Here is a 57,671-nt window from a genome sequence, read left to right as displayed (position 1 = left end):
TGTCTTCGATGCTCGCGTCACGTTGCTCGCCGCCGTCGACATAAGCCGCGCTCTTCTCCAGATGGCGCTTGGCGCGCAGCACCTGATTGAGTTCTCGAATCACGTGCACCGGCAAGCGCACGGTGCGCGCCTGATTCATGATGGCCCGCTCGATGCTCTGGCGAATCCACCACGTGGCGTAAGTCGAGAAGCGGAAGCCGCGGCCCGGGTCGAACTTCTCGATCGCATGCATGAGGCCGAGATTGCCCTCTTCGATGAGATCGAGCAGCGGCACGCCGCGATTGAGATAGCCTTTGGCGATGCTGACGACCAAGCGCAGATTGCGCTCGATCATCACCTGCCGCGCGGCAAACTCGCCGGCTTGCGCACGCGTCGAGTAATCGAGTTCCTCGGCGGGCGTGAGCAGCGGCTTGACGCTGATGCGATTGAGATAGTGCTGGACGGTATCGGCAGTGAGTTCGGCCTGAAGCACCGTGCCGAAATCGTCGCCATCGGCAGCTTTGCGCTTGCGTCCGCCCGACGATGTCTCACTGCTGCCCTCGCCACTGCCTTCTTCGTCGGATGACGGGGCGTCATCCTCCTCCGCCTCGCGCTCGTCGAAAGCGTCGTCCACGTCCTCTTCCTGCCGGGATTGCCGATCGTCGACTTCCTGATCGGGCTCCGGGGCAGCGAGGTCTTCCTCTTGCGAAGTACGACGCTTTCTCTTGAGCATTCGACCCTGCCTTGTTTATTGAGGCGGCAAATACTTCATCGGATCCACAGGTTTGCCATCACGGCGCACCTCGAAATGCAACATGACACGATCGGCATCGGAGTTGCCCATTTCGGCAATTTTCTGACCGCGCGTGACGCTGTCGCCTTCCTTGACCAACAGTGTGCGGTTGTGCGCATACGCCGTCAAGAAGGTCGAGTCGTGCTTGATGATCACTAGGTTGCCGTAACCGCGCAGACCGGCCCCCGAGTACACCACTTTGCCCGCACCGGCGGCATACACCGGATCGCCGACATTGCCCGCGATATTCAATCCCTTGTTCTTCGAGTCATCGAACCGGCCGACCACACTGCCCTTGGCCGGCCACGACAGCGCCAGATCACCGCTCGACACTGCGCTCGGTGCGGCCGATGCTGCCGAACTGCTCGGCGGCGGCACCACCGCAGGCGGCACCGAAGCCGGGTTGGGGCTCGTCGTCGCGGTCGACGGCGTGCTGCCGATCGGCGCCGGCAGCGGCGTGCCGGTATCGCCCGCAGGCGGCTTCACACGCAGCACCTGACCGACTTCGATCTGGTCGGGATTCTGAATGTTGTTCCAGCGCGCGATATCGCGATAGTTCTGACCGTTTTCCAGTGCGATCCGATAAAGACGATCACCCGGTTTGACGCGGTAGAAGCCCGGTGGCACCGGCGTATTGTCGATGACGGGAGCCCCCGCCACGCTGCTGTCGGTCGTCGTACCGCCTACGGTACGGTCAACGACCGGTGCGCCGACCTGTCGCGATGCGCATGCTGCCAGCATGCTCAGCAACAGAACACTGGCGACGCGTTGTTGAATACCCGCTCGCAAATTCACTCAATTCCTCCGCAGAATAGGCCCGACGGGCTTAGATGATGCCCGATTTTAAGGGGACGAATAACACCCTATCAAGCTGCGTCTCGCGCCACTGGCGCGTACCGACACGCTCGATGAGGGTCAAAATCTGTTGCTCGCCGCCCACTGGGGCAACGAGACGTGCGCCGACGGCGAGCTGATCGAGCAGCGCATCCGGAATTTCGAGTCCGGCGGCGGCGATCACAATACCGTCGAACGGCGCCACGGCCGGCAGACCGAGCCGGCCATCGCCGTAGTGCAACCGGATGTTCGGCACACGCAGCGGCCGCAGGTTGGCTTTCGCGCGCTCATGCAGCGGACGCACCCGCTCGATCGAGTAGACGTCGCGCGCCACACACGACAGCACCGCCGCCTGATAACCGCAACCGGTGCCGATTTCCAGCACCTTCTCCAGCGGACGGCCACTCGCGAGCAGCAGCTCGATCATGCGCCCGACCACCGATGGCTTCGAAATCGTCTGACCGTGGCCGATCGGCAACGCCGCATCTTCATAGGCCTGATTGGCCAGACCGGCGTCGACAAAGCCGTGACGCGGCACTGTCGCGAGCGCCGCCAGCACACCCGCGTGTTTGACGCCCGATGCGGCGACGCGTTCAGCCATCCGGCCCCGCACGCGCTCCGAGGTGAGGCCAATGCCATCCGGTGAAGGGACTGGCGCCGGCTTCGCATGACGCGTGGTGTTGCCTGTCGAAACTTTCACCGGCGCGGCAGGCGCTTTGCCTTGCACCGGGCGTGGCGCCGATTTCACCGGTTGCCCGGCCCCGTGAGGCGCAGGCTGTGCGTGCGGTGCACTGGCCGGCCGTGCCAGCCCTTTCGGCGTGACGGGGCGCGGCGCCGTCGAGCCTGCCGGCCGCGCCGACGCGCCTGCCATCGGCGTCGCCGCCGGGCGCAACCCGTGATGCGAATTCGGCGTGTGACTGGCCGAAGCGGTCTTCCCTGTCGCGGGCTTGCCCGATGCTACCGACGCTACCGGTGTTACCGGTGCCGTGGGCTTTGCCGGTGTCGCCGCCGCGCGCGTCATCGCGGCGGGCGGCGCACCGGCAGGGCTTGCCCGCGATGCCTTGTCGAGCACCGGCGCCTTGCGTTGGCGACGGGTCATGACTTCGGACAGAGGAAGGGGAAAACGCTTCGGCGGTGTCGTCATTGTCCGGCCACCCCTGCGCTGGCCAGCCAGTCATGCACGACACCGAGTCGTGCGTTATGCGTGAGATCCAGTTGCAAGGGGGTGACCGAGACGTAATCGTGCGCCACGGCGTGAAAATCGGTGCCTTCGCTGCTATCGCGCGCGTCGCCGGCCGGGCCGATCCAGTAGATGGTTTCGCCGCGCGGGCTTTCCTGACGGATCACCGGCTGCGACTGATGCCGCTTGCCAAGACGCGTCGCTTGCGCGCCCTTGAGCTGCTCATACGGCAAATTCGGAATATTGACGTTAAGGAGAATCGGCGCGCCAAGCGGCCGCTCCATATAGCGCTCGATCACGTCGCGCGCCACGCGTGCGGCGCTGTCGAGGTGATCCCAGCCCTTATGCACCTGAGAGAAGGCGAACGACGGGATACCGAAGAGAAAGCCTTCGGTGGCCGCCGCGACAGTGCCGGAATAAAGCGTGTCTTCGCCCATGTTCTGGCCGTTGTTGATGCCGGAGACCACGATGTCGGGCCGCTCGTCGAGCAGCCCGGTCAGCGCAACGTGAACACAATCGGTCGGCGTGCCGTTGATGAAAGTGAACCCGTTGCTGCCTTTGAAGACCGACAGCGGTCGTTGGAGGGTCAGAGAATTGGACGCACCGCTACAGTTCTGTTCGGGCGCCACCACGGTAATGTCGCCAAGCGGGGCCAGCGCTTCGTAAAGCGCGGCCAGGCCTGGCGCCTGATACCCATCGTCGTTGCTGAGCAGGATTCGCATGAAGGCAATTGTAACCGAGGAAAGGTCCCCGGATATGACGCTCACGAGGCGTCGGATGCCTACATCTTCTCGGTCTCGCCCGCCTGCGGCTGCCAGACCAGCAATCGCTTCTCCACCACACCGACGAGCCCGTCGAGCACCAGCGCGAACGCCGTCAGAATCAACACCCCAGCGATCACGGCGTTGATGTCGAACGTGCCTTCGGCTTGCAGAATCAGGTAGCCCACGCCACGCGCCGACCCCAGATACTCACCGACGACGGCACCGACGAACGCGAGGCCCACCGAGTTGTGCAAGCTGGAGAACACCCAACTCGTCGCGCTCGGCAGATACACCCGGCGCAGCAACTGACGCTGGTTCGCACCCAACATGCGCGCATTGGCGAGCACCACCGGGCTGACTTCCTTCACGCCCTGATAGACGTTGAAGAACACGATGAAGAACACCAGCGTGACGCCCAGTGCCACCTTCGACCAGATACCGAGCCCGAACCAGACCCCGAAGATCGGCGCGAGAATCACGCGCGGCATCGAGTTGGCGGCCTTGATATACGGGTCGAGCAACGCCCCGGCCGCGGGCGAGAGCGCGAGCCACAGCCCCACCGCCAGCCCGGCCACCGTACCGATGGCAAACGCGAGCACAGTCTCGAGCAAGGTCACCCCGAGGTGAAGATAGATTTCCCCGCTGGCGAACCACTGCCAGATCTGCCACAGCACCTTCTGCGGTTCCCCGAAGAAGAAGGCGGCCTTGTCGGGACTATCGAAGTAGAACGCCGGCAACAAGGTGGGGCTGGTCAGCACATACCAGACCAGAAAACTCACTACCAGCAGCAGCCATTGCCACAACCGCAAATGGCGCATGATCGAACGATTACGCATGACGAACGAATTCCGGGAATATCAGACAAGCCAATCGAACCAGCCGAAGACGTCGGGCAAATCGAAGCAATCCATCCAGTCGAACCACTCGACCCAGCCGCACCCGATGTTCAGGGGCGTCAACGTGATCTGGTGGCTCACGAAGCTCAGGAAGGTCACGATTTGTCCCATGACGCTCAGACAGCCTTGAGCTGTTGGGCATAACCCTTCAACACTTCTTCGCGCAACACATCCCAAATCTGGGCATGCAGCTCGGTGAAGCGCGGCAGGTTCCGAATTTCCGCCACATCGCGCGGACGCGGCAGGTCGATGCGGAACTCCCCGATCGGATGGGTGCCCGGCCCGGCGGCCAGCACCACCACCCGGTCGGACAGCGCAATCGCCTCATCCAGATCGTGCGTGATGAAGAGCACCGCACGGCGCTTGGCGGCCCACAGTTCGAGCAGTTCGTTCTCCATCAACTGACGCGTCTGGATGTCGAGCGCCGAGAACGGTTCGTCCATCAGAATGATGTCCGGATCGAGAATCAGCGTCTGCGCCATGGCTACACGCTTGCGCATGCCGCCCGAGAGCTGATGCGGATAGCGGTCGCCAAACCCGCCCAGCCCCACGCGCTTGAGCCATTCGTCGCCGCGCGCCTTCGCTTCCTCCGGCGCGACACCCCGAAACTCCAGCCCGGCGGTCACGTTGTCGATCGCGTTGCGCCAAGGCATCAGCGCTTCGGCCTGGAACATGTAGCCCGCGCGCGAGTTGATCCCCGTGAGCGGTTCGCCGAACACTTTCACCGTGCCCGACGACGGCATCAGCAGCCCCGCCGCGACGTTGAGCAGCGTCGACTTGCCGCAACCGGTCGGTCCGACCACCGACACAAACTCGCCCGGCGCAATGTCGAGCGAGGTGTCGGCCACAGCCGTGTAGCGCTGACGACGGTCGTCGCGCGCGACGAACGTGCAGGTAATGCTGTCAAAACTCAGAGCCGGCGCAGTCATCATTTGTACTTGGCGTCGGCCTTCTTGGTGAACTCGTTCGTGAACGTCTTCGCCAGATCGATCGGGCGGCCCTTCACGGTCTCATCGAAGGCCTGCAACGTGCGCAGCGCCGTCGCGGGGCCATCGGCGGGAATGATGCCGTCCGGCGAGATAGCTTCCTTCACGCGGCTCCATGCATCGAGGTACAGCGCGCGGTCGCCGAGCAGATACGCTTCGGGCACCGTCTTGATCAGGTCCGACGGGCCGGCCGTCTGCAACCAGCGCAGCGCACGCACCATGGCATTGGTGAGGGCCTGCGTGGTGTTCGGATTTTTCTGGATGAACGACTCGTTCGTATAGAGGCAGCCGGCGGGCATGTTGCCGCCGAACACCGACACCGTTTCCTTGAGCGTGCGCGTGTCCGAGATCACGCGGATCTCCTTATCGCGCTCCAGCATCGTGATGACCGGGTCGAGGTTGACGATCGCGTCGATGTTGCCCGAGCGAATCGCCGCGAGCGCACCCGACGAGGCACCGACACCGACGAACGCCACTTCATTGGGCTTCACGCCGCCCTTGGCGAGCACGAAGTTCGCCATGATGTTCGTCGACGAGCCCGGCGCGGTCACACCGATCTTCTTGCCGCGCAGATCGGCCAGCGACTTGTAGTTCGGCATCGTCTTGTTCGACACGCCGAACACGATCTGCGGCGCACGGCCTTGCAGCACGAAGGCGCGGATGAACTGGTTCTTGGCCTGCAACAGAATGGTGTGTTCGTAGGCGCCCGAGACCACATCGGCACTGCCGCCGACGAGTGCCTGAAGCGCTTTCGAGCCGCCGGCGAAGTCGGAGATTTCGACGTCGAGGCCTTCGTCCTTGAAGTAGTTCAGGCGCTCGGCAATCGTGAGCGGCAGGTAATAGAACAGATTCTTGCCGCCGACGGCGATAGCGATCTTGGTCTTTTCAAGTTTGGCTTGTGCGAAGCCCGGGCGAATGCCTGCGCTCAGCAGACCGGTGGCGGCAAGAGCCGTCACGAACTGACGTCGTTGCATGGTGATTGTCTCCGTGGTTGCAGCGTTCTTTCTTTATTCGACGTGCTTTATTCACGAGACGCCTGCGCGAGCCGTCCGACTGTGCACCGGTCATACCGGGCAAAGTCGGCACCGTCGGCACGGCACCCCGTGATCCTGCGCCAGCGATCACTCAGATGATCTTGTTCTCGCGCAGGGTCTTGATTTGCCCGGCATCATAACCCAGTTGCCCAAGCACCTCATCCGTGTGTTCGCCCAGTGCCGGGCCGAGCCACTGGGTCTCGCCCGGCGTGTCGGAAAGCTTGGGCGTGATGTTCGGCAGATCGATCGGCGTGCCATCGGGAAACCGGTAGCGCTGGATCATCTGACGCGCAGCAAACTGCGGGTCTTGGAACATGTCGGCCACCGTGTAGATTCGGCTCGCGGGCACATCGGCCCCTTGCAAAACGGTGAGCGCTTCATCGATGGGGCGCGTGCGTGTCCACCCGCCAATCGCATCGTCGATTTCCTGCGTGCGCGGCACGCGGCCATCGTTGTGCGCGAGGCCCGGATCCTCGGCGAGGTCGGCGCGGCCGATGGCATGCATCAGCCGTTTGAAAATCGGGTCGCTGTTGCCGCCGACGACGATCATGCCGTCGGCGCACGGGTAGGTGTTCGACGGCACGATGCCCGGCAGCGAGGCACCGGTGCGCTCCCGCACCATGCCCGCCACGCTGTACTCGGGCACCACGCTCTCCATCAGATTGAACACGGCTTCGTACAGGGCGACGTCGACCACCTGCCCTCGCCCGCCGTTCACGTTGCGGTGATGCAGCGCCATCATCGCGCCGATCACCCCGTGCAACGCCGCAATCGAATCGCCGATCGAGATGCCGATACGCGGCGGCGGCAGTTCGGGATAGCCCGTGATATGACGCAAGCCGCCCATCGACTCGGCGATTGCGCCGAAGCCCGGCCGGTCGCGATACGGGCCAGTCTGTCCGTAGCCGGAGAGCCGCACCATCACCAGCCCCGGGTTATCGGCCGAAAGCTGTTCGTAACCGAGTCCGAAGCGCTCGAGCAGACCGGGGCGAAAGTTCTCGACCACGATGTCGGCCTGCGCGGCAAGCTTGCGCACGATGGCCTGACCTTCCGGTGCCTTGAGATTGACCGTGACCGACTTTTTGTTGCGCGCCTGCACGGCCCACCAGAGCGACGTGCCGCCCGCGTCGGGATGCATCTTGCGCCACTTGCGCAACGGGTCGCCGTGCTCCGGATCTTCGATCTTGATCACTTCGGCACCAAACTCGCCGAGCATACGTGCGGCGAACGGCCCCGCGATGAGCGTGCCCAGTTCGAGCACCTTCACGCCAGCGAGTGCACCCTTCCCCGGCAAGCCGGCAGCACCAGCAGCGGCTGTCGCGCCAGTGGAAGCCGTGGAAGCCGTGGAATCGGGAGGCAGTTGGGTTTGAGTGGACGACGTACCGGCAGCGGTAGTGGCCTGAGCGGCCTGCGGTGAGCGGGAAGCTTCGAACGACTTGGACAACGTGGACTCCTGTGCTTCATCGACGGGCATTGCCGTCAACGCCAGCGCCCTGCGCGCGAGCAGGACACCTCAAAAATTGGCTGCCAATATCTACCAACGCTACCAACGTGTTGGCAAACGAACGCCTATGGTAATGCGAGTGCACGCACTCGGCCATCCGCATGAGTACTATCCGGTGGGGACGTTGTTTTGCGGTACGAAATAGAGACTAGAGACGGCGAATGAGGAACGACAGATGCGGACGGGCGCGTCGGTCACGTCTCGAAGAGATGCCGCGCGCCGCGCTGTGCCGCGATGTAGATGGCCTCGCCGCGATTGCGTGCACCGAGCCGCCGGTACAGGGCAGAGACATGCGTCTTGGCGGTGCCTTCGGAGATCACCAGTTGCTGACAGATGGTCTTGATCGATAACCCACGCGACAAAAGCGCGAGAATTTCGTACTGACGCTGCGAGATGCCCAGCAGCGCGGACTCGGCCAACTGCGTCGCCTTATCGCCGCCGAGCGGAAACACGGGCATGCGCGAGAGGGGCAGCGCTTCGCCCAGCGCCTCCTGACGCCACAGCACGAGCAACGCCGAAAGCGCCTCTTCGGGCACGTAACGGCCACCCGAGAAGGCCATATCGAAGACCGAACGAATCCGCGCGAGCGAGTTCGGCCATGGCAGGCACGCCGTCACGCCGGCCTGTAGCCAGCGAATGATTTCATCGGGAAAACCCGCATCGCCGACGACGATCACCGGCACCGGCGGCGTGCATTCGCTCGCCACCGCGCACAAGGTGTCGACGGCGGGTGTGCGTGCAATCGACTCGTCGAGCACGAGCGCACGCCGCGACGGCAGTTCGCGCAGCCAAAGCCAGTCCTGTCCCGTGACATCGTCCACGTGACGCAGTACTGGTGGCGTCGCGTTCGCCTCGGTTTGCAACGCGACTTGCAGGCCGCTCAGCCAGGTGGCAGCCTCACCCACGACCAGCACACGCATGGTTTCCCCTGTCGATCCGGTCGGCCTCTGCGCCGCCGTTCCCCACTTCCCGTTTACCGCTAATTTTGTGACGCCCGCCGTTTTGTCATGTTTTCTACGGACTGCGGCCCCGCTTTCCGGCCGCGCCGCCAGCAAAAAACCGAAGAAGTCTTCAGTCTTTTGTGATCCGGTTTTACGTGTCAGGCGTCACCTCGTTGTCCGAGCAGTTTATGCGTGAAGCCCGCGTAACGGCGAGCCAGCGGACCTGTGACGCCCATCGATGTTGCCTTTGCGCGACAAAACGCAATTTGCGTAAATTAATTACTCAAACAAACGAAAGCAAGCTATTACTTTTTTCCCCTTTCCTTTCTGTAAACGCGCAATAAAATACAGCCAATATCGCGAGAACAGCATGCGGAGGCCGGGGGGCACGCCATGTCACACATCTTCGTCAGCAAGACGCGCACTGCCATGTTTTGCGTGGCCGCTGCGTGCTTCACCGCACCGGCTTATGCCGACTCGCTGGACGTTGGCGCCGTGCCGATCGCGGTGAGCGATGCTTTGCTCAACAGCACTCGCGCGACCAACGCTCAACGCACCCTTGTCGTGTCCAACGTGTCCGGCGGCGCCGCTTCGGCGATTGCCCCAGTCAACGCGACCATGACAACGGCGAACAACGTGCGCCTGTGGGACGAAGTGATTCCACCCGTCCCGTCGCCGAAACCCACGCAGGCATCGACGTCGAATCTGCCACGCACCATCGTTGCCAGTGCGCAAAATAATCTGCAAAAAACCAGCCTGAATATCAGCGCCACATCGTCACGCATGCCACGCTGAGCGCTTCACACCGTCACCGGCAAAACAGCCCGGCCAACCTCGGCCGGGCTTTTTTTCATCATCAGAACGTGTACGGGAAGCGCACCCCGATCACGTAGTTCGGTGCGTCCGGCGACATCCCGGCGTTGACGTAACCGTTGACCGTCCAGTGCTTGTCGATCGCGTAGTTGATACCGAAGTTGAGCGACGCCGCGTTGGTCGTGCTGCCCGCCACCGTGGTGTAGGGCCCGCCCGGCGTCGCCGTCTTCGTGGCGCGCGAGATGGCCGTCGAGTACGAAATCGACAGGGCCGTCTTATCGTTGAGCGCCAACGCCATCCCGGCGCCCACCTGCACGATGTCGCCGAGCTTGACCTTCGCCGGCGTGGTCGTGCCTTCGATGGTCGAGATGTCGTCGAACGTGCGGGCCACGTTGTAGGTGTAAGCCACGTTCGCGAACAACACGATCGGATCGTAGGTGCGCAGGAACGACAACCCGGCCGTGAACGCCCAGATGCCGTTACCCGTGGGCAGCCGCGACGGCGTGGTCAGGTTGTTGTTGGTCGGGTCGGGCGTGCCGAGCTTGATGCCGAACGGCGACGTACCGGTCGGCGCGGTCACACGCAACGACGCGACGATGTCGGGCCAGTTCTGCGATTCCTTGACGATCTGGTAATACAACGACGCGTTCACGTCGCCGATGTTCGCCGAGTTCTTGCTGATATCGCTGATCGCCGATGACGCGCCACCCACCCCGCCCGAAATAAAGTCGGAGTTGCGATACAGGTACGGCACGTCGAACGCCACGCTCAGCCGGTCGTTGATCCCGTAGCGCGTGTTGACGTCGAACGTCCACACGTTAGCTTTGGTTTCGCCGAGATTCAACTGACCGAGAAAGATGGCATCGAGCGCGAGAAAGCCGCTCAGCACGAGTTGCCGGCGATCGTAGTAGCTGTAGCTGATACCGGCGTCGATGGTGAGCTTGCGATCGAAGAGCGGTGCGTGCTGCGCCTGCACCACCGCCTCTTCCGCCGGCGTGCGTTGCGAGTCGCTCGTGCTCTTTTGCATCTGCTGCGTTTCGCCGATCGGCGTGGCGGACGTCGGGCCAGCTGCGCCCGCCGCGCCACCGCCCGGCGTACCCGCCGAGCCGGCGGCGGAGCCGTCACCGGGCGAGACTTGCGCGATCTGCGCAGTGTCCCAGGCGGTGAGCCCGCGACCACGTTGCGCCATCTCGATGTCGGTCAGGCGTTGCTTCAGAGAAGAAATTTCCCGCTGCTGCCGGTCAACCATGTCCATCAACATCTGGAGACGGTTATCCGGCGATGGGTCCGTATGCTCCTGAGCCTGGGCCGATAGCGTGAAAAGCAGTACACCCCAAGTAATGGCGGCAACGGGAAAAAAACGGTGAGTCTTCATGATCCCCCCCGGGTAAAAGTGCGGCGAGCGCCTCGCGACGACATGCCGCGCGCAATCCAACAAACACGTGTTTCCAAACGACGGTTGTCCTTGCTGCTCGACTGCGGAGCGACGCGTGCAGGTGGTTTTGCGTTCTTGCGAACCCTGACGACGTCACCCTCTTGTTCGCCACGCTCGCCGACCGATCCGCCCCGCAGCGATCGCGGTTCAGCATCGGTTGCCGGCATCGACTGCCTGCATCGACTGCCTGCATCGACTTTCATGCGGCGTTGCCCCTTGGTTATCATGGCGCCCGCGACCTGCCCCGGGCGCTGCCGGCTTCTCGTTGCCGCCGTAACGTTACGTAATGTCCGAGATGCGTAACGTTACGGTGCCGACGAGAGCCACCTGCTTGTTCAGCGACGCACGGCGACCATGTTCGCCATTGCGTTCTGAACGCCGACCTGTCGAAGGGCGTTCGACGTGAGCGGATTCGTTTGCAGATTCAATTGCAGCGTGTTCATCACCTGCTGCGCGTTGCCTGCGACCTGTACGACCTGCATGATCTGATTCATCGCACCACCGGCACCGCCGGCAACGCTCTGTCCGAGATTGCCGTTGGGCGTATTCAATGCAATTTGCATGCCCGCCGAGGTGATCGCCACACTGGCGCTCAGGTTGCCCACGGTGGTTTGCGAGTTGCTCTGCCCTTGCGCGCTGGTCGGCACCAGCATCGACAGCGAGACGCCCGGGGCGTACTGAATGGTGGCCCTGTTGAGCGCGTTGTTCGCGTCGCCGGCCACCTGCGTGATCTGTGCGACACCATTGACCAGCACGCTCGCGGCACCCGCCGCAGCCTGTGTGATCGGCGTCGTTGCGTTGACCAGACCGGGGATGATGCCGGTGGCGGCAGCTGTCTGGACCTGATAACCCGTGTGATTGGCGTTCTGGCTCACACCGAGCACGCCGGTCGCCGCAAGGCTGGCACCGGTCGGCATTTGCCATTGCGACTGCATCACGAGCTGAAAGCCCGTGATCATGTTTTGCTGCGCGTATTTGCCGGTGGCTTGTGCGAGCACGTCGTCACCGACGGCCTGCCAGCTATCGGGCACCACGCTCGACGCAAATGCCGGCACGGCACTTACGAGGAACGGGATGGCCAGCATCGGGACGTAACGGTTCATGATGTTCTGGTCTCAAAACAGGTTCGACCGGATGATGCCGAAGTCCACCATCGGGGTCGCTGTCGTCCCGGTCGTCAAGGCGCTGTCGCGCAACTTGACCGCCAGGGACTCGTTTCCTTTGAGTAGCGGAGAATCCTCCAGGAACGGCTTGCCGATGACCGCCAGGACCAAGCCATTCCACTGCTTGGCAAAATCGGCTTGCTCGATAATTCGGTTGCCCAGCGCGGGGTCGGACACGAAGATGCGCCCGTCTCTGGCCGCCTTGATGAGCACGAAATGCTGATACCCGTTGACATCGATGAGCGCGATGACCGGGATCTTCAGGTCATACAGCGCGTTGATGTCCACCTTGAAGCCTCGCCCCTCGAGCCCGAGCGTCTCGACGAATTTCTTCATGTCGAGCATCGAGAACCCATTCTTGATGACGGTGTCCGGGTTGGAGAAGACCATCATCTTCTGAATCATTTCCGGCTCGGGGATATCGATCCCGTAGCCGTAGCGCAGCAGTGTTGCCAGTGCTGCGGAACCACAACTGAAGTCGTATTCCTGCTGGACCAGATTCACGTAGTGCATCGACTTGAACGAACGCATCGTCTTGACCGCCGGTACGCCAGTCGAAGACTCCAGGTTCACCGATGCATACTGCGCGTGCCCGGCCACGCTTGCGCACGCCAGAGCGCAAACGGTAGCGATCCTCACTGCGGCACGACGCGCATCATTCATGACACACCTCATGAAAAAACCGGTCCGGGGAGACCCCGGACCGGTTGCACACCTTACTTGATTGCCGAGATGGCAAGGCTGTTGCTCTGGACGTTGCCGATGCCCGAAGCCACGTTCACGCCGATGTTGCCGCTAGCCCAGGCGAGTGCACCTGCGCCCAGCGAAGCATTGGCGATGAAGTCGCCCGAGGCCTTCATGCCAGCCTTTTGGTCGGTTTGAGCCGTCGAGTTGGCCGCGCCGCCCTTGTACCAGCCGGTTGCCCCTTGCGAGACTGCCGCAGCCAGACCGTTTTGCTGCACGTTGCCGATACCCGAAGCCACGTTCACGCCGACGTTCCCGGTCGCACCGGCGAGGGCACCATCACCCACGCTCGAAGTGACATAGAACTGCGACAGGCTGGCCGAACCCTTCGACGACTGGTTCGCAAACACTTGAGCCGAGGCATACACCGGCTGAGCGTTGAGCGAAGCGATCGCGACGTTGTTCGCCTGCGCGTTGTCGGCACCTGCGGCCACGTTCACACCGATGTTGCCGTTGGCGTTAGCCAGTGCACCACCACCCAGCGTCGCACCCATCGTTTGATAGACGGCGGTGTTGGTATGGAACGTGATAGCGCCCTTGGTCCACGTGGTTGCCACCGTGTAGGTGTTCGAGAAGCCCCACAGCGCACCGGCGGCGATCGAGTCGCTCTCCACTGAAGCGTTGCCATGGTTCACGACGGCATTAAACGCGGCATCGAAGCTCTTCTGCGTGTTCAGGAAACCGCCTGCCAGGAACCCGGCAGCCTGCTGCGATTGCTGGCCGTAGGCGTAGCCGCCCCAAGCCGAACCCTGACCCGCGCCGAAGTTGCCGACGAGGTAACCGCCATAAATTGCCAGACCGCCCGGCAACGGCAGCACGCCGCCACCGATGATGCCTCCGCCGCCGGCGATGTTCGAGTATTGATACCCGCCGCCTGCGATGAAGCCACCCGAACCCGAGCTGGACTGCCCTGCCACATAACCGGCACCGGCCTGGAACGAACTGTTCGTATTCAGATGGCCGCTAGCGCTGGCATTCACCCACGACGTAGAGTTGTCGTAGTGGGTGGTGGTCTTGCCTGCCAGCAGGTAAGCGCTACCCTGATCCGAAACCGTCGTGGTCTTCGCGTCGACGCCATACGTCACGTGACCCGTCGTGTAGTTGCCAAGCAGCGGCCCCTTCAGGTTCACGTGGTGGACGTCTACGCTCTGGTTGCTTTGCACGACGGCGTTGCCGGTATTGTCCACCGTGACGCAGCCGCGAATGCCGACCAGACCGAAAATGCCGACCAGGTTGAGCACGTTGGTTTCATTGCCGATGAACGAGAAGCTATATTGCTGGTGATTGGGTGACGCCATAGCGGTACCCGTTGCTACCAGCAGTGCAGCCGCTGCAATTGCTTTCGTTTTCATGACCATCTCCTTGACGAGAGAGTTACCCAGTTAAAAAGCTGTGCCCGCCGGGGGACGGAGCACAAAAACATTTGCGGTTACATTGCCTATCCCAGCCGACTGGTTCACTTGCACCACCCCGCTCGCGCCCCGGAATGCGTCACCGGAAATCGATGCCGTACGGAACTGATCGTTGAGGTTGTCGTGCCCAGCCGGGCCACCCTTGGAGATCGCAGCGGATAGTGCCGTATCCGATACGCTCGCCACTCCAGCCGCATCGCCCATCACAATGACCGTAGCGTTGCGTTGAAGATTGCCGGCACCGCTCGCCTGGTTCACCTGCACCAGTCCGGACGTGCCTGAAAATGCGTTGCCTTGAATTGCCGCGCTCGCGGCACCTGTCGTGCTCGTGACGACGGCTGCCTGATTGGTACTCGACGTGCCGAGCGTCACGCTGCCACCGTTGGCGATCAGCGCGCTGTTCGCTTGCGCGTTGTTCAGCCCGGCCGCCTGATTCACGGTCAGTGCGCCGGTCACGCCCACCGCAACGCCGCTTTCGACGGTTGCGCTCGTGCCGGCGAGCTGGCCGTTCACGATGTAGATGTCTTCCGCAGAAGCCGTCCCGGCAAACCCGGCGGCGAGAACCATGGCCACGGCGACCTTGAGCGGTGCGCCGTGCAGGCGTCGAATGTCGCGATACGCGCTCATTTGGCGACTCCCGCAGCACCCATGCTAGTCAACGGCGCCAGGGCCGAGTTGATGACCGACGGCACCAGCGTGCCGATGCTGCCGATACCGCCGCCACCGCCCGAGCCGCCGGCAAAACCGCCACCGACACCGTTCGAAGAATTCAACGCGTTGCCACCGCGGGCATTGCCCACCAGCACACCCATCACCGGATTGATGCCCGACTGCACGGCACCCGAGATCAAGCCCACCGAAGCACGGCCGGTCAATTCACCATCGGTGACTTGATTGACGGCGCCCATCGCGGTGTTGAACGGGCCCATCGGGAAAGCCGGTACCGAGATGCCAATCGGGTTCTGGACGCGCGGCAGTTGCCGTCCGACGTACTCCGGCCCGATGTTGCGCTCGATCACGATGTCTCCCGGCGGGGCCGGTTCGGCCCGGGCGGTGGCGGGAAGCAGTGCCGGGGCAATTGCCATGAGCATCGTGGCGATCACGTTGCCGGCCTGCATCGCTGAAGTGTTGATCATGTCGTTCACCGGGTGGTGTAGGTCACACGCGTGACCTGAACGTTGTTCACGCCGTTCGACAGTTGCTGCGGACGCGGTGTCGGCGTCACTGCGCCGGGCAGTTCGTCCCACAGCGTCACGCCATTCGCGAGTGTCATGCCGGGTGACTTGACCATCGAGCCGCCCTGCAAATTGCGGCCGCGCTGGTTGCCGAGTTGTTCGTCGTCGATGCGCGCTGCGGCAAGCGGTACCTTGCTCAGTCCGGCATCGTTGTGGCTGTTCGTATTGCTGTCGTCACTGGCGGCAATGGCGGCCGGTTCATCGGCCGGGGCTTGCGCGGCAGTTTGTTCGGTAACCGGGCCGGCAGACACCGCCACATCAGCGTCGCTGATCGGCGTTGCCGTCATCATGGCCGTCACAGACGTCACGGCGGCCGACGGCGGCACCATGGAACCCGTGAGCATTGCAATCTGCATGCGCGGGGCGCTCAGGGCGGGGGCCGCTTCCTGCGCCTGCGCCGGTGCAGCGCACAGACCGAGCGTCACGACGATGGCAGCGCCCATTGCGCCTGCGCCTTGTCGTACTCGGTATTGCATTTCGGTGGTGAGAATTCGCATCGCTGTGCCCTCCTTGCCCGAGTCTATAAAGCGACTTCCGTGCCACAACGCTCAAGTGCTTGAAAACATGAAGACTTTTATTTTTCGCCAGCGGGCGCGACAGGCGCCGTGTCCGAAAACGTTTCAGCATTGATACGTCATGCGGTTCCGGCCACTTTTGTCACGCTTGCCGCGTCGCCGGCAGACATGCCGAACCGCGAGGGATGTCGGCGTCGTCAACGACGTCTTTCGGAAATGCCCTATACACAAGGGTCTTGCGTGACAGATTTGCGGCAGAATCGGCCTCTCCCCGTCAAACGACATGGCAGCGTCACACCCGGCGCTTGGCAACGCGAGGCCTGCCGACGCCCCGGATGTTTCATCTTTGATGTGTTCGCGGGACAACCCGTAGTGCCCGAACCGCTGAAACTTCGTACCCCTCGACATGACGGCAAGGTGACCGCGCCATGACATCGCTCACGTCACGTTGAACCAGCACTGCACCGCACAATCTCTCGCGCTTCGAGACAACGCAATGCGTACGACGGCGCGCGCCGTCAGAGTCGCCCGCAAGCCCCGTCGTTATTGGCGATGGCAAGGCTCGCGAACGACGAGTACGCGTCGAAAACCACTGCTTTTTTGGGGGGAGATAGTGCACAAGACGGGCCGATCATCAGGCGGAATCGGGAGTAATCAGGAGCCCAAAAAGAAACGACCGCCCTGCTCAACGCAGGACGGCCGCCCTCTCTTCGCCAGAAGATATCAGGCCGGCACGCCCGATTCATCACCACGCAATCCATATCGGCACATCAGTCGATACAGCGTAATACGCGAAATTCCCAACTCTGCCGCCACGTCGGTCAGACGATGGCAGTGACGCAACAAGGCCTGTTCGATGGCAATTCGTTCGGCTTCCGTACGAATTTCTTCGAGCGTGCGTACCAGCGTCGGCACCCACGGCAACAGGTCGAGATCTTTCGCCGAAATCATGCGGCTGTCAGCCATCACGATGGCACGGCGAACACGGTTGATGAGCTCACGGACATTGCCGGGCCAGTGATACTCATACATGGCTTGCACCGCACACTGCGTGAAGCCGCGAATCTTGCGATGGTTATCGCCTTTGAAACGTTGCAGCACGTGATGGGCCAGAATTTCGATGTCCTGACCACGCGCGCGCAGCGGCGGTTCGTCGACGCGCAACACGCACAGGCGGTGATACAGGTCGACGCGGAAGCGCCCTTCTTTCACGGCTTCTTCGAGGTCGACGTGCGTCGCGGACATCACCCGCACATTCACCGGAATGACATCGTGGCCGCCGAGTCGCTCGATGGCGCCCTGTTGCAGAAAGCGCAGCAGGCTCGCCTGACTCTCGATCGGCAGGTCACCGATTTCATCGAGGAACAGCGTGCCGCCGTTCGCCGCTTCCACCCGGCCGATCTTGCGGGCGTTGGCCCCTGTGAAAGCGCCGCGCTCGTAGCCGAACAGTTCGGATTGCATCAGGTGCGGCGGAATGGCGCCGCAATTGATCGCCACGAATGGCCCCTTGGCACGCAAGGAGCGCTCGTGAATCGCCACCGCGCTCAGTTCCTTGCCGGTGCCCGACTCGCCCGAAATAAACACTGGCGCGTCGGTGTTGGCCACTTTGCGGATGGTGCGGAATAGCAGTTGCATCGCCTCGCAGGTGCCGACCATTTCCTGGTCGCCACCGACTTGCGGCGTGAAGATGACGGGCACCTCGCACAGCGAGGCCATGCCCCAGGCGTGACCGATCGAGTGCGCGAGCTGATCGTTCGTGCACGGAACATTTACGTAGTCGAAGCAATAGTCGCGAATCAGCCGGCGCACCGACGTCGTCGTGAGCTGTTGTGGATTCGTGGCAGCAACCCAGCCGACGGTCGCCGGCTGCATGCAGGACTCGAAAGCGCCGAGCTCGCGATCGGAATAACCGCTCGCCAGGTCGATGAGTGCTGCGCTGGTAACCCCGGGATTGAGAATGCGACCGACGTCGCTGGCGCTCTTGGCCGGCACAACTTGCCAGCCTTGCTCGCCCAAAAACGACAACAGACCGTCGTTGTGCTTTCGGGAAGCGTAAATCAGGGTGCGCCCGGTATCGTTAGCCATACCTTAACTCCCTGCCTAAGCAGTGCCTGCGCGGGTGACCGGGTTTTTCGACCGGCTTGACGCGACAGGTATACGGCCCCACGCCGCTTGGGAGTTATGGTCTTCCCCGTATTCCTTGGGTCCCCGAGTCGGCAGGTTCAGTCTAGAAGACCGGGGTATGCCCAGAAATAGCGAGAAACAGCTAATCCGATTGGATGAGAGGAGCAGTACCTACGCGCAAACACCCGTGGCGTCACGCGCGCGTCATGCTCAGAGCGTATGCCTGTCGAGGACTGCGCGGGCAATGGTGCCGGCGTCCACGTACTCGAGTTCGCCGCCCACGGGCACGCCGCGAGCCAGCCGGCTCACGCGCAAACCACGGGCCTTGAGCATCTGCCCGAGGTAGTGGGCCGTGGCCTCGCCTTCGTTGGTGAAGTTGGTGGCCAGCACCACTTCTTTGACCACGCCGTCGGTGGCGCGGCGGATCAATTGTTCGAAATGAATCTCGCCCGGGCCCACGCCGTCGAGCGGCGAGAGATGACCCATGAGCACGAAGTACAACCCCTTGAAGGTCATCGTCTGCTCGAGCATGTTCTGGTCGGCGGGGGTTTCCACCACGCACAACAGGCTCGTGTCGCGCTCGGGATCGAGGCACGTCTCGCAGACTTCCACTTCGGTGAAGGTGTTGCAGCGCGCGCAATGGCGAATCTGCTCCGACGCCTGCACCAGCGCCTCACCCAGCCGCACGGCGCCCTGACGGTCGCGTTGCAGCAGGTGATAGGCCATGCGTTGGGCGGACTTCGGCCCGACACCCGGCAACGCGCGCAGGGCGTCGACGAGTTCCTGCAGGCTCGAAAGCTGGCGCATGCGTCGTCTTTCCTTCGCTTATAACGTTAGAACGGCAGCTTGAAGCCCGGCGGCAGCGGCAGACCGGAGGTCATGCCTCCCATCTTCTCCTGCGCGGTCGCTTCGGCCTTGCGCACGGCATCGTTGAAGGCGGCAGCCACGAGGTCTTCGAGCATGTCCTTGTCGTCCGCGAGCAGGCTCGGGTCGATGGTCACGCGACGCACGTCGTTCTTGCAGGTCATCACAACCTTCACCAGACCGGCACCCGACTGACCCTCGACTTCGATCAGGGCGAGTTGCTCCTGCATCTTCTTCATGTTTTCCTGCATTTGCTGAGCTTGTTTCATCAAGCCCGCGATATTTCCTTTCAGCATCTTGACTCCTGAGTAGTGCGCGTGCGGACGCGTTAGGCAATAGAGAGATTATTGGATGTATAGCGAGTCGCGTCGACTGCGCGATTGCGAACCCGCTTATTGTACCGGCCGAATGCTGTTCGGCAGGATTTGAGCGTCGAATTCGTCGATGAGTTCACGCACCAGCGGATCGTCGGCGATGGCCTGTTCGGCCGCCCGTTGCCGGGCCGCCGCCGCTTCCGCAGCGAGCGATGCGGCAGTGGTGCCCACCTGTCCCAGTTCGACATGGACCTGAACGTCGCCGCCGAAATGTTCGGACAACACCTGCCGCAGCTTGTCTGCGGTGGCTGAATCGGCCAGCTGACGCAGCGGCACGCGCAAATGCAGCGCACGGCCGGCCACTTCGGTCAGTTCGCTTTGGAACGCCAGTTCCCGCGCCAGACCGCGCGCGGGCAATTCGGCGGCCAGTGCCGGCCATTCGCCAGTGAAGACGGGGGCGTTGCCGTCCGCTTCACGAAAGACACAGGCGCGGGGTGCGGCCGCCGGCGCGGGTGCCGGAGCCGGGGTTATGCCGGCGGAAGCAGGCTCGGGCTCCGGGTCGGCGCCGGCCGGGGCATCGTCTGCCGGACGTGAAGCGCTGCGACCCGCCGACGAGCCGCTCGCGCCACCCGACGTTCTGCCACCGGCGCCCTTGCGACCGGCATTGAGCGCAGCAAGCGCGGCCCGGGCCGGCGACATCGGCGCGCCTGCGCCATCGGTCGGTGCCGTCGCGCGCGCTGCCGGTGCTCGGCGCACTTCGGGCTGTGCCGCGGGCGCCTGAGGTGCCGCCGAACGCATCGGTTCCGGTGCAGAAGCTTGCGGCGCTCTCGCAGGCGCAGGAGCAGCAGCGGGTGCTGCCGCGCGCGGTGCCGCGTGGGGTGTGGGTGATTCGGCCAGCGTCCCGCCCGCGAGCAACGGCGTAAACGCCGCCATGCGCAGCAGCGCCATCGAGAAACCGGTGTATTCGTCGGGCGCGAGGCCCAACTCGCCGCGCGCACGCGTGGCGATCTGGTAATAGAGCTGGACCGCTTCCGGCGAAATCGCTTCGGCGAGCCGGCGCACGTCGGCCGCTTCGGGCCAGTCGTCCGAGACGGCGTCCGGCGCGAATTGCGCCAGCGCGATCTTGTGCAGCAGACTGCCCAGATCCTGCAAACCCGCGGCAAACGAGAAGCTGCGTTCGGCCATTTCGTCGGCCACGGCAATCAGGTCGGTCCGCGAGCCGTCTTTCAGGGCATCGAGTAGACGCACGAGCACGCTCTGATCGATGGCGCCGAGCATGCCGCGAACGGCAACTTCCGTGAGCGGACCGGCCGCATAGGCGATCGCCTGATCGGTCAGCGAAAGCGCATCGCGCATGCTGCCGCTGGCCGCTTTCGCGAGCAGACGCAGGGCCTGAGGCTCGTTGTCGATGCCCTCTTCGCCCAGAATGGTCGTGAGATGCGAAACGATGTGCCCCGCCGGCATCTGCTTCAGATTGAATTGCAGGCAGCGCGAGAGCACGGTGACCGGAATCTTTTGCGGATCGGTCGTCGCGAGAATGAATTTGACGTGCGCGGGCGGCTCTTCAAGCGTCTTGAGCATCGCGTTGAACGCGTGACCGGTGAGCATGTGCACTTCGTCGATCATGTAGACCTTGAAGCGTGCGTCTGCCGGCGCGTAGACCGCTTTTTCGAGCAGCGAGGTCATCTCGTCGACGCCGCGATTCGAGGCCGCGTCCATTTCGACGTAGTCGACAAAGCGCCCTTCGTCGATGGCACGGCATGCCCGGCAAACGCCGCACGGCTGCGCCGTAATCCCCGTCTCGCAATTGAGCGCCTTGGCCAGAATGCGCGAGAGCGTTGTCTTGCCCACGCCGCGCGTGCCGGTAAACAGATAGGCGTGATGCAGGCGCTGTTGCTCGAGCGCGTGCGTCAACGCACGCACGACATGCTCCTGGCCCACCAGGGTCGAGAAGCCTTTGGGGCGCCATTTGCGCGCGAGTACTTGATAGGTCATGCCAAATTGTAACAGTTCGGCGGTGAGCTTCCGCACCGTTGGACGTCGCCCGATCAGGCGTCGATCCGGCCCGGAACCTCACCTCGCCGCGCGGGGAATGACGCCGACGAATTGAGGAGACTATCGGTGCGATAGAAAAAAATGTTGCGCGATTCTACCGCGCCCGTTCGCCCCGCGCGAGACGCACGAAAACCCATTGCGTCGATAGCGGCAAGCCATGATCGGGCGCATGACGACAGACGAACGCCAACCGGCATTTCGGGTTTGAAACACGTGACTTCGAGGGAGAACTTCTAGGGAGAGAGCATTGCGCAGAACGCGCGGAGAACTTCGATAAAACAAGGAGGTAAGGTGACGAGCCTGACCCTCGGCACTGGTAGAAAACGGCTGTGGCTGCTTCGTTCCCGACCTGACCAGATTGGCCGCGCCACCATGCGAGGAGGCCCGTCAGGAAAAGATTCTACCAGAGTCGACGCGCCAACAGAAGCGCTATTCTTGCCGAGTGGCCTGCAACGGCCCTCTGGCGAGGGCATTTTCCTTATGGGGCGGCGCGCGCAAGCCTTGGCGATTTCCGTTAATATGACCGCAAACTGCAATGACGCGTCCTATTGAATCACGCTGTTGCAGCCTCCATATGGAGAATGAACGCCCGGGCACAAGGCCGAGCGACATCTCCGGCGCAGGCGAAAACGAGGCACGAAGGTACCGTTTTCCCGAAGCGTTTCCGAATAGATAGACGAGGCGTAAAACACTCATGAGCGAAAACATCAAACACATCTCCGACAGCACGTTCGAAGCGGACGTCATCAAATCCGACAAGCCGGTGCTGCTCGACTTCTGGGCAGAATGGTGCGGTCCGTGCAAGATGATCGCCCCGATTCTGGAAGAAGTGGCCAAGGAATACGGCGACAAGGTGCAGATCGCCAAGATCGACGTCGATGCCAACCAGGGCACCCCGGGCAAGTTCGGCATCCGCGGTATCCCGACGCTGATCCTGTTCAAGAACGGCGCTGTGGCTGGCCAGAAGGTCGGTGCACTGTCGAAATCGCAACTGACGGCGTTCCTCGACAACAACCTGTAATCACGGGTTGATGGCAGCAGGTGCCGGGGCCTTTGTCGCCGCAGCGCGACAGCCCGGCACCCCGCCGACGGTGCAACGCTTGCGCCGCGCGCTGCTTGCTATATAATCCGCCACAAAGCATCCCAAAGTTCTTCGAGCGTTCGCTCACTTTTCCCTGATCCTTCACTTGTCGTCCAACGGACGGCACCTCCGTATGCATTTATCCGAACTAAAGTCCCAGCACGTCTCCGAGCTGCTAGAAATGGCGAACGGTCTCGAAATCGAGAACGCTAACCGTCTGCGCAAGCAGGAGCTGATGTTCGCCATTCTGAAGAAGCGCGCAAAGACCGGCGAAACCATCTATGGCGACGGGACGCTCGAAGTGCTGCCGGATGGCTTCGGTTTCCTCCGCTCGCCTGAGACGTCGTATCTGGCCAGCACGGACGATATCTATATCAGCCCGTCGCAGATCCGCCGCTTCAACCTGCATACCGGCGACACGATCGAAGGGGAAGTGCGCACGCCGAAGGACGGCGAACGCTATTTCGCGCTCGTGAAGGTGGACAAGGTCAACGACCACCCGCCCGAGGCCTCGAAACATAAGATCATGTTCGAGAACCTCACGCCGCTGCACCCGAACAAGCCGCTGCTGCTCGAGCGCGACATTCGCGGTGAGGAGAACGTGACGGGCCGCATCATCGACATGATTGCCCCGATCGGTAAGGGCCAGCGCGGTCTGCTCGTGGCCTCGCCGAAGTCGGGCAAGACCGTGATGCTGCAACACATCGCGCACGCCATTGCCACCAACCACCCGGAAGCCAAGCTTTTCGTGCTGCTCATCGACGAGCGCCCGGAAGAAGTGACCGAAATGCAGCGTTCGGTGAAGGGCGAAGTGATCGCTTCGACCTTCGACGAGCCGGCAACGCGTCACGTGCAAGTGGCTGAAATGGTGATCGAGAAGGCCAAGCGCCTGATCGAAATGAAGCAGGACGTGATCATTCTGCTCGACTCGATCACGCGTCTGGCACGCGCCTACAACACCGTGATCCCGGCGTCGGGCAAGGTGCTGACCGGCGGTGTCGATGCCAACGCGCTGCAACGTCCGAAGCGTTTCTTCGGCGCAGCCCGTAACGTCGAAGAAGGTGGCTCGCTCACGATCATCGCCACTGCGCTGATCGAAACCGGCAGCCGCATGGACGACGTGATCTACGAAGAATTCAAGGGCACGGGCAATATGGAAGTGCACCTCGAGCGCCGTCTCGCGGAAAAGCGCGTCTACCCGTCGATCAACCTGAACAAGTCCGGCACGCGTCGCGAAGAGCTGCTGATCAAGCCCGAGATCCTGCAAAAGATCTGGGTGCTGCGCAAGCTGATCTACGACATGGACGAGGCCGAAGCGATGGAATTCCTGCTTGGCAAGATCAAGCAGACGAAGAACAACGCCGAGTTCTTCGACCTGATGCGCCGCGGCGGCTGATAGCCCGACGCGCATCACGTCAAAAAGCCGCGACGCCCGTCGCGGCTTTTTTATTTCGCCCCGCCTTCCACGACCGCCCCGGCATGCTTCGGGCTGTCACGAACCCTGTTATATGATGGGCGCAATCCCTCGCCCCCATGGAGAATCTGCCATGTCTGAACAAGACGATCTGTCGAACGACCTGATAGCCGAAGCGGCCAACCACCTTGAGGCCGGGGACCCGGAGTCCGCACTGGAAATCGGCAAACAGCTCGAAGCGATGAAGCATCTGAGCGGCTATGAGATTCAGGCCGCCGCGTATGCCGAAATGGACGAGGTGGAACAGGCGGTGACCGTGCTCGAGTCCGGCGTTGCCCAAGCGGAAGCCGGCGCATCGGGCCTCTGGCGTCTGTGGCAATTGCTCGGCAACTTCCGGGCCGACCTCGACCGCTTCCCCGCCGCCGTCGAAGCGTACGACGCCGCCGGCAACGCCGCGCCCGACGAAGATGTCGTCATCATCGACTTCAACCACGCCAACGCCCTCTCGCGTCACGGCGATCGCGAGGCCGCGCATCAACGTCTCGACCGCGTATTCGAAAGCCCTTATCTGGCGCAGAACGGCCACGCGTTCATCGAAGCCGCCATTGCACTGCGCATGCATCTGTTCAACGCGCAGGGCGACGCCCAAGCCGCCATCGACACCTTCAACGCCCTGCACAGCCAGGAAGGGGACGAAGAAGGCAGCAACGAATCCATGGCCGGCGTCTACGCGGAGTTGTCGCTCGCCTACAAGCAATCGGGCGACGACGAGAAGGCACTTGCCGCCGCACTGGACGCCGTGCAGCTCTACAAGTGGAGCGACCTCGTCCTCTGGTCGCTGCGCGCGGCGCGCGGCGAGCAATCGGACACGGCCAAGGCCATGCATCTGATCGTCGAAGGCCAGTGGTACGAGCCGCTCGAAGATGAAGATCCCGATGGCCCTGCCCCTGAATTCGTCACCACATACGACGTGGTCGCCGAGAACGAAGAAGACGCCCTGCGCCTGATCGCCGAGTGCGAGCCGCCGCAGGTGCGCGCGTCGCTGCGCATCGCCGAGACGCATCCGGTCGATCACGACGACGAATCGCCGACGCCGTACAAGGGCGTATACGCGACCGGCGACTATCACATGTACCAACCGGGCGACGAAGACGAAGCAGTCGACTAAGCTTCGCGATCGGTATCGGTATCAGTATCGGCGTCGAGGGCGGCAATGCCCCGCGCCGACACACCAGAAACAAAGGGCGCCGGAGATCCTCCGGCGCCCTTTGCATTTGGCAGGCAGTCGACGCGTCAACCGCGCCGCGTCACGGTATTACTTGTAGCCCGCGCGATCGAGGATACGCTGCGCTTCCGGCAGGTTCTTTGCGATCGTACCGATGGGCACCGTCTCGGCCTTGAAGTCGCCCAGCGAGGCGAGCGCCGGGTTATCGACCTTCGTCGTCGGCACGGCCGGCCATTCGTTGTTGCCATTGGCGAAGTACTGCTGCGCTTCGTCGCTGGCGAGGTATTCGAGGAATTTCACGGCGTTATCGCGGTTCGGTGCGTGCTTGGCCACGCCGGCACCGGCAACGTTCACGTGCGTGCCCGCGCCAGCCTGATCCGGCCACAGGAAGCCCACCTTCGACATCAGCGCCTTGTCTTCCGGCTTGTCCGAGCGCGCCATGCGCACGTAGTAATACGAGTTGGCGAGCGCCACGCCGCATTCCCCCGTCGCCACCGCCTTGATCTGATCGGTATCGCCACCGCGCGGTGCCCGTGCGAAGTTCGCGACCATGCCTTCCGCCCACTTCGTGGTCGCCGCCGCGCCGTCGCGTGCGATCAGCGCGCCGACCAGCGACAGCATGTACGGATGCGAACCCGAGCGCGTGCAGACCTGCCCCTTGTGCTTCGGATCGGCCAGCGACTCATATGACGCCACCGTCTTCGGGTCGACCTTGTCCTTGTTGTAGACGATCACGCGAGCGCGCGTCGAGAAGCCATACCAGTCGGTGCCCTTGTTGGTGCTGGCGGCGTGCAGCTTGGCGGGAATGCGTGCGTCGAGCGTGGCGGACTTCACCGGCTGGAAGAGCCCGGCTTCGTCAGCCTTGGCCAGACGCGCTGCATCGACCATCAGAATCACGTCGGCCGGGCTCTTGGCGCCCTCGCCTTTCAGACGCTCCAGCAACGCGGCGTCGTCCGCTTCGATGCGATTGATCTTGATGCCGGTCTGCTTGGTGAACGTGCCGTAAAGCTGCTCGTCGGTCTGGTAATGACGCGCCGAGTACAGATTCAGCACCTTATCGGTATCGGCTTGCGCGCCGAATGCCGCGGCCATCGTGGCCCCCAGCACCGTCAGTCGCGTCAGTTTGCCAATCGTCGTCGCCTTCATGGGCAGTTCCCCGGAGAAATAGTGAGTGTGAATGAGTGTGTGTGAGTCCGAATGCGCGTGGAAAGTCGCTGAAAATGCCGAACACCGGCTGCGAACGGTTTTGCACAGAGGAACAGGATAATGAAATATTGATATAGAAGCAAATGATTCTTATTCGCATTTGTTTCGATATTCACCAATTTTCAAGTGAATCGTTGCGGCAATACGGGAGGGGGAGAAGGACAGCAGAGGGTTGCGGCAGATAAGACGGGCCTTGCCGCCGAAGGTTCCGCAAAGCCCCGGACAAGTCGACGCCCCTAGACTTCCCGCGCCAAAAGTGAACTGATGGGTATTCGCGACGCTCCAATCGCCGTAAAATTGCGCGTCGGTGCCCCTGCCGCCGTACTCGCCCGTCCCGCCCTGTTGGAGTTCTCCCCTTGTTGCCGTTGTTCCCCACTTTGCGCCGTGTGCGCCCCACGCTTGCGGCATTGACCGTGGCCGCCGTGTTGGCTGGTTGCGCCAGCGCCCCCTCCGTCGATGTCAGCGCCAACGGTGGCAACGCCCCGGCAACCCAGACCTCACCCGCGACGCCGCTCGCCCAGACCCCGGCAACACCCGCCACGCCGGTCACACCGCCGAAGGTTGTCCGCCCCCTGAAGATCGGGCTGGCACTCGGTGGCGGTGCCGCACGCGGCTTTGCGCACGTGGGCGTGATCAAGGCACTGGAAGCGCGTGGCATTCACGCCGATATCGTTGTCGGTACGAGTGCCGGCAGTGTCGTCGGCGCCATGTACGCCTCGGGCCTGAACGGCTTCCAGCTCAACCGTCTGGCCTCCACGATGGACGAGGCCTCGATCAGCGACTGGACCATGCCGTTCCGCTCGCGCGGCATGCTGCGCGGCGAAGCGCTCCAGTCGTACGTCAATAAGATCCTCAAGGACCGTCCGATCGAACAGATGCCGCGTCAGCTCGGCATTGTGGCCACCGACCTGCAAAGCGGCGCGCCGATCCTGTTCCGCCGTGGCAACACGGGTCAGGCCGTGCGGGCGTCCAGCAGCGTGCCGGGCGTGTTCGAGCCGGTGCATATCGGCAACCGCGATTACGTGGATGGCGGCCTCGTGGCGCCGGTGCCGGCCGAATACGCGCGTCAGATGGGGGCCGACTTCGTGATCGCGGTCGACATCTCGGCCAACCCGACCGTGCAGGCGACGCAGGGGCAGTTCGACATCCTGATGCAGACGTTCACGATCATGGGCCAGTCGATCAAGCAGTACGAACTGGAGAAGAACGCCGACGTGGTCATCCGGCCGTCGCTGGCTAAGATGGGCGCCTCGGACTTTCAGGGGCGCAATCGCGCCATTCTGGCGGGCGAGGAAGCCGTGTCGCAACAGTGGCCGCAGATCCAGCGCAAGCTCGCCGAAGCGCAGGCACAGGCCGCCAACGGCACCCAGCAAGCCGCCCGCTGAGCCCATAGCGCCCGATTAGCGCCTGATCAGCGCCCGATCAGCGCCCGCAATAAAAAATGCCGCCCGAGGGCGGCATTTCTTTTGTGCTTTTGGCTGAGGCGTCCCGGCATTTCGCCCAAGGACACCCGCCACTTACATCGGGTGATCGTTCTTGAAGATTTGTTCGACGCGCGACAACTCGGCGCTGGCCTTGAGCGTTTCGACGCGACGCGCACCGTTGTAGCGGGCCGACCAGTACGACTCGCTCAGCGTTTCCACGCGGATTTTGCCGCCGGTGGCCGGGGCGTGCACGAACTTGTCGCCACCAATATAGATACCGACGTGCGAGAAGCTGCGACGCATGGTGTTGAAGAACACCAGATCGCCCGGCTTCAGATCGGTCTTGGCAATGCGCTCACCCACTTGGCTCATCTCTTCCGAGCGGCGCGGCAGCATGAAGTTGAGCGTGTCCTGGAACACGTAGCGCACGAAGCCGCTGCAATCCAGACCGCTGTCCGGCGTGTTGCCACCGTACTTGTAGCGCACGCCGATATAGTTCAGCGCGCCAAGTACGACGTCCGACGCCTTGTCCGTCACATTCGAGAGCAGCTTTTGCGCACGTTGCACACGCGACTCTTCCACGGCGGCAACCGGCGTATCGCCCGTTGCAATACCCGTCACGCCCGAGGAGGCGTTGGAGGAGGTCGAGGAGGAAGTTTGCGAAGCGGCCTGAATGGCAGCCGCCGCAGCGCGGGCGGCGGCCGAGGGGCCGTTGTTGTAGTCGTCAGCCTTTGCCGTCAACGAGGCGGTGACGAGCCCAGCGGCAGTGAACGCGAGAAGGAGAGTCTTGCGGGTGCGCTTAGGTTTCGTCTGCATTGGTCGCCGGGTTGAGGGTGTCGGATGGCCGATGAGTAGCTCGTCAGGTGCAACTACGTTGGTGCTATGTCGGATATCTCGGGGTTACCCTCGCTTTCGCTTCGGTTAACTCGTTGAATATTCAACTTAATTGGTACGCGATAGTAATGTGAACGTCACACGATGTCAAAAGGTAATAGAAAAAAACAATCAATACAATCAGAAAATTTTCATTAACAATCAAGCCCTTGTGATTTAGCCGACGTTTCGTGACGTTGCACGATGTTTCGCCGCGGCGTCACGCAACTTGAGGGGACTACAACATGGCAGCCGCGACCAGTTCCCGGGTGTAATCGTTTTGCGGGTCAAAAAATACTGATTCCGTATCGCCCTGCTCCACCAGATGCCCGTCTTTGAACACCAGCACGCGGTGCGCCATGGCCCGCATGACGGCCAAATCGTGACTGATAAAGAGGTAGCTCAGGTTGTATTTCACCTGTAGCTGCGCCAGCAGATGGAGCACTTGCTGCTGAATCGACACGTCGAGCGCACTGGTCGGTTCATCGAGCACGAGGATCTGCGGATCGACGACCAGCGCCCGGGCAATGGCAATACGTTGCCGTTGACCGCCCGAGAATTCATGCGGATAACGCGACATCGCGCGGGCGTCGATGCCCACCTCCCGGAGTACGTCCGCCACCCGCGCGCGGCGATCCGCCTCCGATTGCTGCGGGCGATGCAATGCCAGCCCCTCGCCGACAATCTCCTCGATGGTCATGCGCGGCGACAGCGAGCCGTACGGGTCTTGAAACACGATCTGCATATGCGAGCGCAACGTGCGCTGCGCCATGCCCCGGTAGCTGGCCAGCGGCTCGCCTAAAAACTCGATCTGGCCGGCACTCGCCCGCTGCAACCCCAGCAGCGTCATCGCCAGCGTCGACTTGCCCGACCCCGACTCCCCCACCACGCCCAGCGTCTCCCCTTGGCGCAACGACAGATCGACGGGATGCACCGCGCGGAACAGGCCTCGCTTGAACCAGCCGCGCATGCCCGGCTGTGCGATCGAGTAATCGACGGTCACGCCTTTCGCTTCGAGCAACACCGGCGCAATCGGCAAGACCGGGTGAATCTCGCGTTGCGGCCGGCTGTTGATGAGCTTCTGCGTGTACGGATGCTGCGGCTGGGTGAACAGCGTTTCCGTGTCGGCACACTCCACCAGCACGCCCTTCTCCATCACCGCCACACGTTCGGCAAAGCGGCGCACCAGATTCAGATCGTGCGTGATGAGCAGCACCGCCATGCCGCGCGTCGCGGCGGCGTCACGCTGCAACTCCAGCAGAAGCTCCATGATCTGCGCGCGAATGGTGACGTCGAGCGCCGTCGTCGGCTCATCGGCAAGCAGCAGCTTCGGGTGACATGCCAGCGCCATCGCGATCATCGCGCGCTGGCGCTGCCCGCCGGACAACTCATGTGGAAAGTGCGAAACGCGACGCTCCGGCTCGGGGATGCCCGTGCGTCGCAGCAAGGCAATGGCACGCGCCTTGGCGTCTTTCGGCGACAAGCCCTCGTGCAATTCCAGCGCCTCGGCAATCTGCTCACCGATCGGATAGAGCGGATTGAGCGCAGTCATTGGCTCCTGAAAGATCATCGCGATGTCGTTGCCGCGCAGCGCCCGCATGTCGCGCTCGCGCAGCGAAGCGAGATCGACGCCGTCGAGCAGCACCTTGCCTTCCACCTGCGCGTCTTGCAGCAGCCGCAGAATGGCCAGCGCCGTCACGCTCTTACCCGAGCCCGACTCGCCCACGAGGGCCACGCGTTCGCCACGCCCGATGGCAAGACTCAGATCCTTCACGACCTCGGTATCGCCAAAGCGCACCGACAGGTTTTCGATACTCAGCAGCGGCGCGCTCACATTACCCCCCCGGCGGCAGCCTGCTTGTCGGCCACGCGCGTGTCGAGCGCATTACGCAGCGCATCACCCATAAACGTGAGCAGCAACAACGTGAGCACGAGCACCACGAACGTCGCCAGCGAGATCCACCACGCATCGAGATTCGCCTTGCCCTGACTCAGCAATTCGCCGAGGCTCGGCGTCGGCGGCGGCACCCCGAGGCCGAGAAAGTCCAGACTCGTGAGCGCGAGAATCGCCCCGCTCATGCGGAACGGCAGAAACGTGATGACCGGCGTCATGCTGTTGGGCAGCACATGCCGCCGGATGATCTGCCAGTTCGACAGCCCCATCGCCCGCGCCGCGCGCACGTAATCGAGCTGGCGATTGCGCAAGAATTCGGCGCGCACGTAATCGGACAACCCAATCCAGCCGAACAGCGACAGCAGCACGAAGAGCAGCCACAACTGCGGCTCGAAGATCGACGCGAAGATGATCAGCAGGTACAGCTCCGGCAGCGAGCCCCAGATTTCGATCAGCCGTTGCAGCGTCAGGTCGATGCGTCCGCCGTAGAAGCCCTGCACAGCGCCCGCCAGAATGCCCAGCAGCGTGCCCGAGATCGTGAGCGCCAACGCGAAGATCACCGATAACCGGAAGCCGTATAGCAACCGCGAGAACACGTCGCGGCCACGGTCGTCGGTGCCGAGCCAGTTCTCGGACGACGGCGGCGCCGGATTGGGCACCTTCGCGAAGTAGTTGATGGTGTCGTAGCTGTAGCGCACCGGCGGATAGATCGCGAAATTGTCGCCCGAGCGAATGCGCTTCTCGATGAACGGATCGAGATAGTCGGTCGGCGTGGGAAAGTCGCCGCCGAAGGTGCGTTCGGGATACGTCTTGACCAGCGGGAAGTACCACTGGCCTTCGTAGCGCACCACCCACGGCTTGTCGTTGCAGAGCACTTCGGCAAACAGGCTGATGCCGAACAGCACGACGAATACGATGAGGCTCCAGTAGCCGAGCCGCTCACTCCGAAAGCGCCGCCACACACGCCAGCGCGGCGAGCGCGATGGGTATGACGGGCGGGCAGGTGCCGCAACGGGCGGCAGCGACGGAACAGGCGGACGCGGCGATGGCGTGTCGGATCGGTTCACGTCAATGCTCCAGTCGGTCGAATTGAATGCGCGGGTCGACCAGCACGTAGCACAGGTCGGAGATGAGTTTGGTCACAAGCCCGATCAGCGTGAACAGGTAGAGCGAGCCGAGCACGACCGGATAGTCGCGCCGTTGCACCGATTCGAACGACAGACGGCCGAGCCCGTCGAGCGAGAACAGCGTTTCGATCAGCAGGCTGCCCGCGAAGAACGCGCCGATGAACGCGGCCGGGAAACCGGTGATGAGCGGAATCAGCGCGTTGCGGAACACATGCTTGAACAACACCTTGCGCTCCGAGAGCCCTTTCGCGCGCGCGGTCAGCACGTACTGCTTGCGAATTTCATCGAGAAACGCGTTCTTGGTGAGCATGGTCACCACGGCAAAACTGCCCACCACTGATGCCGTCACCGGCAGCGTGATGTGCCACAGATAGTCGGTAATTTTCGCCGGCCACGACAGCTCGGCCCAGTTGTCGGAGACGAGTTCGCGCAGCGGAAACACCTGCCAAAACGAGCCGCCACCGAAGAGCACAAGCAACAGCACGCCCAGCACGAAGCCCGGGATGGCGTAGCCGACGAGCACGACCAGACTGGTGAGTGTGTCGAAGCGAGAACCGTTGCGCACCGCCTTGGCGATGCCCAACGGCACCGATATCAGATACGTCAGAAAGAAGGTCCACAGCCCGAGCGAAATCGACACCGGCAGCTTCGAGACGATCAGCGACCACACGCTCTGATGATGAAAATAGCTCTGACCGAGATCGAACTGCGCGAAGCGCTTGAGCATGAGCCAATAGCGCTCCGCAGGCGTCTTGTCGAAACCGTAGAGCGCCTTGATCTGGGCGAGTTGCTGGGCATCGACGCCGTTGCGCCCGCGATAGTTGTTGCCGCTGCCCCCGCCGCTCGCTTCACCGCCGCCGCCACGATGCTTGAGTTCGAGAATCACCTGTTCGACCGGACCGCCCGGCACGAACTGGATGACGACGAAAGTCAGGGTGATCACGCCGAGCAGCGTCGGGATCATGATCAACAGACGCTTGAGTATGTAGGACCACATGGTGGAAAACAGCTCCTGTAGGTGCCCGGCGTTCAGTTGGCGTTCAGTGGCGGTCGGCACTTTTGCCGACTCGCGAATCCCACCACATTGCGATGAGCCAGCCATCGGCGGTGTAGTACAGCGGCAGCGTGTCGGGAAAGCGCAGATAGCTTTTGTATGCCATGCGGTGCGTCGACGAGAACCAGTGCGGCACGATGTAGTAACCGTGCGAGAGCACGCGGTCGAGCGAGCGCGCCGATGCGACCAGATCTTCATACGTATGGGAACGCACCAGCGCCGCCACGAGCGCGTCGACGGCCGGGTCCTTGAGGCCGATAACGTTATCCGAGCCGTCGACATTGGCCGACTGACTGCCGAAGCGGTCGATCAGCTCGGTGCCGGGAATCTGCGAGTCAGGAAAGCGCAGCGAGATCATGTCGAAGTCGAAGGTCTCGATGCGCTTTTGATAGAGCGCGAAGTCGCTCGTGCGGAAATTCAGCGTGATGCCGAGCTTGGCCAGATTGCGCGCGTAGGCCGTTGCCACCGGGCCCATCGAACCGCCGTCATCAATGAACTCGAACACGAACGGCTCCCCCTTCGCGTTGCGCAATGCGCCGTCGCGATACGTCCATCCCGCTTGTGCGAGCAGTTCGCGCGCCTGACGCAGGTTTTCGCGCAGGCTCGCGGGGGGCGTCGTCGTCGGCTGCACGACCATCGGCCCGAACACGGCTGGGTCGAGCTTCGCGCGCAACGGTTCGAGCAGCTTCAGTTCAGCCGGCGTAGGCAGGCCGCGCGCCGCGAGATCGCTGTTGGTGAAGTAACTGTAAATGCGCTGGTACTGGTCGTAGAACAGTTGGCGGTTGAGCCACTCGAAGTCCAGCGCCAGATCGAGCGCGTGACGCACGCGCACATCCTGAAACATCGGGCGGCGCGTGTTGAAGATGAAGCCCTGCATGCCGGCCGCGTTGTGATGCCCGAACTCGCGCTTGACCAGTTCGCCGCTCTTGAAGCGCTTGCCGACGTAGCTGCGCACCCAACTGCGCGCACGGTACTCCGTTATCGCGTCGAACTCGCCCGCCTTGAAGCCCTCCAGCCGCACGATGTCGTCGGTGTACAGCTTGTAGGCGATGCGCTCGAAATTGAACGTGCCGCGCCGCACCGGCAGGTTATCGCCCCAGTAGTTGGGATCGCGTTTGAAGGTGATACGCCGGCCGCCGTCGTACGACTCGATCAGGTACGGGCCGCTGCCGATGGGCTTCTCGAAGGTCAGCGCGTCGAACGGTTTGCGCTTGCCATCGGCGCCCACGCCCCACTTCGGCGAGAACACCGGCACCCCCGCCACCAACAGCGGCAGGTCGGGGCTCACACGGCGAAAGTCGAAGCGCACACGGCTTTTATCGAGCACGGTCACGCCCTTCACGTCGGAGAGCATCACCTTGAAACCGGGGGCGGCCTGCGGACTGATGAGCGTGTCGAAGGAGTATTTGACGTCCTGCGCGGTGACCGGATCGCCGTTGCTGAAGCGCGCGGCCGGGTTCAGGTGGAACGTGACTGAGGTGCCGTCGGGCGACACGGCAATGTCGTCGGCCAAGAGGCCATAGACGGTGGCGGGTTCGTCGCCGCTGCCGATGCCCAGCGTCTCGAACATGAGGCTGGCGACACCGGCCGGTGCCGAACCGCGGAGCGTGAACGGGTTGAACTTGTCGAAGCTGGTGCGCCGGTCGGGGTTGGCCAGCGTGAGCGTGCCGCCGCGCGGGGCATCCGGATTGACGTAATCGAAGTGGGTGAAGCCTTGCGGGTATTTGGGCTCGCCATACTGGGCGATGGCGTACTTGGCGTACGCGGACTGGCTCATGCCGAGGCCAGCGAACAACACGACAATCAACGCAGCAAAAAACGCTTTGAGAGGCACGAAGGGCCGAGGCAAATCATCTTCGGTCGTGCGTGGATGCTGTGTCGTTTGCGCGCTCATGCGTCTCCTGTCATCTCCGATGCAGCATCGTGTGTGCACCCGCCTGCCGGGGCTGAACGCATCCTGCCCCTCCCCTTCGGCCCGCCGGCATCGTGCCCCTGTGTTCTGCACACAAGCGCGTTTGTGCCGTAACCTGCCGTAACCTCTCGTAACGCGTCTGCCGGAGAGATTCCCCCGTGAGGCTTGGCGGCAGGGCCGGACCGCGCGACAATTGTACCCAAAAGCCCGGTCCGTATGCCGCTCTTAAGGACACATACCTGCCGGATCGGTTCCCCCGCTCCCGCCCTGGAGGCCGCCGTTGAGTGCTACACGATCGCCTGTGCAGAACCCCAACCGTACCCTGCCCCGCTGGCTTGCCCGATTTTTTTTCCGGTGTGTTGAAGCCGCGCAACGCCGCATTGCCCGGGGTTCACTGGTCGGTGACCGGCCCATCTTCGATAACGCCCTGTTCCCTTGGGTCGGCGCGCTCGAGGCACAGGCCCCCGCGATCGCCAAAGAACTCGAAGCGGTACTCGCCACGCCCGGCCGCCTGCCGGCGTTCCATGAAATCTCGCCCGACGTCGCCACCATCACGCAAGACCACCAGTGGCAGACCTTCGTGTTTCTCGGCTACGGCATGCGTGCGAAGCGCAACCTCGCGCGATGTCCGGCGACGGCGGCTGCACTCGATGGCATTCCCGGATTGCGCACGGCCTTCTTTTCGATTCTCTCGCCGGGCAAGCAGATTCCCTTGCACAGCGGCCCCTATAACGGCGTGCTGCGCCTGCACCTCGCGCTGAAGGTGCCGCGCGAGCGTGAGCAATGCTGGATTGAAGTGAATGGGCAACGCTACGTGTGGCAGGCCAATCGTGCGGTGATCTTCGACGATGCCTATCCGCATGAAGTGCACAACGACACGGACGAAACCCGTGTGGTGCTGTTCGTCGATTTCGAACGCCCGTGCAAGGTGCCGGTGTCGTGGCTCAACCGATTGCTGCTGGCCTTCGCACCGCTGACACCCGAGTTGCAGCAAGCCAAGACGAATCACGAGAAGTGGGAGCGCGATTACTACGCTGACGTGGTCTCGTCGAACGGCGGTGGCCATGCAACGCCCGAGGCGGCGCCTGTGGCGCCTGCCCCGAGCGTCGCCGCAGCAACGGCCTCGACCTCACCCAGCGCGACGCCTGCAACCGCTGCCAAACCGCGCGTAACACCTCAGGATGCCGACGCGGCCCGTGAGGACCGCTCGGAACACTCGGAACACGCGGAAGCGGCTAGTAACGAGCGCGCGCACGGCTGACGAATCGATCCAGTCGCCACAAACAAAAAGCCAGCGAAATTGCTTTCGCTGGCTTTTTGCTTTGTTGCCGCTCAACCACGTTGATTGGCTAACGCAAGCGCTTTCACATAGACGTCGTTACGTCTGACGTCCCGGTTGCGCGAGCACGTCCTGCGCCGGCGGCGGCACGAAGTTCGCGGCCAGCACAGCAACGAGCGCCGCTGCCATCATCGCGCCGATGCCGAGTGCCGCATCGCCGAAGTGCAGATACGCCATCTTCATCGCTTCGATCACGGCCACCGCCACGACGATGGTGATCATGCTGAGCATGCCCGCGACCGTCGCACGATTGGGGCTATCCACGGCAAACAGCGACTGCCGATAAACCACGCCATAGCTCATGCCCATGCCGAACGCGTGCAGCGACGTGCCCACGAGCAGCGCCGGATACCCGGGTGCCAGAATGGCCGTGCCCACGAGCGACACCGCGGCGCCGATCAGCATCGCGGCCACACCGGTGGCCAGCAACCGGCCATTCGACCAGCGGCCCACCTGACGCGCGAGCACCACATTGCCGAGAATCAGCGCCGCGAACACCGGCACCTGCAACATCGCGTAGTGCATCTGCGACAGCCCGGCACGCTCGATCAGAAACACCGGACCCAACGCAATCCATGTGAGCAACGGCGTAATCGCCACGCCTGTCAGCACCGCACCGCGCCAGAACCGCGCACTCGAGAGCGGCAGCTTGTAACCGGCCCAGAGCGCCTTCGCGTTGAGCGCGTTGCGGTCATGCCGCGAGAGCTCCGGCATCGTGCGGTACAGGCCGATAAACGACGCCACGGCCACCAGCGCAATCAACCAGAAGATGCTGCGCCACGGCCAGTACGACACGACGGCAGCCCCTGCGAGCGGCCCGAACAAGGGCGAGAGCAGCGACACGTTGGCCATCAACGCCATCACCCGCACGGCCGTCTTCTCTTCGAAGGCCTCATGCACGGTCGGGTAGCCCACGGTGAGCACGAAGCAGCAGCCCATGCCTTGCAGGAAACGCAGCGCGATGAATTGCGGCATCGTCTGCACGTAATGCATCGCCAGACACGCGAGCACGAACATCGTGAGACCGGAGAGGAGCACGCGACGGCGTCCGAAGCGATCGGAGAGCGGGCCGAGCAGCCATTGCAGACTCGCGTTGCCCAGCATGGCGGCGGTGAGTGCGAGTGTCGTCATTTCCGCCGACGCGCCGAATTCGCGCGTCACCAGCGGCATGCCGGGCATGATCATGTCGTTCGAGATGTAGACCGCGAACTCGAAGAGCACCAGCGAGAAGGGAAACCAGAATCGTGAAACGCGTAAAACAGGAGTTGCTGAGTGAGACACCTCGTAAGGCTCCTTTGTGTGGCCGACGCTTATGACGAAGGCCCACGTAAAAAGACAACACCCCCGGTGCCAGCGAGGCACCGGGGGTGTCTGTTGCATCGGCCGTATCGATCTATCGGTCAGACACGGCGTTCGATGATTCAGACGTCCAACAGTTCAACCTCGAAGACCAGCGTTGCGTTCGGCGGAATCACACCGCCGGCGCCGCGTGCGCCGTAGCCGAGTTCGGGCGGAATGACGAGCTTGCGCTTGCCGCCGACCTTCATGCCGGCAACGCCTTCGTCCCAGCCGCGAATGACCATGCCGCCGCCCAGCACGAAGGCGAACGGGTCATTGCGGTCTTTGCTCGAATCGAACTTCTTGCCGTCGGTGAGCCAGCCGGTGTAGTGGACGGTCACGGTCTGGCCAGGGGTGGCTTCTGCACCGTCGCCCACTTGGAGGTCGTCGTATTGCAGGCCGGAATCGGTAGTGATGGTCGACATCGTGGTTCTCGCTCGAAGAGGGGGGAAGAAATCGACGCGCGAGGTATCGCCAACGCGCGAACTCGGGAAAGAAAAAACCCCCGGCTCTCCGCGAAGAGCCGGGGGTGTTCCGCCAAGGCGACTTGGCGGAGACGGAGGGATTCGAACCCTCGATCCAGGTTTTGGCCCAGATGCTCCCTTAGCAGGGGAGTGCCTTCGACCTCTCGGCCACGTCTCCCAAACTTGTCGTCACATCAGGGAGGTGATGTAACGAAGGCGTGATATTACCTAGTGTTCCGCGTTGCGTCAAACATTATGCGCATCAAAATCCAACTTTTTTTGCGCACCTGTCATGCTTTCGCCACGCACGGGGAGTTTTCCCCGCATCACGACACCGCAATGTCGTTTCGCGCCGCATTCACGCCCCATCCGTCTCGCGTAAATTCGGCACGAATTTCTGCTGCTGATTCAAACACTTCAATCACGTCGCATCACACGTTGGCACGTGCGATGCGACGGTGATGTCTTGCGACTTCGGGTGACTTACGCCTGATCGAGTTCGAAAGCCTTATGCAGCGCGCGCACGGCGAGCTCCATGTACTTTTCGTCGATCAGCACCGAGATCTTGATTTCCGAGGTGGAGATCATCTGGATGTTGATGCCTTCTTCCGACAGCGTGCGGAACGCCTTGCTGGCGATACCGACGTGCGAGCGCATGCCCACACCCACGATCGAGACCTTCGAGACCTTCGGGTCGCCCGACACTTCCGCCGCGCCGATGTGGCCTTGCACGTCGTTTTGCAGCAGCGACATGGCGCGCTGGAAGTCACCACGCGGCACCGTGAACGTGAAGTCGGTCTTGCCGTCCACGCTCTGGTTTTGGATGATCATGTCGACATCGATGTTCGCGTCGGCGATCGGGCCGAGAATCTGGTAGGCGATGCCCGGGCGGTCCGGCACACCACGCACGGTGATCTTGGCCTCGTCGCGCTGGAATGCGATACCCGAAATGATGGCCTTTTCCATTTGTTCGTCTTCCTCAAAAGTAATCAGCGTGCCCGAGCGCGCTTCTTCATCGAGCGCAATCATCGGATCGGTCAAGCTCGAGAGCACACGCGTCTTGACCTGGTACTTGCCGGCGAATTCCACCGAGCGGATCTGCAACACCTTCGAACCGAGGCTGGCCATTTCCAGCATCTCTTCGAAGGTCACCTTATCGAGGCGGCGGGCCTCATCGACCACACGCGGGTCGGTGGTGTACACACCGTCCACGTCCGTGTAGATCAGGCACTCGTCGGCCTTCAGTGCGGCAGCGACGGCCACCGCCGACGTGTCCGAACCGCCACGGCCGAGCGTGGTCACGTTGCCGTTCGGGTCAATCCCCTGGAAGCCGGTGATGACGACCACGCGGCCGGCATCGAGATCGGCCATCACGCGCTTGTCGTCGATTTCCGAAATACGGGCTTTGGTATGGGCACTGTCGGTCTTGATCGGCACTTGCCAGCCGGCGTAGCTCACGGCGTCGACGCCCTCGGCTTTGATAGCGAGCGCCAGCAGGCCAACGCTCACTTGCTCGCCCGTGGCGGCAATGGCGTCGAGTTCGCGCGGATCGGGTTCGGCCGAAATCTCTTTGGCCAGACCCAACAGACGATTGGTTTCGCCGGACATTGCCGACGGCACCACCACCATCTTGTGACCGGCCTTATGCCATTTGGCCACGCGCTTGGCGACATTCTTGATGCGCTCCACCGAGCCCATCGACGTGCCGCCGTATTTGTGTACGATCAGAGCCATAACATTGCTAACACATTGATTTAAAACCGTTTATGAATCCTGCGCAGATGCCCTGGAACGGGCATCGGTGACGTTTCGATTCGCGGAACTTTTGATTATCGCACGAATGTATCGCGCATGAGCCGGTTTGGCGCAGATTGCACTGTCAGGGGGCTGATGCACCGCATGCGGCAGCAGATCATGCTGCGGATTTCAGTGGTTACGAGGGGATATGCTGAATCAGCCGATCAAGGGCGGAGATAGCAGCATGATGTGATTCGCGCGATGGGGACAGGCCTGCCGGTCATGCCTCGTCGCGCCACGTCATCCGCCAGCGCGGACCGTCGATGCACAACGCGGCACCGTCGATCCCCAGACGCGGCACGAACACGATGTCCGCTGCCTGCCAGACGATCGGCACATGGCGCTGCCACGCCGGCACCCCCTTGTTCTGATACCAATGCTTGAGCGAGCGCGAATGCCCATCGGCACGTTCGCGCCAGCGCTCGCCCCCTGCCCGCTCGCGAGCGATCAGCGGCTGCGCACGCAACGCCGCTTCGGCGATGCCCGCGATCTCCGACTGGGCGCCAGCCCCAACATCGCTCACGGGTTCGAATACGACACTCCCCTGCCACTGCGGCAACGACCAGAGGCGCTCGCCTGACCAGTGCAGCACGACGTCATCGGCGGCAGCGTCGGCATCGGCTGCGGCTGCGGCTGCGGTATAAACCGGCGTCCATTGCAGCACATCGCGATACAGGCGCAACACGGCGTCGCCGTGCGGCAGTGTGAGCGACGCGTCGGGTTGCGCATCGCGAATCTGCCGCACCCACTCGCCGAGACGCGCCTCGGGCGGCGCCGCGAGCCCCTCACGCGCGGCCCAATAGCGCAGCAGGTTCGCCAGACGTGCCGTGTCGAGCCCCTGCAAACGAGAGCGTTGCAGACGCGACGTATCGACACGTGCCACCTCGAAATCGATCTGTGCGAGTTGGTCGAGCAGCGACTGGGCCTGCGCCGCATGACGCGCGAAGCGAGCGAGTGTCTCGCGATAAGCGGGGACATGCGCGGCAATGGCCGGCATCACATCGTGACGCAGCGCATTGCGCAAATACTGGCGGTCCTGATTGGAGGGATCTTCTACCCACGACAGCGAACGCACTGACGCAAAGGCGTGCATCGTCTCGCGCGAAACATCGAGCAGCGGGCGCAGCAATTGCGCCGACGAGGTCACCGGCAACGCACCCGCCCCGGCCATGGCGGCGACACCCGGCAACCCGGCACCGCGCAGCATTTGCAGCAACACCGTCTCCGCCTGATCGTTCGCATGATGGGCCGTGAGCAGCCAGTCGATGCCATGCGCGGCACAACACTCGGCCAGTGCTGCGTAACGCGCGGCACGTGCGGCCCCTTCGATGCCCTGACGGGCGTCACGCGGCACAGTGACGCGACGCGCCTCAAAAGCAAAGCCGCGCAGACGCGCCTCGCGCTCGCACGCCGCCAACCACTCGTCGGCGTGTTCGGACAGTCCGTGATGGATATGAATGGCGAGCGGCTGCGCCACCGATTCACCGGCATCGCGTCGCGATTGCGTCCAGTGCGCTAATGCGTCGAGCAGCACCATGGAATCGAGACCGCCGCTGAGCGCCAACGCAATGCGTGGCGTAGCCAGCGAGTCGTCGGACGCAGAGGCGGAGACGGAGGCGCAGGCGGAGGGATTCGCCGGCGTGGCGGCCACGTTGGCGGCAGGTGTCGCGCCATCGCGTGACGCGAAGGCATGCGCCAACGCGACGCGCAAAGCGACGTCTACATGAACAACTGCCGCGTCACCTCGGGCAGAGGCGAACGCGGCAGCGGTGTGAGGCGAGGAAGACACGGGCGGTACGGCGCCGGGCGTCATCGCCACCAACGGCGACGACGCGCTGGCCGACGACTTACTTGGCGCCGGCTTCCTTGAACTTGCCATAACTCATCAGACGCTCGAAACGACGATCGAGCAGTTCCTTGTGGCTCATGCCCTGGAACTGGCGCACCGAGTCGGCGAGCGCACGCTTGAGCATGCCAGCCATGCCGAGCGGGTCGCGATGCGCACCACCCAGCGGTTCGTTGATGATCTTGTCGATCAGGCCGAGTGCCTTCAGACGGTGAGCGGTCAGACCCAGCGCTTCGGCGGCTTCCGGGGCCTTGGCCGCACTCTTCCACAGAATGGAGGCGCAACCTTCGGGCGAAATCACCGAGTACGTCGAGAATTGCAGCATCGCGACCGTATCGGCCACGGCCACGGCAAGTGCACCGCCCGAGCCGCCTTCACCGATGATCGTGGTGATGATCGGCGTCTTGAGCTCGGCCATGACGAACAGGTTGTGACCGATGGCTTCCGACTGGCCGCGCTCTTCGGCATCGATGCCCGGGTAAGCGCCCGGCGTGTCGATGAACGTGAACAGCGGCAGACCGAACTTCTCGGCGAGCTTCATCAGGCGCATGGCCTTGCGATAGCCCTCGGGACGCGGCATGCCGAAGTTGCGCAGTGCGCGCTCCTTCGTGTCGCGGCCCTTCTGGTGACCGATGACCATACAGGCCTGACCGTTGAAACGGGCCATGCCACCCACGATAGCGTGGTCGTCCGCGAACTCGCGGTCGCCATGCAACTCGTGAAAGTCGGTAAAGATGTCGCGCACATAGTCGAGCGTGTAAGGACGCTGCGGGTGACGCGAGATTTGCGAAACCTGCCACGGCGACAGGTTCGTATAGATGTCCTTGGTGAGCTGCTGGCTCTTTTTAGAGAGGCGCTCGATCTCTTCGGAAATATCGACGGCGGAGTCGTCCTGCACGAAGCGTAATTCTTCAATCTTCGCTTCGAGTTCGGCGATCGGCTGTTCAAAATCCAAAAAGGTGTTCTTCATCAGGTTTCCCCGGAAATGCGGCAGCGTATTGTACCGCCGGCGACCACTGTCCGAACAAGATAGGCAACTTTCATCGCCTCTCGATCAACAATAGACACCGATAATGACTAAATGATACGGAATCGGACGCGGATTATACGTCCTAAGCGGAACAATCAGTATTCGACCGGCACCGGTTCGAGACTTCGCCACATGTACCACGTGGCGACGGAGCGCCAGGGCTCCCAATTGGCGGCCACTTCGCGCGCTTCACTGCGCGTGACGGGCTCGCCGCTGAAGTAGTTGACGCTGATGGCGTTGATGAGCCCGACATCGTCGAGCGGCAGCACATCGGGGCGCAACAGGTTGAACATCAGGAACATCTCGGCCGTCCAGCGCCCGATGCCGCGAATGCCGGTCAGCTCGGCAATGACGGCCTCGTCGTCCATGCTGGCCCAGGCGTCCACGTGCAGCGCGCCCGACTTGAAGTGCGTCGCCAGATCGAGGATGTACTCGGCCTTGCGGCGCGACAGCCCGCAACCGGCGAGGGCATCGTGCCCGGCCTTGATGAATTGCGCGGGCGTGAGCTTCGGGCAGATGGCGACCACACGGTCCCACACGGCTTGTGCCGCTTTCACCGAAATCTGCTGGCCCACGATCGAGCGCGCGAGCGTGACGAACGGCTCGCCGCGGCCGGTCAGATGCGCCGGGCCGAATTGAGGAATGAGTTTCTTGAGAATGCGATCGCGGCGCATGAGATCGGCGCAGGCCTGATCCCAGAAGTCGGGGCGTGTCGCGCCCGGCGCCACAGGCAGCGGTACGACGCCGGTCACGGCCTGCTCGACGACTTCGGTCTCGATGCGGGCAATCTCCGGCGTGACGATACGCGTCTCGCCGTCGCGCTTGGCGATCACGCGACGCGTGGTCGCAACGCCCGCCGCGCCATTGCCCTTTGCCGCCGTTCCGGTGGCACGCGTAGTCTTGGCGGGCTTGGTCTGACGGGTCGGCTTGAGCGATTTGTCCGAGGCCTCGCCTTTGGCCGTTCGCGCCGACACCTTGCGCGCCGCACCCGCGGCGACCTTGGCCGGCTTACCTGCCGCGCCATTGCCGGCTTTCACCATCTTTTTGGGCTTGTCGGCCGCCGCCGCACCATTGCCGCTGCTGGCACGCTTGGTCGCCACGGGCGCCGCCTTCACAGCAGCCGTCTTCGCGCCGCCCTTGCTCTCGACCTTGCGGGACTGGCCATCGGCCTTAGTCACCTTGGCAGGGGCCGCACGCTTGGCTGCCGGGCGCGTGGCCTTGGCAGCGCGTCCGGTCGTGGCGGTTTGGGTCGCGGCCTTTGCGGCCACGGATTTACGAGTCACCATGAAATTCGCCTCGATACGCCGCGCTCAGGCACGACGCCATTCGGTGGCGCCTCCGGGACGATCTTCCAGCACGATGCCATCGGCGAGCAATTCCGCGCGAATGCGATCGGCTTCTGCGAAATTCTTCTCGCGCTTGGCCTGCGCACGCGCTTCGATGCGCGCCTCGACCGATGCGCGCAACGCATCGGCATCGCCCGACGTGTCGGCACCCGCCGCCCCTTGCAGGAACGACTGCGGATCGCGGCCGAGCAAACCGAGCGTACCGGCCAGACCCAGCAACTGACGCACCAGCACCGGATCACGCTGCTTGTTGATTTCGCCCGCGAGTTCGAACAACACCGAGATAGCGATCGGGGTGTTGAAATCGTCGTTCATCGCGGCCGCAAAGCGCTGCGCAAACGGTTCGTTCCAGTCGAGCGCGGCACCGTCGCCCTGCGCATCTTTCAACGCGGTGTACAAACGCGTCAGTCCGCCACGTGCGTCGTCCAGATGGGCGTCGCTGTAATTGAGCGGGCTGCGGTACTGCGCACGCAGGATGAAAAAGCGAATGACTTCGGCATCGAACTTCGCCAGCACTTCGCGGATGGTGAAGAAGTTGCCGAGCGACTTGGACATCTTCTCGTCGTCCACGCGCACGAAGCCGTTGTGCAGCCAGTAGTTCACGAACGTCTCGCCCGTGGCGGCTTCGCTCTGCGCGATTTCATTTTCGTGATGCGGGAACTGCAAATCTGCGCCGCCGCCGTGAATGTCGAACTGGTTGCCGAGCAACTGGCAGCTCATGGCCGAGCACTCGATGTGCCAGCCCGGGCGTCCTGCGCCCCACGGCGAGGCCCACTTCGATTCGTCCGGCTCGCTGTCTTTCGAACGCTTCCACAGCACGAAGTCGAGCGGGTCCTGCTTGGCGGTGTTCGCGGCAACGCGCTCACCCGCACGCAGGTCTTCGATCGACTTGCCGGAAAGCTGGCCATAGTTGGCAAACTTGCGCACGGCATAGTTCACGTCGCCGTCTTCGGCCTGATAGGCATAGCCGTTGCGTTGCAACGTGCCGATCATGTCGACCATCTGCGGAATGAAGTCGGTCGCGCGCGGCTCGTGATCGGGGCGCTGCACACCGAGCGCGTCGGCATCTTCGTGCATCGCGGCGATGAAGCGCGTGGTCAGCTCGCGCATCGTTTCGCCGTTCTCGACGGCACGCTTGATGATCTTGTCGTCAACGTCGGTGATGTTGCGCACATAGGTCACACGATAGCCGAGCGTGCGCAGCCACCGTTGCACCATGTCGAACACCACCATCACGCGCGCGTGGCCGATGTGACAGTAGTCGTACACGGTCATGCCGCAAACATACATGCGGACTTCGCCGGGAACGAGGGGCACGAACGGCTGTTTGTCTCGCGCGAGCGAGTTGTAGACGCGGAGTGAATCCATAGATAAATGCTTGACCGGGGGCGAGACAGCGCCGGGCGCTGCGACGATGCCTCCGGGCACGATTCGCGTCGTGCGGCGGGAGCGACATCGCGAGGCGGGCTGCGCGCCGTGCGGTAGAAAAAACGAACCTGCGAACCGTATCCGCCGCCACAAGATGAAATGGCGCAGGCCGGGCGCAGGTGTTTTGTTAGAATGCGGCCGAGTATAGCATCTCTTGCGCACCTCTCAGGTATCCCAAGCACCCATCATGACGCAACGAAGCCGGTCCCTTTCGCGCAGTGCAACGCGCCTGCTTTCCCGCCTCCGCCCGAGCGCTTTCACCTTGAACGCTGCCCGCCGTCATACCCACGCGCTCACGCTCGCAGGCATGACGCTCGGCCTTGCCGGCACGCTGTTTGCGCTGCCCGCCGGTGCTCAGGCGATCATCGATCCGCCCCCGCCTGCCCCGCTGCAAACGCCGCAGCAGGCCAGCGAATCGGCGATCAACAAACTGGTCGAAGCCCGCAAGTTCAGCGACGCCCTCGCGAAGATCGACGATCACCTGAAGCAATACCCGCGCGATGCGCAGGTGCGTTTCACGCGTGGCCGCGTGCTCATGGAGATGGGCCGCACGCCCGAAGCCATCGATGCCTTCACCGCGCTCACGCAAGACTTCCCGGAGCTGCCCGAGCCGTACAACAATCTGGCTGCGCTTTACGCACAGACGGGTGAGTACGACAAGGCGCGCGCCGCGCTGGAAAGTGCGATCCGCAACAACCCGAGCTTTGCCGTGGCGTATTCGAACCTTGGCGACATCTACGCCAAGCTCGCACAGCAGGCTTATCAGAAGGCACTCAAAATTTCGCCGACGGCGCGCGTGTCGAGCCGCGAGAAGGTGCTCGCCGACATGCTGGCACCGCAACGTGCCGCCCCGGTCGCGCAGACGCCCTCGCCGGCCAAGCCTAGCGAAGATGCCAATTTGAAGAACATCGGGAAGTCGGGGAACTGATCTCCCCTCACGCGACCTCAAACGACTTCAAACGACCTCACACGAATTCACGAATTTACGAATTCATAGCCCAGGAGACCCGCATGTCCCTTCCGAATCGCCTGCGCCGCGCACTGCTCGGCGGTGCCGTCGCAGCCGCTGCACTGACTGGCACCGTTGCCAGCCTCCCGGTGCTCGCACAGGCCACGCAGCCGCAGGTGCAGTTCAAGACGTCGGCCGGCAACTTCACGGTGGAACTCAACCCGAAGGCAGCGCCGAAGACGGTTGATAACTTCCTGCAATACGTCAACAGTGGCTTCTACAACGGCACGGTCTTCCATCGTGTCATTCCCGGCTTCATGATTCAGGGCGGCGGTTTCACGGCCGACATGAACGAAAAGCCGACCCGCGCCCCGATTCCGAACGAATCGCAAAACGGCCTGAAGAATACGAAGGGCACCATCGCAATGGCGCGTACGTCGAATCCGAATTCGGCGACTGCGCAATTTTTCGTGAATGTGTCGGATAATGCGTCACTGGACTACCCGAGCCCGGACGGCTATGGTTACGCAGTGTTCGGCAAGGTGGTCGCCGGCATGGACACTGTCGAGAAAATCAAGGGTGTCGCCACGACCAGCAAAGGCATGTACCGCGACGTGCCTGTCACGCCCGTCGTGATCGAATCGGCCAGCGTCGTCAAACGCTGAACACGACGCTGAACTCCTCCGGCCTGCCGGGACCATTTCATCAGAAGGAAAGCATCATGGTTGAACTGCAAACGAATCACGGCATCATTCGCATCGAACTCGACGAAGCGAAGGCACCGAAGACGGTCGAAAACTTCCTGAACTACGTGAAGGAAGGCTTCTACGACAACACGGTGTTCCACCGCGTGATCAATGGCTTCATGATTCAAGGCGGCGGCTTCGAGCCGGGCATGAAACAAAAGTCGACCAACACGCCGATCGAGAACGAAGCCAACAACGGCCTGAAGAACGACAAGTACACGCTGGCCATGGCCCGCACGAACGATCCGCACTCGGCAACGGCACAGTTCTTCATCAACGTGAACGACAACGACTTCCTGAACCACAGCGCACCGACGCCGTCGGGCTGGGGCTACGCCGTGTTCGGCAAGGTGGTCGAAGGTCAGGAAATCGTCGACGCGATCAAGGGTGTCAAGACCGGTTCGCGCGGTCTGCATCAAGACGTGCCGCTCGAGGAAGTCGTCATCGAAAAGGCCGTGATCGTCGCGTAAGCGCCCATCTCGTCACCGACGACACTCGATGCCTGTATCGACTGCGCGGTGCCCGCACTGCCCCGTGACACCACGGGGCGACGGGCCCGCGCTTTTCATTTCCGATCTTCACCTCGCGCCGGCCCTGCCGCGCACGGTGCAAGTCTTCGAAGACTTCCTGCGCGGTCCTGCGCGCGAAGCGTCCGTCCTCTTCATCCTTGGCGACCTGTTTGAATACTGGGTCGGCGACGATATGCTCGGCGCTGACAAGGATGCCCCCGCCCGACACACCGGCACGCCCGACACCGAGCCCCTTGGCGCCTTCGCCCGCCGCATGACGGCCGCCATCGCCGGCCTGTCCGCCAGCGGCGTGCCCGTGGCGATCATGCGTGGCAATCGCGACTTTCTGCTGGGCAAACGTTTCGCGCGAGCGGCAGGTGCCGTCATGCTCGACGATCCGTGCGTGTTCTCGTTTCTGGAGCAGGCACTGGTGCTCAGTCACGGCGACCAGCTGTGCACGGACGATGTGGGATATCAGCGCTTCCGGCGCGTCGCGCATTCGCCGCTCGGCAAGGCCTTCTTTCTCGCGTTGCCGCTACGTGTGCGCATGGGGATTGCCGATCGTATCCGGCGGCGCAGTGCGGCCAAAGGCGCGCACCGCATGGCCTATGCCGATGCGAACGCCCAAGCCATCAACGCGCTGCTCGATGCGTCCGGCGAGCGCACGCTCGTGCACGGCCACACGCACCGGCCGGCGCGACACGCCGAAGGTCGGCGTGTGCGCTGGGTGCTGCCCGACTGGGAGTTCGATATCGAGCCGCCGCGCGGCGGCTATCTGCAATGGGATGCCCACGGACTGCGGGCGATCGATCTCGTAGCATCGACGCCCGCGCCCGCTCACATATCCTGAATTTCCTTGCCGAGCTTGCGCAGCTCGGCCGTGTCGATCTTGCTCGCGCCGAGCGCTTCGAGATGCGCGCCCAGTTGGTTGAGCGCGGCCACCATCACGTCGATCTTGTGCGACTGGTCGGTCGCGTTCTCGATCAATCCATGAATGGCCAACGACACCGGATCGTCGGCGTTCGGCGTAATGCCATAGGCGGAAAACTCGGCTTTGCGGCCGTTGCCGTTCGGCTTGCCTTCGACATTTTCACGTGGCGCATCGGGACGAATGACGCGCGCCGGATTACCCACCGCTGTGCCCCCCGCCGGCACCGGCTTGACCACCACGGCGTTCGAGCCGATCTTCGCGCCCTCTCCCACCGTAAAGCCGCCCAGCACCTTGGCACCGGCACCGACGATGACGCCGGCCTCCAGCGTCGGGTGACGCTTTGCGCCGCGCGAGAGCGATGTGCCGCCCAGCGTGACACCCTGATAGATCGTGCAGTCGTCGCCGATGATCGCCGTCTCGCCGATCACCACGCCCATGCCGTGGTCGATGAACACGCGGCGGCCCAGCGTCGCGCCCGGATGGATTTCAATGCCCGTGAGAAAGCGTGCGTAATGCGAGACGAAGCGCCCGAGCCACTTGAACCCGGACGTCCAGCAACGGTTCGCCACGCGATGGAGCATCACGGCGTGCAGACCGGGATAGCAGGTGAAGACTTCCCAGTTACTGCGGGCTGCGGGGTCTTTTTGCCGGATGGCGGCAATATCTTCGCGAAGGCGGGTAAACATGAGCCTGATGTCGATCCTGTAGTGCGCGTCCTGCCGTCTTGGGGCGGGATCGTGCGAATTCACCGGAGAGCGTGCCGGCCGATGCCGGCAGGCGTTGAGCGGCGTGACTGACGAGGACTGCGGCACACGACAGGTGTCCGGCCTCGCCACGCCGTGGCGCGAGGACGTGCGTTAACAGTGCACGTGATAAGGCAGGGAGGCGGCGCAACGCTCGCGCAATCGGTTCATATTCGCGAAGGGCTAATAAGCTTGTGACTGAGAATTGTATGGGGTTTTCACAATGCGTGCAGACGCCCGGAAAATGACCGGATACTCGGTAAGGGCATAGCCTGCGCGCCCCGTCTGTCCCGTGTCTCCCCTACTCAGTCATCAACGCCGGATCTTGCGCTCGAGAATGTGCTTCGAGATTCCGCGCAGAATATTGACCTCTTCGCGCTCCAGATGACTCTTCGCGAAAAGGCGACGCAGGCGCGTCATGAGTTTCTTGGGATTGTCCGGATCGAGATAGTCGAGATCGACCAGCGCCCGCTCCAGATGCGCGAGCATGCCCTCCACGTCGTCGCGCGTGGCGAGATGATCGTGCGGTGCCCCGGCGTTCGCGCTTGCATTGACACTTGCATTGACGGCGCCCGCCGCCAGCGCAGCCACCGCATTCGCTGCCGCGCCGCCTCGCTCGACGCCCAGACACGCCATGCGCACTTCATACGCGATCAACTGCACGGCCTGCGACAGATTGAGCGAGCTGTACACCGGGTTCGCGGGAATGTGCACGAGCGCGTTGCATCGTTCGACATCCGTATTCGACAAGCCCGTTCGCTCGCTGCCAAAAATGAACGCCACCGCTTCGCCCTGCCCCGCATGCTGCACGGCCAGCGCCGCGCTCTCACGCGGCTCGGCATTGGGCGGGCCATATTCGCGGGTGCGTGCCGACAGCGCCACAGCCCAACTCACGCCCTCCAGCGCGGCATCGAGATCGGCCACCACGCGGGCATTGGCCAGCACGTCGTCGGCGCCGCTCGCGAGTGCGATGGCTTCCGGGTCGCGCAAGACATCGGCCCCAAAACGCGGCGCGGCGAGCACCAACTGACCGAAGCCCATCGTCTTGATGGCGCGCGCCGCCGAACCGACATTGCCCGGATGGCTCGTCTCGTTGAGCACGAAACGCACTTGATCGAACAGCGGCGACGGGGCGGGAGCAACGGACTGGGACATGAGCAGGCGGCAGGTGTAGGGATGGTGTTCAGGAAGAAATTCGGGATGAAATTCAGCGCAGGCCGCTATTTTGCCCTGATTCGCCGAGCGCGTGGCGCCGAAAAAGGGTCAGAAGATGCGCACAACAGAGCGCGGCCGGCCGGTTTTTGCTAAAATACGCGTTTTCGTCCCTGCAATCGAGCCGCTAAGTCACCTGCGGCACTTGCCGGGCATCGCTCTTGCCCAATTCGTTCGCTTTGTCTGCCATGCCTGCCAGCCGACCCAGAGGGGGTCGTGTTTGACGCGGGCGATGGCCTTAACAGGAATCTGTCATGCAGCATCCCATGCTCAATATCGCGGTGAAGGCCGCCCGTAAAGCCGGCAACATCATCAGCCGCGCGTCGCTCGACCTCGACAAGGTTCTGGTCAGCAAGAAGCAGCACAATGACTTCGTGACGGAAGTGGACAAAGCGGCAGAGCAAGCGATTATCGACGTCCTCCTGCAAGCCTATCCGGACCACGCCATCCTCGCCGAAGAATCGGGCGAAGAACACGGCAAAGCGGGCTCCGAATTCCAATGGATCATCGATCCGCTCGACGGCACCACCAACTTCATTCACGGCATGCCGTATTACTGCACGTCGATCGCGCTCTCCCACAAGGGCATCGTGTCGCAAGCCGTGATCTATGACCCGACGCGCAACGAACTGTTCACCGCCTCGCGCGGCCGTGGTGCTTACATCGACGGCAAGCGCATTCGCGTGTCGCGCCGCGATCGTCTGGCCGATGGCCTGATCGGTACGGGCTTCCCGTTCCGCGATCTGCAAGGCGTGGAAAACTACCTCAAGATGTTCGGCACGATGACCGAGCATTGCGCCGGTATCCGCCGCCCGGGCGCCGCCGCACTCGATCTGGCCTATGTCGCCGCCGGCCGCATGGACGGTTTCTTCGAGCAAGGCCTGAACCCGTGGGACATGGCCGCCGGCAGCCTGCTGGTGACCGAAGCCGGTGGTCTCGTGGGCAACTACACGGGCGAATCGGACTTCCTGTTCGAAGGCGAAGTGCTCGCCGCCAACCCGAAGATCTACGCGCAGATGGTCAAGGTGCTGGAAGGCTATTCGCGCACCAAGCGCGCACCGGCCCCGGCCAAGACCAGCACCGTCACGCTGGAAGCCAAGCCGCAAGCGTAAGTTTCACGGCGACGGCAGCCATCCTTCGCGGTGGCTGCCACCGTCATAAAAAAACCCCGGCGATGCCAAGGCATCCCGGGGTTTTTTGTTACGTCTTGCTGCGAGTGAGGCTAGTTGCGTCGGTTACGCTGCCAGACGTGCCAGCACCGTATCGCGGCCCAGCAGTTCGAGCACGGCGTCGATGGCCGGCGTGTGCGTGGTGCCCACGACGAGCAGGCGCACCGGCATCGCCAGTTGCGGCATCTTCATGCCGTGCTGCGCGAGCGTGGCCTTGAACACCGGCGAAATGGCTTCCTTCTTCCACTCCGGCAATGCGGCGAGACCGGCCGCCAGATCCTTCACGGCAGCGCGCGCGGTGTCGGTCAGATGCTGTGCGACATCTTCGGCGGATGGTTGCGGCTGGCGATAGAACATCTCGGCGCTCGCGGCGATGTCCTTGATCGTGTTGGCGCGGTCCTTGAACAGCCCCACCACACCTGCCAGCGACGGACCGCCGTCGATCGACACGCCCGCCTTTTCGAGGAACGGCTCGGTCAGACCGGCCAGACGCTCGTTATCGGCCTGCTTCAGATACTGATTGTTCAACCACAGCAGCTTTTCCGGATTGTGCTGTGCCGGCGACTTGCCCAGGTGGTCGAGATCGAACCACTCCACGAACTGGTCGCGCGAGAACACTTCCGCGTCGCCATGGGCCCAGCCCAGACGCGCCAGATAGTTCACCACCGCCTCGGGCAGGAAGCCCTCTTCGCGGTACTGCACCACGCTCATCGCGCCGTTGCGCTTGGACATCTTCTCGCCCTGATCGTTAAGTACCGTGGGCAAGTGCGCGTAGACCGGCGGCTGCTTGCCGAGCGCTTCGAAGATGTTGATCTGACGCGGCGTGTTGTTCACGTGATCGTCGCCGCGAATCACATGCGTAATGTCCATGTCGATGTCATCGACGACCACGCAGAAGTTATACGTCGGCGTGCCATCGGGGCGGGCGATCACGAGATCGTCGAGTTCTTCGTTCGAGATTTCGATGCGGCCCTTGACCGCGTCTTCCCACACGACGCTGCCCGTGAGCGGGTTCTTGAAGCGCAGCACCGGCTGCACACCGGCCGGCGGCTCAGGCAAGACCTTGCCCGGCTCCGGGCGCCAGCGGCCGTCGTAACGCGGCTTTTCGCCGCGCTCGCGCTGCTGCTCGCGCAACGCGTCGAGTTCTTCCACGCTCATGTAGCACGGGTAGACGTAACCGGCGTCCTTCATCTGTTGCAGCACTTCGCGATAGCGATCCATGCGCTCCATCTGATAGAACGGGCCCTCGTCGTAGTCGAGGCCCAGCCATTCCATGCCTTCGAGAATGACCTGCACGGCTTCCGGCGTGGAGCGCTCGAGATCGGTGTCTTCGATACGCAGCACGAAAACACCGTGGTTGTGACGCGCAAACGCCCACGGATAGAGAGCGGAACGGATGTTGCCCAGATGGATGAATCCGGTCGGGCTAGGCGCAAATCGGGTGCGGACAGTGGTCATGGTTTGGCTTCGGTGCATCGCGTCGGCAACAAATAAAAACGCCCGCGGCGGAAAGTCTCGCGCAGGCGGGTCGCCGACATTCGGAAGCCGTCATTATATCAGCCGAGTGCGTGCATTCGCGGCACAGTCCGAGCCGGGGTTCGGAAATTCCCCGTACCGGCATCGGACTTCACCCGGCAAGCCATCTCCAAAACGCTGGAATCGCGGAAAACGCCGGCTCAGAGCTTGGCGAGCGACACTTCGGTGGCCTTCACGAGGGCCACGACTTCGGAACCCACATCCAGACGCAACTCGTCGATGGAGCGCGTGGTGATGACCGAGGTGACGATGCCGCTCGGCGTTTCGACGTCGACCTCGGAGAGCACCGGGCCGCGCAGAATTTCGCGAATGCGGCCTTTGAACTGGTTACGGACGTTGATGGCGGTGATACCCATGATGAACTCCTGCGTTCAGTGAATTGGATGAAGGTCGGATGAAAGACGGCGAAGGATGAATACGACGTGTCAGACGGCCCAGCGCACCGTCGCGGCGGGCCAACTGGGTTCGGGTGCGGCAGCCACCGGCGTGCCGCTCGATTCGGTTTGCAGCACGCGGTCGAGCACCTGCGCTTCGAGTTGTGCGAAATCGACGCTGCCGCGCGCACGCGGACGCGCCAGCGTTACCGGCTGATCGAGCCCCAACTGGCCCTGCTCGATCAACACCACGCGATCGGCCAGTGCGACGGCCTCCTGCACATCGTGCGTGACGAGCAACGCCGTGAAACCGTGAGCGCGCCACAGGCGCTCGATCAGGGCATGCATTTCGATTCGCGTGAGCGCATCGAGCGCGCCGAGCGGCTCGTCGAGCAGCAGCAAATCGGGTTGATGCACGAGCGCACGTGCCAGTGCTACACGTTGACGCTGACCGCCGGAAAGCTGGCTCGGCCAGTCGTTGGCGCGCTCAGCGAGGCCGACTTCGCGCAACACTTCCAACGCCTGCGGATGCGCCGACTTCGGCAACCCGATGGCGACGTTTTGCAGCACCGTGCGCCACGGCAGCAGGCGGGCGTCTTGAAACATGATGCGTGTCGACACCTTGCTCGACGTGGTGCCGAGGGCGTGACCATCGAGTGCGATGGTGCCCGCGTCGGCCGCTTCCAGCCCGGCAATCAAACGCAACAACGTCGACTTGCCGCAGCCGCTGCGTCCCACGATGGCGGCAAAACCGCCACGCGGAATCGCCAGCGAAAAGTCCGTCAATACGGCGCGTGCGCCGTAGTGCTTGTTCACGCCATCGATGCGAAGACCGGCAGAGGCCGCGACGTCATTCGTCTGACGCACGACTTTGAGATTCGCGCCAGTATTGCCGTTGCCATTGGCGGGCGTAGCGGGCGTGGTGGCGCGTTGTTCCGCAGTCCATTCGGACTCGATGTCCACGCCTGCGACGGGGGCCAGTTGTTGTGCGCTCATGCGGCGGTTCCTCGTTGAAAGGCCGGGTGCCAGCGCAACCAGCGAAACTCTAGTTCCTTGGCCAGCACATCGGCCAGCTTGCCCAGCAGCGCGTAGAGCAGAATGCCCACCAGCACGATGTCGGTCTGCAAGAACTCACGGGCGTTCATCGTCAGATAGCCGATGCCCGACTGCGCCGAGATGGTTTCCGCCACGATCAGCGTCACCCACATCAGGCCCAGCGAGAAGCGCACACCCACCAGAATCGACGGCAACGCGCCCGGCAGAATCACATCGCGATACAGTGCCCAGCCGCGCAAGCCGTAGCTGCGAGCCATCTCGACGAGTTGGCCGTCGACGGCGCGAATACCGGCATACGTGTTCAGATACATCGGGAAGAACACACCGATCGAGACGAGAAACAGCTTGGCTTTCTCGTCGATACCGAACCACAGAATCACCAGCGGAATGAGTGCCAGATGCGGGATGTTGCGCAGCATCTGGAACGACGAATCGAGCGCCGTCTCGGCAAACCGCGACAGGCCCGTGAGCATGCCGAGTAACAGACCGAGACCACCGCCGATCACGAAGCCGAGCACGGCACGGCCGGTGGACACGCCAATGTCTCGCCAGATCTGGCCGCTCACCGCAAGTTGCCACGCGGCGTCGACCACTGCGGACGGTGCGGGCAAGACGCGCGTCGAGAGCCAGCCCGCTTCGGCGGCAATCTGCCAGACGGTGACGAGCACGATCGGGACGAGCCACGGTGCGAGCCGTCGTGCGGCCACGCGCCAGAGGCGCTGCCACGTGCTCGACTCACTATTGGACGCACGGGAAGCATGAGACGCACCCGCCGGCGTCGCGGCGGGAGCCAGTGTTGATTGGGTCATACGAATTTCTCCACGGCCGGGGTGGCCGAATCAGCTTTGCGAGGCCTGCGGCAAGATGTTGTTGGCCATCACTTCGCCCACCGGGCCGCCGAGTTGCGTGTTGCCCAGACGCTCACGCACGTCGAGCGGCAGATGCGGGAACACCAGCTCGGCGAAGCGATACGCTTCTTCCAGATGCGGGTAGCCCGACAGAATGAAGGTATCGATGCCCAGATCGGCGTACTCGCGCAGGCGCGCCGCAACGGTCGGTCCGTCGCCCACGAGCGCTGTGCCCGCGCCACCGCGCACCAGCCCGACACCGGCCCACAAATTCGGGGCGATCACCAGCTTGTCGCGGCGTCCGCCGTGCAGCGCCGCCATGCGTCGCTGGCCTTCCGAATCCATCTTGGCAAACTGCGTCTGCACGCGCGCGATGGTCGCGTCGTCGAGTTTGCTGATGAGCGAATCGGCGGCACGCCACGCTTCGTCTTCGGTCTCGCGCACGATCACGTGCAGACGCAGCCCGAAGCGCAACGTGCGGCCCAGTTTGGCGGCGCGTGCCCGCACGTCGGCAATCTTCTCGGCCACATCGGCGAGCGGTTCGCCCCACGTGAGGTAGACGTCGAGTTGTTCGGCCGCGATCTGGCGCGCCGCTTCCGACGAGCCACCGAAATACAGCGGCGGGTGCGGTTTCTGCACCGGCGGGTACAGCAGCTTTGCGTCCACAGCACGCAGATGCTTGCCTTCGAAATTGACGGCCTCGCCCGTGTGCGATTTCTCACCCAGCTCGCGCCAGATTTTCAGAAACTCGTCGGTCACTTCGTAACGTTGCGCATGATCGGCGAAGAAGCCGTCGCCTTCCAGCTCACCGGCGTCGCCACCGGTCACCACGTTGATCAGCAGCCGGCCACCCGACAAGCGATCGAACGTGGACGCCATGCGCGCCGTGAGTGCGGGCGAAGCGATGCCCGGACGGATCGCCACGAGAAACTTCAACCGTTTGGTCGATCCGATCAGGCTCGACGCGGTCACCCAAGCGTCTTCGCACGACCGGCCCGTAGGCAGCAGCACACCTTCGTAGCCCAGTGAATCGACCGCGCTCGCGACTTGGCGCGCGTAGTCGAAATCGAACACACGCCCGCCGTCGGACGTGCCCAGATAGCGCGTGTCGCCGTGTGTCGGAATGAACCAAAAGACTTTCATTTCGAACTCCGGATCAGGCGGCGAGCGTGGCTTGCAGCGCACCGGCACGTGCCTGATGCGCGGGCCACTGACGAATCACTTCGCGCTCATGCAGCCATTGCGAGAGCTGGTCGACGGTCGCGCCGAGGCGTTCGGCAACAGCGGCGTCGAGCGTTGCGCCCTCTTCCTTCGGCACTTGCTGATCGACGGCGAACACGCCGCGAAGAATGTGTTGTGCGCCCAACGCGGAGAGCACCGGCTTGAGCGCATAGTCGAGCGCGAGCAAATGCGCGGGGCTGCCGCCGGTGGCAAACGGGGCGACGAGCTTGCCGGCGAGGCCGTCTTGCGGCAGCACGTCGAGGAAGGCCTTGAGCAAACCGCTATACGCCGCCTTGTAGACGGGCGTGGCGACGATCACCGCTTGCGCACCGGCCACTTGGGCGAGCGCATGGCGCAGATCGTCGTGCGTGGTATCGGCCGCGAGCAGCGCGGCAGGCGAGAGCGCACGAATGTCGATGCGACGCACGGCGATGCCGGCGGCGGTCAGATCGGATTCGATAAAACGCAGCAAACGCGCACTGCGCGAAGCAGCCGACGGGCTGCCGGAGATCGTGACGGCGTATGTCATACTTCCCTGCCAAAGACGGGTGTCAGCGTCGTTCAACGCGCCACGCACCCTGAGGATTCGAAGCACACCGGCGTCTTCACGCCGATGCCGGCCGGATCGCCCCGACCACTGGAGAACCAGTGTAGCGATGCGCCCCGCGCGCCCGAACCAATGAATCCGGGAAAGCTTTGCGCGTTTTTTCATAACCTGTAGTCATGCTCCCTCCGCGCCTTATGCCCAGCGCAATCCTTGAACTTCGCGAATACCGCCCGACCGACAGCACCGACACGCACGATTTCCATCAGGTGGTGATCGGGCACTCGGGGCGGATGGCGATTTCGCTCGACGGCGACGCGTCGCAATACGGCCGCGTGGGCGCGCGCAATGGCGTGGTGATTCCTGCGGGGGTGCGGCATGACTATCGGGGCGACGGGCCGAACCAGCAGGTCGTGCTCGACGTGCCGACGACAGTGGCCCGGGTGACGG

54 protein-coding genes, 1 tRNA gene and 1 other RNA gene (2 of these 56 cut by a window edge) are annotated in these 57,671 nt (G+C 63.0%); 12 read left to right on the top strand and 44 right to left on the bottom strand.

The features are described 5' to 3' along the window. The 10 genes from rpoS to PIN31009_RS28160 form a co-directional block, all read right to left on the bottom strand. Positions 1-712: the 5' portion of an RNA polymerase sigma factor RpoS gene (gene rpoS, locus PIN31009_RS10880; RefSeq protein WP_150684153.1), read on the bottom strand. It extends 395 nt beyond the left edge of the window; only the first 712 of its 1,107 coding nucleotides appear in the window; the start codon lies at positions 710-712; its stop codon lies off the left edge, out of view. A gap of 15 nt (positions 713-727) precedes the next feature. Beyond that, entirely contained in the window at positions 728-1,513 is a 786-nt protein-coding gene (locus PIN31009_RS10875; RefSeq protein ID WP_150790301.1) for a peptidoglycan DD-metalloendopeptidase family protein, read from the bottom strand. An 85-nt stretch (positions 1,514-1,598) separates the two neighbouring features. Beyond that, entirely contained in the window at positions 1,599-2,705 is a 1,107-nt protein-coding gene (locus PIN31009_RS10870; protein ID WP_425495473.1) for a protein-L-isoaspartate(D-aspartate) O-methyltransferase, read from the bottom strand. A 41-nt stretch (positions 2,706-2,746) separates the two neighbouring features. Next, positions 2,747-3,508 carry a 5'/3'-nucleotidase SurE gene (gene surE, locus PIN31009_RS10865; protein WP_150684151.1) on the bottom strand — a complete coding sequence of 254 codons (762 nt, stop codon included), beginning with the start codon at positions 3,506-3,508 and terminating at the stop codon, positions 2,747-2,749. Between the two features lie 59 nt (positions 3,509-3,567). Beyond that, a complete protein-coding gene (locus PIN31009_RS10860; protein WP_058379263.1) occupies positions 3,568-4,386 on the bottom strand; it encodes an ABC transporter permease in 819 nt (272 codons plus the stop codon). A gap of 21 nt (positions 4,387-4,407) precedes the next feature. Next, positions 4,408-4,557, bottom strand: a complete 150-nt coding sequence (locus tag PIN31009_RS27895; protein ID WP_174996061.1) for a hypothetical protein — start codon at positions 4,555-4,557, stop codon at positions 4,408-4,410. A 5-nt stretch (positions 4,558-4,562) separates the two neighbouring features. After that, a complete protein-coding gene (locus PIN31009_RS10855; RefSeq protein ID WP_150684301.1) occupies positions 4,563-5,375 on the bottom strand; it encodes an ABC transporter ATP-binding protein in 813 nt (270 codons plus the stop codon). Next, positions 5,375-6,406: an ABC transporter substrate-binding protein gene (locus PIN31009_RS10850; RefSeq protein WP_087688114.1), complete on the bottom strand. Its 1,032-nt coding sequence runs from the start codon at positions 6,404-6,406 to the stop codon at positions 5,375-5,377. The genes PIN31009_RS10855 and PIN31009_RS10850 overlap by 1 nt, the downstream gene beginning before the upstream one ends. 151 nt (positions 6,407-6,557) lie before the next feature. Next, a complete protein-coding gene (locus PIN31009_RS10845; RefSeq protein WP_246185598.1) occupies positions 6,558-7,940 on the bottom strand; it encodes a CaiB/BaiF CoA transferase family protein in 1,383 nt (460 codons plus the stop codon). Between the two features lie 224 nt (positions 7,941-8,164). Continuing rightward, positions 8,165-8,890: a helix-turn-helix transcriptional regulator gene (locus PIN31009_RS28160; RefSeq protein WP_246185597.1), complete on the bottom strand. Its 726-nt coding sequence runs from the start codon at positions 8,888-8,890 to the stop codon at positions 8,165-8,167. Positions 8,891-9,304: 414 nt separating this feature from the next. Between PIN31009_RS28160 and PIN31009_RS10835 the strand changes: the two genes are divergently transcribed. Further along, complete coding sequence (locus PIN31009_RS10835) at positions 9,305-9,706, top strand: hypothetical protein (protein WP_150790187.1); 402 nt, start codon at positions 9,305-9,307, stop codon at positions 9,704-9,706. Between the two features lie 61 nt (positions 9,707-9,767). Here the strand turns inward: PIN31009_RS10835 and PIN31009_RS10830 are convergent, their stop codons facing one another. The 12 genes from PIN31009_RS10830 to ffs all read right to left on the bottom strand — a co-directional run bounded on the left by PIN31009_RS10830 (position 9,768) and on the right by ffs (position 21,974). After that, the gene (locus PIN31009_RS10830; RefSeq protein WP_246185596.1) at positions 9,768-10,979 is read right to left on the bottom strand and encodes a hypothetical protein; all 1,212 of its coding nucleotides are present in this window, start codon (positions 10,977-10,979) and stop codon (positions 9,768-9,770) included. 515 nt (positions 10,980-11,494) lie between these two features. Further along, positions 11,495-12,262, bottom strand: coding sequence for a peptidase C39 (locus tag PIN31009_RS10825; RefSeq protein WP_150790186.1), 768 nt, complete (start codon positions 12,260-12,262; stop codon positions 11,495-11,497). A 12-nt stretch (positions 12,263-12,274) separates the two neighbouring features. Next, positions 12,275-12,985 (bottom strand): C39 family peptidase, encoded by a 711-nt coding sequence (locus PIN31009_RS10820; protein WP_246185595.1) that lies wholly within the window; start codon positions 12,983-12,985, stop codon positions 12,275-12,277. A 53-nt stretch (positions 12,986-13,038) separates the two neighbouring features. Then, positions 13,039-14,418, bottom strand: a complete 1,380-nt coding sequence (locus PIN31009_RS10815; RefSeq protein WP_150684147.1) for a hypothetical protein — start codon at positions 14,416-14,418, stop codon at positions 13,039-13,041. A 30-nt stretch (positions 14,419-14,448) separates the two neighbouring features. Then, positions 14,449-15,105 carry a hypothetical protein gene (locus PIN31009_RS10810; protein WP_246185594.1) on the bottom strand — a complete coding sequence of 219 codons (657 nt, stop codon included), beginning with the start codon at positions 15,103-15,105 and terminating at the stop codon, positions 14,449-14,451. After that, positions 15,102-15,614 carry a hypothetical protein gene (locus PIN31009_RS10805; RefSeq protein WP_150684146.1) on the bottom strand — a complete coding sequence of 171 codons (513 nt, stop codon included), beginning with the start codon at positions 15,612-15,614 and terminating at the stop codon, positions 15,102-15,104. Before PIN31009_RS10805 ends, PIN31009_RS10810 begins: the two co-directional genes overlap by 4 nt. A 5-nt stretch (positions 15,615-15,619) precedes the next feature. Continuing rightward, a complete protein-coding gene (locus tag PIN31009_RS10800) occupies positions 15,620-16,210 on the bottom strand; it encodes a hypothetical protein (protein ID WP_150790185.1) in 591 nt (196 codons plus the stop codon). 741 nt (positions 16,211-16,951) lie between these two features. Next, positions 16,952-18,313, bottom strand: a complete 1,362-nt coding sequence (locus tag PIN31009_RS10795) for a sigma-54 dependent transcriptional regulator (protein ID WP_150684144.1) — start codon at positions 18,311-18,313, stop codon at positions 16,952-16,954. A 249-nt stretch (positions 18,314-18,562) separates the two neighbouring features. Beyond that, positions 18,563-19,159: a recombination mediator RecR gene (recR, locus tag PIN31009_RS10790; protein WP_058379274.1), complete on the bottom strand. Its 597-nt coding sequence runs from the start codon at positions 19,157-19,159 to the stop codon at positions 18,563-18,565. 26 nt (positions 19,160-19,185) lie between these two features. Further along, positions 19,186-19,512 carry a YbaB/EbfC family nucleoid-associated protein gene (locus tag PIN31009_RS10785; RefSeq protein WP_058379275.1) on the bottom strand — a complete coding sequence of 109 codons (327 nt, stop codon included), beginning with the start codon at positions 19,510-19,512 and terminating at the stop codon, positions 19,186-19,188. Positions 19,513-19,608: 96 nt separating this feature from the next. Further along, entirely contained in the window at positions 19,609-21,525 is a 1,917-nt protein-coding gene (gene dnaX, locus PIN31009_RS10780; RefSeq protein ID WP_150790184.1) for a DNA polymerase III subunit gamma/tau, read from the bottom strand. 350 nt (positions 21,526-21,875) lie between these two features. Then, positions 21,876-21,974, bottom strand: an RNA gene (gene ffs / locus PIN31009_RS10775) — signal recognition particle sRNA small type. A gap of 305 nt (positions 21,975-22,279) precedes the next feature. Here ffs and trxA point away from each other — a divergent pair. From trxA to PIN31009_RS10760, 3 genes are all read left to right on the top strand, one after another. After that, positions 22,280-22,606, top strand: a complete 327-nt coding sequence (trxA, locus tag PIN31009_RS10770) for a thioredoxin TrxA (RefSeq protein ID WP_150684142.1) — start codon at positions 22,280-22,282, stop codon at positions 22,604-22,606. A gap of 193 nt (positions 22,607-22,799) precedes the next feature. Further along, positions 22,800-24,062 carry a transcription termination factor Rho gene (gene rho, locus PIN31009_RS10765; protein WP_042115527.1) on the top strand — a complete coding sequence of 421 codons (1,263 nt, stop codon included), beginning with the start codon at positions 22,800-22,802 and terminating at the stop codon, positions 24,060-24,062. A 151-nt stretch (positions 24,063-24,213) separates the two neighbouring features. Next, positions 24,214-25,248: a tetratricopeptide repeat protein gene (locus PIN31009_RS10760; protein WP_150790183.1), complete on the top strand. Its 1,035-nt coding sequence runs from the start codon at positions 24,214-24,216 to the stop codon at positions 25,246-25,248. 147 nt (positions 25,249-25,395) lie between these two features. Here the strand turns inward: PIN31009_RS10760 and PIN31009_RS10755 are convergent, their stop codons facing one another. After that, positions 25,396-26,451 carry a Fe(3+) ABC transporter substrate-binding protein gene (locus tag PIN31009_RS10755; protein ID WP_058379278.1) on the bottom strand — a complete coding sequence of 352 codons (1,056 nt, stop codon included), beginning with the start codon at positions 26,449-26,451 and terminating at the stop codon, positions 25,396-25,398. Positions 26,452-26,807: 356 nt separating this feature from the next. Between PIN31009_RS10755 and PIN31009_RS10750 the strand changes: the two genes are divergently transcribed. After that, complete coding sequence (locus PIN31009_RS10750; protein WP_425495481.1) at positions 26,808-27,896, top strand: patatin-like phospholipase family protein; 1,089 nt, start codon at positions 26,808-26,810, stop codon at positions 27,894-27,896. A gap of 132 nt (positions 27,897-28,028) precedes the next feature. Here the strand turns inward: PIN31009_RS10750 and PIN31009_RS10745 are convergent, their stop codons facing one another. From PIN31009_RS10745 to PIN31009_RS10725, 5 genes are all read right to left on the bottom strand, one after another. Beyond that, entirely contained in the window at positions 28,029-28,751 is a 723-nt protein-coding gene (locus PIN31009_RS10745) for a C40 family peptidase (RefSeq protein WP_150790182.1), read from the bottom strand. Positions 28,752-29,046: 295 nt separating this feature from the next. Further along, positions 29,047-30,642, bottom strand: a complete 1,596-nt coding sequence (locus PIN31009_RS10740) for an ABC transporter ATP-binding protein (protein WP_087688127.1) — start codon at positions 30,640-30,642, stop codon at positions 29,047-29,049. After that, on the bottom strand, positions 30,639-31,724 hold the full coding sequence (locus PIN31009_RS10735; protein WP_150684296.1) for an ABC transporter permease: 1,086 nt from the start codon (positions 31,722-31,724) through the stop codon (positions 30,639-30,641). The genes PIN31009_RS10740 and PIN31009_RS10735 overlap by 4 nt, the downstream gene beginning before the upstream one ends. Positions 31,725-31,770: 46 nt before the next feature. Further along, complete coding sequence (locus PIN31009_RS10730) at positions 31,771-32,826, bottom strand: microcin C ABC transporter permease YejB (RefSeq protein WP_087688128.1); 1,056 nt, start codon at positions 32,824-32,826, stop codon at positions 31,771-31,773. Between the two features lie 43 nt (positions 32,827-32,869). Beyond that, complete coding sequence (locus tag PIN31009_RS10725) at positions 32,870-34,660, bottom strand: extracellular solute-binding protein (RefSeq protein WP_246185617.1); 1,791 nt, start codon at positions 34,658-34,660, stop codon at positions 32,870-32,872. Positions 34,661-35,075: 415 nt separating this feature from the next. Between PIN31009_RS10725 and PIN31009_RS10720 the strand changes: the two genes are divergently transcribed. Then, positions 35,076-36,056 carry an aspartyl/asparaginyl beta-hydroxylase domain-containing protein gene (locus PIN31009_RS10720; RefSeq protein WP_246185592.1) on the top strand — a complete coding sequence of 327 codons (981 nt, stop codon included), beginning with the start codon at positions 35,076-35,078 and terminating at the stop codon, positions 36,054-36,056. A gap of 117 nt (positions 36,057-36,173) precedes the next feature. On the opposite strand, the gene PIN31009_RS10715 is transcribed toward PIN31009_RS10720, so the two are convergent. The 8 genes from PIN31009_RS10715 to cysS form a co-directional block, all read right to left on the bottom strand. Continuing rightward, a complete protein-coding gene (locus PIN31009_RS10715) occupies positions 36,174-37,415 on the bottom strand; it encodes an MFS transporter (protein ID WP_174997090.1) in 1,242 nt (413 codons plus the stop codon). A gap of 140 nt (positions 37,416-37,555) precedes the next feature. Continuing rightward, positions 37,556-37,897: an FKBP-type peptidyl-prolyl cis-trans isomerase gene (locus PIN31009_RS10710; RefSeq protein ID WP_058379285.1), complete on the bottom strand. Its 342-nt coding sequence runs from the start codon at positions 37,895-37,897 to the stop codon at positions 37,556-37,558. A gap of 123 nt (positions 37,898-38,020) precedes the next feature. After that, a tRNA-Ser gene (locus tag PIN31009_RS10705) sits at positions 38,021-38,114 on the bottom strand. 305 nt (positions 38,115-38,419) lie between these two features. Further along, positions 38,420-39,670: an aspartate kinase gene (locus PIN31009_RS10700; protein ID WP_150684135.1), complete on the bottom strand. Its 1,251-nt coding sequence runs from the start codon at positions 39,668-39,670 to the stop codon at positions 38,420-38,422. Positions 39,671-39,953: 283 nt separating this feature from the next. Beyond that, a complete protein-coding gene (gene tilS, locus PIN31009_RS10695; protein ID WP_174997088.1) occupies positions 39,954-41,522 on the bottom strand; it encodes a tRNA lysidine(34) synthetase TilS in 1,569 nt (522 codons plus the stop codon). A gap of 58 nt (positions 41,523-41,580) precedes the next feature. Further along, entirely contained in the window at positions 41,581-42,549 is a 969-nt protein-coding gene (locus tag PIN31009_RS10690) for an acetyl-CoA carboxylase carboxyltransferase subunit alpha (protein ID WP_150790179.1), read from the bottom strand. A gap of 155 nt (positions 42,550-42,704) precedes the next feature. Next, on the bottom strand, positions 42,705-43,895 hold the full coding sequence (locus PIN31009_RS10685) for an endonuclease III domain-containing protein (RefSeq protein ID WP_150790178.1): 1,191 nt from the start codon (positions 43,893-43,895) through the stop codon (positions 42,705-42,707). 24 nt (positions 43,896-43,919) lie between these two features. Beyond that, positions 43,920-45,323: a cysteine--tRNA ligase gene (gene cysS / locus PIN31009_RS10680; RefSeq protein ID WP_150790177.1), complete on the bottom strand. Its 1,404-nt coding sequence runs from the start codon at positions 45,321-45,323 to the stop codon at positions 43,920-43,922. 322 nt (positions 45,324-45,645) lie between these two features. On the opposite strand from cysS, the gene PIN31009_RS10675 reads away from it, so the two are divergent. The 4 genes from PIN31009_RS10675 (at position 45,646) to PIN31009_RS10660 (ending at position 48,437) form a co-directional block, all read left to right on the top strand. After that, the gene (locus PIN31009_RS10675; RefSeq protein WP_246185591.1) at positions 45,646-46,311 is read left to right on the top strand and encodes a tetratricopeptide repeat protein; all 666 of its coding nucleotides are present in this window, start codon (positions 45,646-45,648) and stop codon (positions 46,309-46,311) included. Positions 46,312-46,394: 83 nt separating this feature from the next. Further along, complete coding sequence (locus PIN31009_RS10670; RefSeq protein WP_150684130.1) at positions 46,395-46,997, top strand: peptidylprolyl isomerase; 603 nt, start codon at positions 46,395-46,397, stop codon at positions 46,995-46,997. A gap of 56 nt (positions 46,998-47,053) precedes the next feature. Further along, positions 47,054-47,548: a peptidylprolyl isomerase gene (locus tag PIN31009_RS10665; protein WP_150684129.1), complete on the top strand. Its 495-nt coding sequence runs from the start codon at positions 47,054-47,056 to the stop codon at positions 47,546-47,548. A gap of 28 nt (positions 47,549-47,576) precedes the next feature. After that, positions 47,577-48,437: a UDP-2,3-diacylglucosamine diphosphatase gene (locus tag PIN31009_RS10660; protein WP_246185590.1), complete on the top strand. Its 861-nt coding sequence runs from the start codon at positions 47,577-47,579 to the stop codon at positions 48,435-48,437. Here the strand turns inward: PIN31009_RS10660 and cysE are convergent. Continuing rightward, positions 48,425-49,204, bottom strand: coding sequence for a serine O-acetyltransferase (gene cysE, locus PIN31009_RS10655; protein ID WP_150790176.1), 780 nt, complete (start codon positions 49,202-49,204; stop codon positions 48,425-48,427). The two genes, PIN31009_RS10660 and cysE, sit on opposite strands and share 13 nt — an antisense overlap. A gap of 369 nt (positions 49,205-49,573) precedes the next feature. Continuing rightward, positions 49,574-50,416 (bottom strand): RNA methyltransferase, encoded by an 843-nt coding sequence (locus PIN31009_RS10650; RefSeq protein WP_150790175.1) that lies wholly within the window; start codon positions 50,414-50,416, stop codon positions 49,574-49,576. 311 nt (positions 50,417-50,727) lie between these two features. Here PIN31009_RS10650 and PIN31009_RS10645 point away from each other — a divergent pair, with 311 nt between their 5' ends. After that, positions 50,728-51,585, top strand: coding sequence for an inositol monophosphatase family protein (locus PIN31009_RS10645; protein ID WP_058379295.1), 858 nt, complete (start codon positions 50,728-50,730; stop codon positions 51,583-51,585). Between the two features lie 123 nt (positions 51,586-51,708). Here PIN31009_RS10645 and gltX read toward each other — a convergent pair whose 3' ends face one another. From gltX to ssuE, 6 genes are all read right to left on the bottom strand, one after another. Beyond that, the gene (gene gltX / locus PIN31009_RS10640) at positions 51,709-53,100 is read right to left on the bottom strand and encodes a glutamate--tRNA ligase (RefSeq protein ID WP_150684127.1); all 1,392 of its coding nucleotides are present in this window, start codon (positions 53,098-53,100) and stop codon (positions 51,709-51,711) included. A 218-nt stretch (positions 53,101-53,318) separates the two neighbouring features. Further along, the gene (locus PIN31009_RS10635) at positions 53,319-53,534 is read right to left on the bottom strand and encodes a TOBE domain-containing protein (RefSeq protein ID WP_010807342.1); all 216 of its coding nucleotides are present in this window, start codon (positions 53,532-53,534) and stop codon (positions 53,319-53,321) included. Positions 53,535-53,603: 69 nt separating this feature from the next. Continuing rightward, complete coding sequence (locus PIN31009_RS10630; RefSeq protein ID WP_150790174.1) at positions 53,604-54,548, bottom strand: ATP-binding cassette domain-containing protein; 945 nt, start codon at positions 54,546-54,548, stop codon at positions 53,604-53,606. Beyond that, positions 54,545-55,417, bottom strand: coding sequence for an aliphatic sulfonate ABC transporter permease SsuC (gene ssuC / locus PIN31009_RS10625; protein ID WP_150790173.1), 873 nt, complete (start codon positions 55,415-55,417; stop codon positions 54,545-54,547). Before ssuC ends, PIN31009_RS10630 begins: the two co-directional genes overlap by 4 nt. Positions 55,418-55,447: 30 nt before the next feature. Further along, a complete protein-coding gene (gene ssuD, locus PIN31009_RS10620) occupies positions 55,448-56,599 on the bottom strand; it encodes an FMNH2-dependent alkanesulfonate monooxygenase (protein ID WP_150790172.1) in 1,152 nt (383 codons plus the stop codon). 13 nt (positions 56,600-56,612) lie between these two features. Then, on the bottom strand, positions 56,613-57,206 hold the full coding sequence (ssuE, locus tag PIN31009_RS10615; protein WP_058379299.1) for an NADPH-dependent FMN reductase: 594 nt from the start codon (positions 57,204-57,206) through the stop codon (positions 56,613-56,615). Between the two features lie 212 nt (positions 57,207-57,418). On the opposite strand from ssuE, the gene PIN31009_RS10610 reads away from it, so the two are divergent. Beyond that, positions 57,419-57,671 carry the beginning of a helix-turn-helix domain-containing protein gene (locus PIN31009_RS10610; RefSeq protein WP_174997086.1) on the top strand. The gene runs 527 nt beyond the window's last position, so only the first 253 of its 780 coding nucleotides appear in the window; the start codon lies at positions 57,419-57,421; its stop codon lies beyond the right edge, outside the window.

This window comes from Pandoraea iniqua, assembly GCF_902459685.1.
GTDB classification, from domain to species: domain Bacteria; phylum Pseudomonadota; class Gammaproteobacteria; order Burkholderiales; family Burkholderiaceae; genus Pandoraea; species Pandoraea iniqua.
The sequence above is the reverse complement of the archived record's forward strand: the minus strand, read 5'-3'. Positions and strand labels throughout refer to the sequence as shown.

Coding starts and splice junctions, on each gene's coding strand:
- cysE (WP_150790176.1), bottom strand. CDS start 49,204: ATGTTTACCCGCCTTCGCGAAGATATTGCCGCCATCCGGCAAAAAGAC.
- PIN31009_RS10670 (WP_150684130.1), top strand. CDS start 46,395: ATGTCCCTTCCGAATCGCCTGCGCCGCGCACTGCTCGGCGGTGCCGTC.
- PIN31009_RS10760 (WP_150790183.1), top strand. CDS start 24,214: ATGTCTGAACAAGACGATCTGTCGAACGACCTGATAGCCGAAGCGGCC.
- gltX (WP_150684127.1), bottom strand. CDS start 53,100: ATGACCACTGTCCGCACCCGATTTGCGCCTAGCCCGACCGGATTCATC.
- PIN31009_RS10685 (WP_150790178.1), bottom strand. CDS start 43,895: ATGGTGACTCGTAAATCCGTGGCCGCAAAGGCCGCGACCCAAACCGCC.
- PIN31009_RS10710 (WP_058379285.1), bottom strand. CDS start 37,897: ATGTCGACCATCACTACCGATTCCGGCCTGCAATACGACGACCTCCAA.
- recR (WP_058379274.1), bottom strand. CDS start 19,159: ATGCGCCAGCTTTCGAGCCTGCAGGAACTCGTCGACGCCCTGCGCGCG.
- PIN31009_RS10630 (WP_150790174.1), bottom strand. CDS start 54,548: ATGAGCGCACAACAACTGGCCCCCGTCGCAGGCGTGGACATCGAGTCC.
- ssuC (WP_150790173.1), bottom strand. CDS start 55,417: ATGACCCAATCAACACTGGCTCCCGCCGCGACGCCGGCGGGTGCGTCT.
- PIN31009_RS10745 (WP_150790182.1), bottom strand. CDS start 28,751: ATGCAGACGAAACCTAAGCGCACCCGCAAGACTCTCCTTCTCGCGTTC.
- PIN31009_RS10870 (WP_425495473.1), bottom strand. CDS start 2,705: ATGACCCGTCGCCAACGCAAGGCGCCGGTGCTCGACAAGGCATCGCGG.
- PIN31009_RS10845 (WP_246185598.1), bottom strand. CDS start 7,940: ATGCCCGTCGATGAAGCACAGGAGTCCACGTTGTCCAAGTCGTTCGAA.
- PIN31009_RS10800 (WP_150790185.1), bottom strand. CDS start 16,210: ATGCGAATTCTCACCACCGAAATGCAATACCGAGTACGACAAGGCGCA.
- surE (WP_150684151.1), bottom strand. CDS start 3,508: ATGCGAATCCTGCTCAGCAACGACGATGGGTATCAGGCGCCAGGCCTG.
- PIN31009_RS10635 (WP_010807342.1), bottom strand. CDS start 53,534: ATGGGTATCACCGCCATCAACGTCCGTAACCAGTTCAAAGGCCGCATT.
- trxA (WP_150684142.1), top strand. CDS start 22,280: ATGAGCGAAAACATCAAACACATCTCCGACAGCACGTTCGAAGCGGAC.
- PIN31009_RS10785 (WP_058379275.1), bottom strand. CDS start 19,512: ATGCTGAAAGGAAATATCGCGGGCTTGATGAAACAAGCTCAGCAAATG.
- PIN31009_RS10730 (WP_087688128.1), bottom strand. CDS start 32,826: ATGTGGTCCTACATACTCAAGCGTCTGTTGATCATGATCCCGACGCTG.
- PIN31009_RS10690 (WP_150790179.1), bottom strand. CDS start 42,549: ATGAAGAACACCTTTTTGGATTTTGAACAGCCGATCGCCGAACTCGAA.
- dnaX (WP_150790184.1), bottom strand. CDS start 21,525: ATGACCTATCAAGTACTCGCGCGCAAATGGCGCCCCAAAGGCTTCTCG.
- PIN31009_RS10660 (WP_246185590.1), top strand. CDS start 47,577: ATGCCTGTATCGACTGCGCGGTGCCCGCACTGCCCCGTGACACCACGG.
- rho (WP_042115527.1), top strand. CDS start 22,800: ATGCATTTATCCGAACTAAAGTCCCAGCACGTCTCCGAGCTGCTAGAA.
- PIN31009_RS10810 (WP_246185594.1), bottom strand. CDS start 15,105: ATGAGCGCGTATCGCGACATTCGACGCCTGCACGGCGCACCGCTCAAG.
- PIN31009_RS28160 (WP_246185597.1), bottom strand. CDS start 8,890: ATGCGTGTGCTGGTCGTGGGTGAGGCTGCCACCTGGCTGAGCGGCCTG.
- PIN31009_RS10805 (WP_150684146.1), bottom strand. CDS start 15,614: ATGATCAACACTTCAGCGATGCAGGCCGGCAACGTGATCGCCACGATG.
- PIN31009_RS10875 (WP_150790301.1), bottom strand. CDS start 1,513: ATGCTGGCAGCATGCGCATCGCGACAGGTCGGCGCACCGGTCGTTGAC.
- PIN31009_RS10665 (WP_150684129.1), top strand. CDS start 47,054: ATGGTTGAACTGCAAACGAATCACGGCATCATTCGCATCGAACTCGAC.
- ssuE (WP_058379299.1), bottom strand. CDS start 57,206: ATGACATACGCCGTCACGATCTCCGGCAGCCCGTCGGCTGCTTCGCGC.
- PIN31009_RS10860 (WP_058379263.1), bottom strand. CDS start 4,386: ATGCGTAATCGTTCGATCATGCGCCATTTGCGGTTGTGGCAATGGCTG.
- PIN31009_RS10650 (WP_150790175.1), bottom strand. CDS start 50,416: ATGTCCCAGTCCGTTGCTCCCGCCCCGTCGCCGCTGTTCGATCAAGTG.
- PIN31009_RS10820 (WP_246185595.1), bottom strand. CDS start 12,985: ATGAATGATGCGCGTCGTGCCGCAGTGAGGATCGCTACCGTTTGCGCT.
- PIN31009_RS10725 (WP_246185617.1), bottom strand. CDS start 34,660: ATGAGCCAGTCCGCGTACGCCAAGTACGCCATCGCCCAGTATGGCGAG.
- PIN31009_RS10795 (WP_150684144.1), bottom strand. CDS start 18,313: ATGGCTAACGATACCGGGCGCACCCTGATTTACGCTTCCCGAAAGCAC.
- cysS (WP_150790177.1), bottom strand. CDS start 45,323: ATGGATTCACTCCGCGTCTACAACTCGCTCGCGCGAGACAAACAGCCG.
- PIN31009_RS10825 (WP_150790186.1), bottom strand. CDS start 12,262: ATGAACCGTTACGTCCCGATGCTGGCCATCCCGTTCCTCGTAAGTGCC.
- PIN31009_RS10835 (WP_150790187.1), top strand. CDS start 9,305: ATGTCACACATCTTCGTCAGCAAGACGCGCACTGCCATGTTTTGCGTG.
- PIN31009_RS10700 (WP_150684135.1), bottom strand. CDS start 39,670: ATGGCTCTGATCGTACACAAATACGGCGGCACGTCGATGGGCTCGGTG.
- PIN31009_RS10855 (WP_150684301.1), bottom strand. CDS start 5,375: ATGACTGCGCCGGCTCTGAGTTTTGACAGCATTACCTGCACGTTCGTC.
- ssuD (WP_150790172.1), bottom strand. CDS start 56,599: ATGAAAGTCTTTTGGTTCATTCCGACACACGGCGACACGCGCTATCTG.
- PIN31009_RS10755 (WP_058379278.1), bottom strand. CDS start 26,451: ATGAAGGCGACGACGATTGGCAAACTGACGCGACTGACGGTGCTGGGG.
- PIN31009_RS10815 (WP_150684147.1), bottom strand. CDS start 14,418: ATGAAAACGAAAGCAATTGCAGCGGCTGCACTGCTGGTAGCAACGGGT.
- PIN31009_RS10830 (WP_246185596.1), bottom strand. CDS start 10,979: ATGGACATGGTTGACCGGCAGCAGCGGGAAATTTCTTCTCTGAAGCAA.
- PIN31009_RS10850 (WP_087688114.1), bottom strand. CDS start 6,406: ATGCAACGACGTCAGTTCGTGACGGCTCTTGCCGCCACCGGTCTGCTG.
- PIN31009_RS27895 (WP_174996061.1), bottom strand. CDS start 4,557: ATGGGACAAATCGTGACCTTCCTGAGCTTCGTGAGCCACCAGATCACG.
- PIN31009_RS10645 (WP_058379295.1), top strand. CDS start 50,728: ATGCAGCATCCCATGCTCAATATCGCGGTGAAGGCCGCCCGTAAAGCC.